Annotated in this window: 34 protein-coding genes and 2 pseudogenes (1 of these 36 cut by a window edge); 16 read left to right on the top strand and 20 right to left on the bottom strand. The window is 63.5% G+C overall.

The window, feature by feature from the left end:
- Nucleotides 1-753 (bottom strand): annotated as a pseudogene (locus tag IHE30_RS12885) (LysR family transcriptional regulator); the annotation flags it as partial.
- Nucleotides 754-858: 105 nt separating this feature from the next.
- On the opposite strand from IHE30_RS12885, the gene metE reads away from it, so the two are divergent.
- Nucleotides 859-3,138, top strand: coding sequence for a 5-methyltetrahydropteroyltriglutamate--homocysteine S-methyltransferase (metE, locus tag IHE30_RS12880; RefSeq protein WP_337691124.1), 2,280 nt, complete (start codon nt 859-861; stop codon nt 3,136-3,138).
- Nucleotides 3,139-3,145: 7 nt separating this feature from the next.
- On the opposite strand, the gene IHE30_RS12875 is transcribed toward metE, so the two are convergent.
- The 3 genes from IHE30_RS12875 to IHE30_RS12865 are packed head-to-tail and all read right to left on the bottom strand — an operon-like array spanning nt 3,146 to nt 5,854.
- Nucleotides 3,146-4,300: a class I SAM-dependent methyltransferase gene (locus IHE30_RS12875; protein WP_337691123.1), complete on the bottom strand. Its 1,155-nt coding sequence runs from the start codon at nt 4,298-4,300 to the stop codon at nt 3,146-3,148.
- Nucleotides 4,301-4,337: 37 nt separating this feature from the next.
- On the bottom strand, nt 4,338-4,802 hold the full coding sequence (locus IHE30_RS12870; protein WP_337691121.1) for a copper chaperone PCu(A)C: 465 nt from the start codon (nt 4,800-4,802) through the stop codon (nt 4,338-4,340).
- Nucleotides 4,803-4,849: 47 nt separating this feature from the next.
- Entirely contained in the window at nt 4,850-5,854 is a 1,005-nt protein-coding gene (locus tag IHE30_RS12865) for a sodium:calcium antiporter (protein ID WP_337691120.1), read from the bottom strand.
- Nucleotides 5,855-6,254: 400 nt separating this feature from the next.
- Here IHE30_RS12865 and IHE30_RS12860 point away from each other — a divergent pair, with 400 nt between their 5' ends.
- Together IHE30_RS12860 and gshA are read left to right on the top strand one after the other, a co-directional pair.
- Nucleotides 6,255-7,883 (top strand): ATP-binding domain-containing protein, encoded by a 1,629-nt coding sequence (locus IHE30_RS12860; protein WP_337691118.1) that lies wholly within the window; start codon nt 6,255-6,257, stop codon nt 7,881-7,883.
- A 135-nt stretch (nt 7,884-8,018) separates the two neighbouring features.
- A complete protein-coding gene (gene gshA, locus IHE30_RS12855; RefSeq protein ID WP_337691116.1) occupies nt 8,019-9,635 on the top strand; it encodes a glutamate--cysteine ligase in 1,617 nt (538 codons plus the stop codon).
- A 151-nt stretch (nt 9,636-9,786) separates the two neighbouring features.
- Here the strand turns inward: gshA and ada are convergent, their stop codons facing one another.
- Complete coding sequence (ada, locus tag IHE30_RS12850) at nt 9,787-11,016, bottom strand: bifunctional DNA-binding transcriptional regulator/O6-methylguanine-DNA methyltransferase Ada (RefSeq protein WP_337691115.1); 1,230 nt, start codon at nt 11,014-11,016, stop codon at nt 9,787-9,789.
- 355 nt (nt 11,017-11,371) lie between these two features.
- On the opposite strand from ada, the gene IHE30_RS12845 reads away from it, so the two are divergent.
- Nucleotides 11,372-12,760 (top strand): MATE family efflux transporter, encoded by a 1,389-nt coding sequence (locus IHE30_RS12845; RefSeq protein WP_337691113.1) that lies wholly within the window; start codon nt 11,372-11,374, stop codon nt 12,758-12,760.
- Between the two features lie 194 nt (nt 12,761-12,954).
- Nucleotides 12,955-13,158 (top strand): DUF3185 family protein, encoded by a 204-nt coding sequence (locus IHE30_RS12840; protein WP_337691111.1) that lies wholly within the window; start codon nt 12,955-12,957, stop codon nt 13,156-13,158.
- Between the two features lie 76 nt (nt 13,159-13,234).
- Here the strand turns inward: IHE30_RS12840 and IHE30_RS12835 are convergent, their stop codons facing one another.
- The gene (locus IHE30_RS12835; RefSeq protein WP_337691110.1) at nt 13,235-13,999 is read right to left on the bottom strand and encodes a phytanoyl-CoA dioxygenase family protein; all 765 of its coding nucleotides are present in this window, start codon (nt 13,997-13,999) and stop codon (nt 13,235-13,237) included.
- A 225-nt stretch (nt 14,000-14,224) separates the two neighbouring features.
- Between IHE30_RS12835 and IHE30_RS12830 the strand changes: the two genes are divergently transcribed.
- Nucleotides 14,225-14,566 (top strand): hypothetical protein, encoded by a 342-nt coding sequence (locus tag IHE30_RS12830; RefSeq protein WP_337691109.1) that lies wholly within the window; start codon nt 14,225-14,227, stop codon nt 14,564-14,566.
- A 73-nt stretch (nt 14,567-14,639) separates the two neighbouring features.
- Nucleotides 14,640-14,825, top strand: a complete 186-nt coding sequence (locus IHE30_RS12825; protein ID WP_041753952.1) for a hypothetical protein — start codon at nt 14,640-14,642, stop codon at nt 14,823-14,825.
- A gap of 162 nt (nt 14,826-14,987) precedes the next feature.
- On the opposite strand, the gene IHE30_RS12820 is transcribed toward IHE30_RS12825, so the two are convergent.
- The 9 genes from IHE30_RS12820 to gspG all read right to left on the bottom strand — a co-directional run bounded on the left by IHE30_RS12820 (nt 14,988) and on the right by gspG (nt 22,768).
- On the bottom strand, nt 14,988-16,532 hold the full coding sequence (locus IHE30_RS12820) for an efflux transporter outer membrane subunit (protein ID WP_337691107.1): 1,545 nt from the start codon (nt 16,530-16,532) through the stop codon (nt 14,988-14,990).
- A gap of 267 nt (nt 16,533-16,799) precedes the next feature.
- Nucleotides 16,800-17,579, bottom strand: a complete 780-nt coding sequence (locus IHE30_RS12815; protein WP_337691105.1) for a type II secretion system protein N — start codon at nt 17,577-17,579, stop codon at nt 16,800-16,802.
- Nucleotides 17,580-17,594: 15 nt separating this feature from the next.
- Nucleotides 17,595-18,125 (bottom strand): type II secretion system protein M, encoded by a 531-nt coding sequence (locus IHE30_RS12810; protein ID WP_337691104.1) that lies wholly within the window; start codon nt 18,123-18,125, stop codon nt 17,595-17,597.
- Nucleotides 18,101-19,528, bottom strand: a complete 1,428-nt coding sequence (gene gspL / locus IHE30_RS12805; protein ID WP_337691102.1) for a type II secretion system protein GspL — start codon at nt 19,526-19,528, stop codon at nt 18,101-18,103. The genes IHE30_RS12810 and gspL overlap by 25 nt, the downstream gene beginning before the upstream one ends.
- Before the next feature lie 67 nt (nt 19,529-19,595).
- Nucleotides 19,596-20,729: a type II secretion system minor pseudopilin GspK gene (gene gspK / locus IHE30_RS12800; protein WP_337691100.1), complete on the bottom strand. Its 1,134-nt coding sequence runs from the start codon at nt 20,727-20,729 to the stop codon at nt 19,596-19,598.
- Nucleotides 20,726-21,385 carry a PulJ/GspJ family protein gene (locus IHE30_RS12795; RefSeq protein WP_337691098.1) on the bottom strand — a complete coding sequence of 220 codons (660 nt, stop codon included), beginning with the start codon at nt 21,383-21,385 and terminating at the stop codon, nt 20,726-20,728. The genes gspK and IHE30_RS12795 overlap by 4 nt, the downstream gene beginning before the upstream one ends.
- Nucleotides 21,363-21,773 carry a type II secretion system minor pseudopilin GspI gene (gspI, locus tag IHE30_RS12790; RefSeq protein WP_337691097.1) on the bottom strand — a complete coding sequence of 137 codons (411 nt, stop codon included), beginning with the start codon at nt 21,771-21,773 and terminating at the stop codon, nt 21,363-21,365. The genes IHE30_RS12795 and gspI overlap by 23 nt, the downstream gene beginning before the upstream one ends.
- Nucleotides 21,745-22,356 carry a GspH/FimT family pseudopilin gene (locus tag IHE30_RS12785; protein WP_337691136.1) on the bottom strand — a complete coding sequence of 204 codons (612 nt, stop codon included), beginning with the start codon at nt 22,354-22,356 and terminating at the stop codon, nt 21,745-21,747. Before IHE30_RS12785 ends, gspI begins: the two co-directional genes overlap by 29 nt.
- Nucleotides 22,304-22,768, bottom strand: coding sequence for a type II secretion system major pseudopilin GspG (gene gspG / locus IHE30_RS12780; protein WP_337691096.1), 465 nt, complete (start codon nt 22,766-22,768; stop codon nt 22,304-22,306). Before gspG ends, IHE30_RS12785 begins: the two co-directional genes overlap by 53 nt.
- Nucleotides 22,769-23,007: 239 nt before the next feature.
- Here gspG and IHE30_RS12775 point away from each other — a divergent pair, with 239 nt between their 5' ends.
- Nucleotides 23,008-23,439, top strand: a complete 432-nt coding sequence (locus tag IHE30_RS12775) for a hypothetical protein (protein ID WP_337691094.1) — start codon at nt 23,008-23,010, stop codon at nt 23,437-23,439.
- 51 nt (nt 23,440-23,490) lie between these two features.
- On the opposite strand, the gene gspF is transcribed toward IHE30_RS12775, so the two are convergent.
- The 3 genes from gspF to gspD are packed head-to-tail and all read right to left on the bottom strand — an operon-like array spanning nt 23,491 to nt 28,874.
- Complete coding sequence (gspF, locus tag IHE30_RS12770; protein WP_337691092.1) at nt 23,491-24,708, bottom strand: type II secretion system inner membrane protein GspF; 1,218 nt, start codon at nt 24,706-24,708, stop codon at nt 23,491-23,493.
- Nucleotides 24,709-24,720: 12 nt separating this feature from the next.
- On the bottom strand, nt 24,721-26,211 hold the full coding sequence (gspE, locus tag IHE30_RS12765; protein WP_337691090.1) for a type II secretion system ATPase GspE: 1,491 nt from the start codon (nt 26,209-26,211) through the stop codon (nt 24,721-24,723).
- Between the two features lie 32 nt (nt 26,212-26,243).
- The gene (gene gspD / locus IHE30_RS12760; RefSeq protein WP_337691088.1) at nt 26,244-28,874 is read right to left on the bottom strand and encodes a type II secretion system secretin GspD; all 2,631 of its coding nucleotides are present in this window, start codon (nt 28,872-28,874) and stop codon (nt 26,244-26,246) included.
- A 497-nt stretch (nt 28,875-29,371) separates the two neighbouring features.
- Here gspD and IHE30_RS12755 point away from each other — a divergent pair, with 497 nt between their 5' ends.
- A complete protein-coding gene (locus tag IHE30_RS12755; protein ID WP_337691135.1) occupies nt 29,372-29,821 on the top strand; it encodes a lytic transglycosylase domain-containing protein in 450 nt (149 codons plus the stop codon).
- 41 nt (nt 29,822-29,862) lie between these two features.
- Nucleotides 29,863-31,161 (top strand): GTP-binding protein, encoded by a 1,299-nt coding sequence (locus IHE30_RS12750; protein WP_337691086.1) that lies wholly within the window; start codon nt 29,863-29,865, stop codon nt 31,159-31,161.
- 111 nt (nt 31,162-31,272) lie between these two features.
- On the opposite strand, the gene IHE30_RS12745 is transcribed toward IHE30_RS12750, so the two are convergent.
- On the bottom strand, nt 31,273-31,551 hold the full coding sequence (locus IHE30_RS12745; protein ID WP_337691084.1) for an HU family DNA-binding protein: 279 nt from the start codon (nt 31,549-31,551) through the stop codon (nt 31,273-31,275).
- Nucleotides 31,552-31,896: 345 nt separating this feature from the next.
- Between IHE30_RS12745 and mnmC the strand changes: the two genes are divergently transcribed.
- The 6 genes and pseudogenes from mnmC to IHE30_RS12715 all read left to right on the top strand — a co-directional run bounded on the left by mnmC (nt 31,897) and on the right by IHE30_RS12715 (nt 39,927).
- On the top strand, nt 31,897-33,885 hold the full coding sequence (mnmC, locus tag IHE30_RS12740) for a bifunctional tRNA (5-methylaminomethyl-2-thiouridine)(34)-methyltransferase MnmD/FAD-dependent 5-carboxymethylaminomethyl-2-thiouridine(34) oxidoreductase MnmC (protein ID WP_337691083.1): 1,989 nt from the start codon (nt 31,897-31,899) through the stop codon (nt 33,883-33,885).
- 1,262 nt (nt 33,886-35,147) lie between these two features.
- Entirely contained in the window at nt 35,148-36,350 is a 1,203-nt protein-coding gene (locus IHE30_RS12735; RefSeq protein ID WP_337691080.1) for a cation:proton antiporter, read from the top strand.
- Between the two features lie 76 nt (nt 36,351-36,426).
- Complete coding sequence (locus IHE30_RS12730; protein WP_337691078.1) at nt 36,427-37,542, top strand: YbdK family carboxylate-amine ligase; 1,116 nt, start codon at nt 36,427-36,429, stop codon at nt 37,540-37,542.
- Between the two features lie 684 nt (nt 37,543-38,226).
- Nucleotides 38,227-38,871, top strand: coding sequence for a MarR family winged helix-turn-helix transcriptional regulator (locus tag IHE30_RS12725; protein ID WP_337691134.1), 645 nt, complete (start codon nt 38,227-38,229; stop codon nt 38,869-38,871).
- Between the two features lie 151 nt (nt 38,872-39,022).
- Nucleotides 39,023-39,248: pseudogene (locus IHE30_RS12720) on the top strand (oxidoreductase); the annotation flags it as partial.
- A gap of 124 nt (nt 39,249-39,372) precedes the next feature.
- Nucleotides 39,373-39,927, top strand: coding sequence for an SET domain-containing protein (locus IHE30_RS12715; protein WP_337691077.1), 555 nt, complete (start codon nt 39,373-39,375; stop codon nt 39,925-39,927).
- A gap of 53 nt (nt 39,928-39,980) precedes the next feature.
- Here the strand turns inward: IHE30_RS12715 and IHE30_RS12710 are convergent, their stop codons facing one another.
- Nucleotides 39,981-41,250: the 3' portion of a sensor histidine kinase gene (locus tag IHE30_RS12710; RefSeq protein WP_337691131.1), read on the bottom strand. It continues 218 nt past the right edge of the window; the window shows 1,270 of its 1,488 coding nt (coding positions 219-1,488); its start codon lies off the right edge, out of view; its stop codon occupies nt 39,981-39,983.

Below are 41,250 nucleotides of genomic sequence, written 5' to 3'. Positions count from 1 at the left end.
GCATATTCCTGCCACCAGCCAGCGCCGGGCAGCGCGGCAACGCCGCGAACGCTAGCGACCATTTGCACCATGATGTCGGTGGTCTCGATTGTCTTGTGACGCTTGGGCCGCACGCCGGCCGGCACTAGAAAATTGCGCATACACGTCGAGCCGGTCGATATCAACCGGATAGGTAATCAGCACTTCGCCGGTCAACTGCGCCGGCTCGACGTGCGTGCCACGTGTCAGTGCATGTCCGCGCTGGACCACCAGCACCTGCTCGTAGTCGAACACCGGCTCGAAGCGCAGGCCCGCGCGGTGCAACGGATCAGGCGTGACTAGGATGTCGATGTCATAGACGAACAACGCACCAATGCCGCCGAACTGGAACTTCTGCTTCACATCCACATCGACGTCCGGCCATTGTGCCAGGTACGGCGACACGACCTTCAGCAACCATTGGTAGCAAGGGTGGCACTCCATCCCGATGCGCAGCGTGCCACGCTCGCCCTGCGCGTACTGTGCCAAACGCGCCTGCGCGTGCTCCAGCTGCGGTAGTACGCGATTGGCGACCGAGAGCAGGTATTCGCCCGCTTGCGTCAGCCGCAATTTGCGGCCTTCGCGCCGCCAAACCGCCGTACCCAGCAACTGCTCCATTTTCTTGACCGTGTGGCTCAGCGCCGACTGGGTCAGGCACAACACCTCAGCGGCAGCGGTCAATGAACCCCGCCGGTCAACCTCGCGCACGATCGCCAGGTGAATACGCTCGAGCATAGCGAAGTATGAGAATAATTAATGTGACAATGAAATAATGCCACTTTTTTTCATATATCCCAACCCCTATGATCGATGCACGCTTGACTCCACCTCTATCAAACCATGGCTATCACGCACAATCTGGGCTTTCCGCGCATCGGCGCAAAGCGGGAATTGAAATTCGCCCTTGAGTCTTACTGGAAGGGACAGTCTTCGCTGGACGAACTGAAGGCAGCGGGCGCTCAACTGCGCCAACAGCACTGGGCCAACCAGGCAAAATTGGACTGGTCACCGGTGGGTGATTTCGCGTTCTATGACCAGGTGCTTGACATGAGCTTCACGCTCGGCAACCTGCCCGAGCGGGTACGCGACCTGGACGGTGATTCGCTGGACAACTACTTCCGGATCGCGCGCGGGCGTTCGGCCACGGACGGCTCATGCAGCTGCGGCGTGCAGGCCGGCGAGATGACCAAATGGTTCGATACCAACTATCACTACATCGTGCCGGAATTAAGCGCGTCCACGGCTTTTTCCCTCGACGCGTCGCGCCTGCTCGGCGAGCTTGAACAGGCACGCCGCCTTGGCGTGAAAGCCAAGCCAGTGATCATCGGGCCGCTGACGTATCTATGGCTCGGCAAGGCTAAGGACGACTCGGACAAACTCGCGTTGCTGCCGCGACTGCTGCCGGTCTATGCGCAATTGCTGGCCGAGCTCGCCGCGTGCGGTGCCGAATGGGTGCAGATTGACGAACCGATTCTCGTCACCGAGCTCGATCCGCAGTGGCAGCAAGCATTCGTGCACGCCTACGACACACTGCGCACCGATCGCGTTAAGCTGCTGCTAGCCACCTACTTCGGGCAATTGCAGGAGAACCTGCCGCTTGCATGCGGATTGCCCGTGCAGGGCCTGCACGTGGATACACTCAATGCGCGCGATGAAGTCTCCGACGTCATCGCGCGGCTGCCGGCCGACCGCGTGCTATCGCTCGGCGTCGTCAACGGCCGCAATATCTGGAAGACTGATCTCGTCGCAACACTCAACTGGCTCGAGCCGATCCACCGCCAACTCGGCCAGCGGCTCTGGCTCGCGCCGTCGTGCTCCCTGCTGCACGTGCCGGTAGACCTGGCTAGTGAGCACGAGCTGGACGCGGAACTCCGTTCATGGCTTGCGTTCGCGCTGCAAAAACTGGACGAACTACATGTGCTGGCTACGGCACTGAACAACGGCAGGCAGGCCGTGGAGGCTGAGCTGCGGGACAACCAAGCCGCCATCGCGGCGCGCAAGGTTTCGGCGCGCGTGCATAACCCTGCCGTCAAGGCGGCGCTTGCGCGCATCGACGCCGGCATGGAACGCCGCACGAACCCCTATCCGGCGCGCGCGCCCAAGCAACACGCGCAGTTGCAACTGCCGCCATATCCGACCACGACCATCGGCTCGTTTCCGCAAACCGAAGAAATCCGCCAGGCGCGCAGCCGTTTCCGCCGCGGCGAACTGGACGAGGCGGGCTACCACGCGACCATGCGTGAGCAGATCGCACGCAGCGTGCGCGAGCAGGAGGCGCTGGGACTCGACGTGCTCGTGCATGGCGAGGCCGAGCGTAACGACATGGTCGAGTATTTCGGCGAGCAACTCGAAGGCTATGCGTTTAGCCAGTTCGGCTGGGTACAGTCGTATGGCTCGCGGTGCGTAAAACCGCCGATCATGTTCGGTGACATCCGCCGACCGAAGCCGATGACGGTCGAATGGATCCAATATGCGCAATCGCTGACGCACAAGCCGATGAAAGGCATGTTGACTGGGCCCGTGACGATCTTGAACTGGTCGTTCGTGCGCGATGACCAGCCGCGTGCCGTGTCCTGCCAGCAGCTTGCGCTAGCGATCCGCGAAGAGGTGCTCGATCTGGAGCGGGCGGGCGTGCGCGTGATTCAGATTGACGAAGCGGCCTTGCGCGAAGGCTTGCCGCTGCGCAAGTCGCAATGGCATGCGTACCTGCAGTGGGCGGTCGGCGCGTTCCGCATCGCGGCCAACGGCGTGCGCGACGACACGCAGATCCACACGCACATGTGCTATTCGGAGTTCAACGACATCATCGCGTCAATTGCGGATATGGATGCAGATGTCATCACCATCGAAACCTCGCGCTCAGACATGGAACTGCTCGATGCGTTCGATCACTTTAACTATCCGAATGAGATCGGACCGGGCGTGTATGACATCCACTCACCGAACATCCCGACGCAGGAGCACATCATCCAGTTGATGCGCAAGGCGGCCGAGCGTATCCCAGCTGAGCGCCTGTGGGTCAATCCGGACTGCGGGCTGAAGACGCGCGCATGGGCAGAAGTCATCCCGGCGCTGCGCAACATGGTGGCCGCCGCGCAGACGTTGCGCGGCACCGCATAGTACGCGCTCAGCAGCCTCGGACCGCGAGGCGCCACAGCGACGTCACCTCACGGGCCCGCGCCGCATGCAACGGATCCGCGGCGTCCGACGCTTTGGGGTGACGCGGCCGGATATCGGCGCGGTCGAGCACCTGCAAGCCGGCCGCGTCGATCATCGCAAGGAAAGCTTCGCGTGGACGCAAGCCAAGGTGCTCAGCCAGGTCCGACATGATCAGCCAACCCTCGCCGCCGGGGGCCAAATGCGCCGGCAAACCGGCGAGGAATCCTCGTAGCATGCGGCTGTCCGGATCGAACACGGCATGCTCGATCGATGCGCTCGGGCGCGCCGGCACCCACGGCGGGTTGCAGACCACCAGCGGCGCGCGGTGCGATAACGGAAAAAGATCCGCCAGCATGACCTCCACTTGCGCGGACAGCCCCAGCCGCGCAACATTCTCGCGTGCACACTCCAGCGCGCGCGAATCGACGTCCGTCGCGATCACGCGCCGCACACCGCGCCGGGCCAACAATGCGGCGATCACGCCGGTGCCGGTGCCGATGTCGAAAGCAAGCGCATCGGCCCCCTCGGGCAACGGCGCCTGCGCTATCAGGTCCAGGTATTCGCCGCGTACGGGCGAGAACACGCCATAGTGCGGATAGATCCGGTCGCCACCGAGCGCGTCGATGACCACGCCCTTGCGATGCCACTCGAACGCGCCGACCATCCCCAGCAACTCGCGCAGCGAAACGACGCTTGCCGCGTCGCCGCCGGGCGGCGGCCCGTATGCGTGCGCGCATGCACCACTCAGGTCCGGAGCACGGCGCAGCGGTATCCGGTAATGCGCGTCGAGTGGCACCAGCAGCATCGCCAGCGTGCGGGCCCGCTGCGCTTGCGCCAGCCGATGCAGATTGAACGTTTCCTGTGGCGTCACACCGCGCTTGGGCCGACGGCGCTCGATGCGCCGCGCGATGGCCCGCAACAGCTGCCGCGCGTTATTGAAGTCGCCCCGCCACAAGATCGCGGTTCCTTCGCATGCCAGGCGATAGGCGTGATCGGCGCTAACCGTGTCGTCGGCCGGCACAACACGCCGAGGCGGCGGCAGCCCGGCGTGCGAGCGCCAGCGCGCGTGGTGGGTCTGGCCACCCTCGGTCCAGTGCAGCATCGAGCACTCCAGCCCGTTCATCGTGTCACCCGGGCCCTGGGGAGTAACGCGGCCCACCTCAATGCGCCGGCGCCGAGGCGGGCCGAAGCTCGCACTGTACGTCCAGCTTGCCGGCGGCGCCAAAATCGAGCGTCAACGGGATCGTCGTGCCAACTTTCAGCGCGCGCTTGGGCTGTTCGAGCATCACGTGATAACCGCCCGGTGCAAACTGCAGCGTACCGTGGGCCGGCACGCCAACCGCATCGACATGGACCATCCGCGACATACTGCCGTTGCTCCGCGTCTGGTGCATCATGACCATGCCAAAGGCCGGCGTATCGACGTCCTGTAGCGAAACCGGCTTGTCTGCATCGTTTTTTATCGTGAAATAGGCGGATGACGGCAGGGTCGTCGGCATCGTGCGCACCCAACAGCCACTCACCTGCACCCCCGCCGGCCCAGTGGCCTGTGCGGCGGCGGGCGCGCCGGCACCCAGCATGGCAAACAGCGCCGCAGTGGCGCCTATCAGAGACTTGACCTGCATTCCTACCTCCGGAATCGAACGGCGAAAAATCGAACAGCACCGCAGCATTATGCCAATGTCACGGCCAGATAGACCGCATAGAGCACGCCGTTGAACAGCAGCGCCCAGACTGGCAGGCCACGACCGCGCGACAGCACGCGGCACCACGCTGCCGCGACCACAGTGATCGCGATGCCGGTCAGCACCTCGATGCGCGGCTCCCATGGCGTCAGCATGATACCCAGCGCCGGCAGCAGCGTACCCTGGAACACCATTGCACCGGTGAGGTTCCCAAATGCGAGCGTGTCTTTGCCGCGCCGCACCCACAAGATGCTGTTGATCTTCTCGGGCAACTCCGTGGCGATCGGGATGATCAGCAACGACAACAGCAGCGGCGACACGCCCAGTAGCTGGGAGACCCCATCCACGCCATGGATGAATCCCTTCGCGCCGCCGACCAGCAAGGCCAGCGCGATGGCCAGCTGCAGCACGATCGTCACGAGCCGGGTCGGGACACCAAAGCGCGACAGATGCATGACGCCCGGCGCCTCAGTGCCGTGCCCGCCGGCCACCAACGCTTGCGATGCACGCAATGTCGCGTACACGTAGCGCAGATACACGCACACGAGCGCGGCGCTCAATCCTGCCCGCACCAGCACGTTCGTATGTGGCACGTACATCGCGGCGGCCGATAGCGCAAACGCAAACAGGAAATAGTTGAGATCGCGGTTGATGCCGCCGACCTCCGGCCGTATCCGTCCGCAGAGCCCGCGCTGGCGCAGCACCGCAACGGCCATCAGGCACGTGGATAGCGTCGCGAGCATCAGCGGTGCACCTAGAATCGCGCCCACGCCGATTTCCTCGTTGAGCCGCTCGCCGCGTCCCGACACAATAGCGATCAGCGGAATCGACGTCTCGGGCAGCGCGGTGCCGACCGCCGCGAACAATGAGCCGGTCACGCCCTCGGATAGCTTCATCCGCTCGCCCAGGTGCTCCAGCGCGTTCGTCAACCATTCGGCGGCGACCAGGATCACCGCAAGCATCAGCATGAGTTCGAGCACGAGCCAAGTCATGCGCACTCTCCCGTCGCAACGGGCGGCATGGCCAAACGGGCAGGCGGGTAGGGGGAACGGGGATGTTGCATGCTATCTCCACGGTCGGACACATGAACCATGACGCGGCGCGACGGTCCGACCAGGACGAGGCGCGGCGTCGATGGTCTGGCCAAACCCGCGTGGGCCGAGCGCGCCACGGCATGAGCCGGAGACTGTTGGCGCGATCTTCCTGGCGTGCTGGCATCGGACTCGCGCGGCGCGGCCACTCGGGCCGACCGCCGCATCGCATCCGCGACCCGGCAATGCAGGAAAGGCTACTCCCCAAAGACCTGCGCATTCTAACCGACACGCGGCGGCTCGCATAGAATGCTAAGCAGCACCGCGTACCCGCTAGCCCTTATCCGAGACACTGCTAAACATGGCGCGCATCATTCCCGACGACTGGAAACACTTGGACGCAGCAGGCGCCGCAGCCCGCGAGCGCGAGACGTTGACCACGCTGGCCAAGCATCTGCCGGACGGCTACACGGTCTATCACGGCGTGCATTGGACCCGCGTGAACCAGGGCTTCTCGGTATTCGGCGAAGCGGACTTCGTCGTGGTGGGGCCGTCGGGACGCCTGATGGTGATCGAGCAGAAGTCGGGGTTCCTGCGCGAGACGTCTACAGGCCTGGTCAAAGTCTACCTGCAGAAGGAGCGCAATGTCGCGGTCCAGTTGGCCCGCACGATCGAAGGCCTGCATCGGCGCTTCACCGCGGCGTTTGGCGCCGGCACCTATTGCATCGAGGCGCTGCTGTATTGCCCAGACTACATCGTGCGAGACCCAGGCATTGCCGGCGTCGCCCCAGAGCGCATCGTCGACGCGACGCGCAAGGACCAACTCGCCGCGGTCATCCAGCACGCGTTGCCGCCCGACGAGGCCCCATTCGACTGTGCTGCCAAGCTGCATCATTTCCTGTCCGATCACCTTGCGCTCACGCCGGATGCCAGCGCACTGGTCGGGCAGGCGGATACGCTGGTCACGCGACTCTCCGGCGGCCTGGCCGAATGGGCACGGCGCCTGTCGTTCGAGCCGTTCAGGCTGCGCGTAACCGGCACGGCGGGCTCAGGCAAGACGCAATTGGCGATTCAGGTGATGAAGGATGCGCTCGCACAGGGCCGGCGTGCGCTGTACGTCTGCTTCAACCGGCCACTGGCGGACCACATCGCGCGCGTCGCGCCGTCGGGCGCGAAGGTCGCGACCTACCACCAGTTGTGTGACTGGGTCGTGCGCGACAGCGGGCAGGAGCCGGACTTTGCATCACCGGATGTCTTCGGCTGGCTCGACGCACGCTTTGCCGACGTGCCCCCCAGTGATGCGTGGCGCTTTGACGTGCTGATCGTCGACGAGGGACAGGACTTTCGCGCGCACTGGGTCGCCGCGCTGCAACGGCTGCTGGCACCGGGCGGCGCATGGTGGTGGCTAGAGGACCCGATGCAGAATCTGTATATGCGCGAACCGGTCCCACTGCCGGGTTGGGTCACGCTTAATGCCTGCGTCAACTATCGTAGCCCACGCGAGATCTTCGACTACCTACGCGAGGTGATCGGCCCGTCGTTCACCGTCGAAAGCGGCAGTCCATTCGGTGGCTCGGACGTTTCCGTGTCCACCTATGACGGCGACGATCCCCTTGAGCCGACCAAGCGCGCCATCACTCAGGCGTTGTCGCTGGGTTTTCGCAAGCAGGATATCGCGCTGCTGTCGTTCCGCGGCCGTGAAAAATCACGCTTTGCCGCACTGGAACAGCTCGGGCCGCACCGGCTGCGCAGCTTCACCGGCCGCTACGATCTGTTCGGCAACCCCGAGTACCGCGACGGCGACGTGCTGTACGAATCAATCCACCGCTTCAAGGGCCAGGCCGCGCCCTGTGTGATCCTAACCGAGGTGGATTTCGATGCATTCGACGAGCGGGCCGCCCGCAAGCTTTTTGTCGGAGCGACCCGTGCCACGATGAAGCTGATCGTCGTGATATCCGCCCGCGCCGCGGCGCGACTGCCGCATCACTGAACGAGGATGCCTCCGACTGCCCGCTTAGCCTTGTCTGGCATAGCGTCAGCAACGCTTTACAGCGCGTGTTAAAGTGCCCGCTACTCGTGAATCCATCCGCCGCGGCAGACCGGCTTCCAGCACACCCAACGAATAATGCTCAAGAACACGCCCGCCTTCCCGACGACGGAGGTGTACGCCCGACGCTTGGCGTGGTTGGCACAGCCCGCGCATCGCCCGTTGCTGGCGCAAGGTCTGCGCGGCGTCGAGAAGGAGAGTCTGCGGGTTCAGCGCGATGGCACGCTGGCGCTCACGCCGCATCCGACCACATTGGGCTCGGCGCTCACGCACGAGCAGTTGACGACCGATTATTCCGAAGCGTTGCTCGAGATGATCACGCCGGCCGGGCACGCCGTCGATACGATGCTGGAGCAGCTCGATGCGCTGCATCGCTATGTCTACGAATCGATCGGCGACGAGTTGCTGTGGAACGCGTCGATGCCTGGCGTGCTGCCGCCTGAGGAGCAGATCCCGATCGCGCAATACGGCACATCCAATATTGGCCGGCTCAAGCATGTTTATCGGCGCGGGCTGGCGCTGCGCTATGGCAGGGTGATGCAGTGCATCGCCGGCATTCACTACAACTTTTCGTTGCACGAGGACATTTGGCGCCTGCTGCAACAGCACGAGCAGGGCGGCGGCTCGCCGCTCCAGTACCAGTCGGATGCCTACCTTGCGCTGATCCGCAATTTCCGTCGTAGCAGTTGGCTGCTCATGTTGCTGTTCGGCGCCTCGCCCGCGCTGTCGCGCAGCTTCGTGGGCGCTCGCGCACATGCGCTGGATACATTCGATGCCGCCACGCTGTTCCTGCCGTACGCGACCAGTCTCCGAATGAGCGACCTGGGCTATCAAAATACGTCCGCGCAGGCTGCATTGCACGCGGACTACAACAGCCTGGACGGTTATCTGCACAGCTTGGCGAGCGCGGTTAGCCAGCCCTATGCGCCATATGAGCAGCTTGGCACTCAGCGCGACGGCGAGTGGGTACAGATCAACACCAACGTGCTGCAGATCGAAAACGAATTCTATTCGACGATCCGTCCGAAGCGCGTCACACAACCGGGCGAGCGACCGCTGCACGCGCTTGCATCACGCGGCGTGCAATACATTGAAGTGCGCCTGCTGGATATCGATCCATTCGAGGCCACCGGGATCTCGGCCACCACCGCGCGTTTTATCGAAGCGTATCTGCTGTTTTGCGCGCTGGACGCGAGTCCGTTGCTCCACGAGGCGGAGTGCACCGAAGCAGGCCACAACTTCGCCCGTGTGGTGACGCAGGGGCGGCGGCCGAGACTGACATTGTCTCGTGGCGGCCGCCCGGTGCCCTTGCGGGACTGGGCCCTCGAGTTACTCGAGCGGATCGGGCCGGCCGCGACGTTGCTCGACGCCCAAGAGGGTGGCAGCCGATATGGCGACGCACTGGCCGCGCAACGCGCGAAGGTCGAGGACTTCGCGCTAACCCCTTCGGCACGTGTATTGGAAGACATGCGCACGAGCGGACGCTCGTTCGTTCGCTTTGCGCTCGAACACAGCGCGCAGCACGCCGCGGTGATGCGTGCCCGGCCGCTGCCGCGCGAGCTGCATGCTCATTACGCGGCCCTGGCAGCGCGCTCGCTACAGCAACAAGCCGAGATCGAGCGCACCGAAGCCAGCCACTTCGATCAATTCGTCGCGGCCTACCACGCGTATACGCTGGGCCGGGTCAACATCTGATGCCCACCGCTAGCGCCTCACGCGGCGCACACTACGCATCGGGGTGTCGGCGTCGCGCCACGCCCACATCGCGATGTATTCGACGGGCCACGGCGACCAACGGCGACCACCACGGGTCGCGTGCGAGATGCGCATCGACGTGGTGAATACGTTACACATCGCTGGACTCCGAGCCGGGCGTTGCAGCGCGGACAGCGCCATCGCACCGTTCCGCGTCGAGCAATGCCGCCTTGCGTTGCAGTCCCCACCGGTAGCCGGCCAACGCACCACTTTTCTGGACCACACGATGACAAGGAATGACCAAGGCCACCGGATTTGCGGCACATGCAGCGGCGACCGCCCGCACCGCGTTCGGCACACCCAGTTCGGCCGCGACCTCGGTATAGCTGCGCGTTTGTCCGTACGGAATCCGGCGCAGCGCATCCCAGACGCGGCGCTGGAACGCTGTCGCCACTCCATCGAACGGCAAGTCCGTCGGATCGGCGCGTCCGTCCAGGTAGGCGTCGATCCGCTCGACGTAGTGCGCGAGGCGTTCAAGATCGCAGACCCGCTTCGCGTGGCGAAACTCTTCGTGCAATGCGTGTAGCAATGAGGCTTCGTCGTCGCCGAACGCCACCTTGCATAGGCCGCGCTCGGTGGCCGCAATCAGTACCGGGCCCAGCCGGGTCGAGGCAATTGCATAGGCGATCGTCATGCCGGCGCCCTGCTTGCGGTACGCCGACGGAGTCATGCCCAGATGCCCTCGTGCGGCACTGTGCAGTGGTGACGCGGATGCGAAGCCGGCGTCCAGCGCCGCATCGGTCACGCTGCTGGCCGAGCGCAACGTTTCGCGCAGCCGCTCAGCGCGCAAATTCGCGTGGTATTGGCGCGGCGAGATGCCCATCATGCGACTGAAGACGCGCTGTAGATGGTAGGGACTCGTGTGGACCGCATCGCCGAGTTGCGCCAGCGTGACGCGCTCGTCGAGCCGTTCAGCCAGCACTGAACAGGCCCGCGCGACCAATTCGACCTCGCGAGGCGCGCGCAGTGGCTGGCAGCGCTTGCACGCGCGAAAGCCCTCTGCCATGGCCGCGTCGGCGGACTCGAAGAAGCGCACGTTTTCGCGCCGCGGTGCACGTGACTTGCACGACGGCCGACAGAACACGCCGGTCGTGCGGACCGCAAAGAAAAAATACCCATCGGCGCATGGATCGTGCGCGCGCACCGCGGCCCAACGCGCATCATCGCTCGCGTAATCGCCCGGCGCGCCGCTGGATTGACTGGTTGTATCATGCGTCATGACGACCGAATGATACGTCTTCGACGCGGACGCGGGCGCGACCGCGCGTGGTGAACCGACCCGGTCTGCCGGGCGAACTGGCATGTTGGCTCGATCGTTCATGATGGACCCTTGCATGGATGGCATGGAGCTCACTTTACCAATGCCGCCGTACGCGGGCACCACGTATCTTGCGCTGTCATTTCGGCGGGGGCAAAGCGCTGGGTCAAAATTATTAGAGCCCTATCGTCGGTCAATTAATAGTATACGGACTCTAAAATTTTTAGCGCGGAGATGTTGCGTCGCAGCATACGAATCAGTATAGTAGAGACCGTCTCCTCCATGTCTCCTCCTGATATGGATTCAGCCCGCTCAATGAGCGGGCTTTTTTTATGGCGCTGCCACGCGCAGTATGCGAATCCGTCGCGCCAAGCCCTTCCCCGTCATCATAACGGCCTTGCCCAACATGGCGCTGTCCATGAACAAATCCGACGACCGCTTGCCGCCGCACCAGCCGCTATCCGCCTCGCCGTCCAATACGCCGGTCAGCGTTGCCGGCTGGCATCGCCGCGTGCTTGCGCTAGCGGTACCGATCACCCTGGCAAACCTGACTCAGCCGATCCTCGGCGCGGTGGACACGGCCGTCGCGGGCCACCTACCGGATCCGGCGTATCTGGGAGCGGTCGCCGCCGGTGGCTTGTTCTTCAATTTCGTTTTTTGGGGCTTCGGCTTCCTTCGCATGGGCACCACCGGGCTCACGGCGCAAGCATTCGGCGCACGCGACACCGTCGCGTTGCGCGCGACGCTGCTGCGTGCGTCGGCACTAGCGATCACGATCGGCCTAGTCTTGCTCGCGCTGAGCACGCCATTGATCGATACCGCATTGCGCCTCATCGGCGGCAGCGACGCACTACAGCAGTACGCCAGCGACTATTGCCACGCGCGGATCTGGGCCGCCCCACTGGCGCTGTGCAACTACGTGATACTGGGTTTCCTGTTGGGCTGCCAGCGCGTGCGCGTCGCATTGCGCATTCAACTGTTCATTAATGCCGTCAATGTCGCGGCGCTACTGCTGTACATCTATGTCTTCGACTGGCGCATCGCCGGTATCGGCGCGGCTACCGCAACGGCCGACGCGTGCGGCTTCGCACTGGGCGCGTGGCTGCTGTGGCGAAAGCGGCCGCGCGCGTTGCCACCATTGCGCTGGGCCACGCTTTGGGATACCGGCGCGCTGCGGCGATGGGTTGCGCTCAATCGCGACATCTTCGTGCGTACGCTGTGCCTGCTGACATGTTTCGGCTGGTTCGCGCACGCCGGCGCGGCACAAGGCGACCTGGTGCTGGCGGCCAACGCACTGTTGCTGAACTTCCAGACCTTCATGGCCTATGCGCTCGACGGCTTCGCCCATGCTGCCGAGGCACTGGTCGGGGCCGCCATCGGTGCGCGCCAACGCGACGCCCTCCGTCAGGCCGTGCGGACCACGATGGTGTGGGGCGGGCTCGGCGCACTGTTTTTTTCGTTGATCTATGCGAGCGGCGGCGAATGGATCATCGGCTGCCTAACCGATCAGCATGCGCTCCGCGATACGGCCGTGCGCTTTCTGCCATGGGCCGCGGCACTGCCGGTGATTTCCGTCTGGGGTTTCCTGTTCGATGGCATGTTTATTGGCGCCACGCGCACGCGGGACCTCATGTGGGCCATGGCAATATCGCTTGCCGTGTTCATGCTGGGCACGATGACGCTGCCCGGCCTGTTCGGCAACGATGGGCTATGGGCGTCACTGCTGCTGTTCATGGCGGCGCGCGGTATCACGCTGGCGCACATGTTGCCGCGTATCGGCGCACAGTTAACGGGACCACAAGGCTGATAGCAGGAGACCGCTGCGGCCGCACGGCCGGAACTGCATGCCGGACAAATAGCGTTGTACGGCGGCTTGGTCACTCATGCGAAAAGTCTTCGGGCTATGCGCAATTCAATGATCCAGTGCGCCGCGGCGCACGGCGCGTCGGCGATAATCCGGTCACGCTCGACGAGCATCACACAACGACGGAGGACACTCTCATGGGCAACGCTGTATCGATCGCGCTAATTGTTGGCGGTATCGTGCTGTTGTATTTCGGCGGCACATCACTGCACTCGTTCAGCAATGACGTGTCGCGCCTGTTCACCGGCACGCCGACCGACCGCACCATCGCGCTACTCGCCGCCGGGGCGGTGGCATTAGTTGCCGGCCTCGTCGGACTCGCGCTCAGCGCGCGGCGCTAAAGCGCGCGGGACCGGCACGTGAGCACACGGCGGCGCACCCGGTCCGGATTTACGCCTGCCCGCCGCCCGCCAGCGCTCACAGCGGCACTTCCGGCTTGGCCGCCGAGCGCGTGCCCGGCACCGGTGCGTTACTGACGCCATGATAGGTGAAGACCAGCGAGAACTTAACGTCTTTAGTCAGGTTCTTGCCCGCCGAATGCAACGTGTTGCAGTGAAAGAACACCACGTCGCCCGGGTTCAGCGCCGGGGAAACCGCCGAGCTGATCAACGCTGCATTTTCGGGCACGTCCGTGCGGAAAAACTTCGCTTCGTCAAAACGCTCCGGAGCAAAATCCACCGCGTGGGAGCCGGGCACGAACCACAGCGCGCCGTTCTCCACGGTCTCTGTATCGAGCGCGAGCCACACCGATACGAGGTCCTCACGCTTGAATGCCCAATACCGGATGTCGCGATGCCAGCCCGTCAGACTGCCGTATGCCGGGTGCTTGGTCATCATGCAATTGTGATGCGCACGCGAAAGCGCCACCTGTTCACCAAAATACAATTCCATCCAGCCGCGGATTTCCGTTGACGTGGCCCACTGCCGATACAGTGCATTGCGCGCGTATGCGTCGAGCAAGCGGCGTACCGTGTTGCCGCCGGGCGCGGCGTGTGACTGCGGTGCGCCGGGATAGCGCAGATCCGCCTCAAATTCGACTGGCCCCTGCGGCTGCGCAAGCTCGGCACGCGCCGCCTGCTTGATCGCCTCGCAACGCTCGGCCGGTAGCACGCCGGGCACGACGACAAAGCCATGCTGCCTCAGCAACTCGACCTGACCTCTCTTTGAGAAATGCTCCGCCATCGCATATCCGGTTCAATGACTTCGATTCCAATGATTTTACGTGCAGTACGCTCGGCATGCTTCCAACCCTTTTTTTAGCTGCTGAACCCACGCGCGGCAGCGTGGTCCGTGTCACTGTCGGGTAAGCTATTTTGGGTGTACGCTCAAATCCGTTACCGCTACACATAGCGCTTCGGCGCTTTCCCTCTCGAGTCAATGATCATGTCAGCCCGTTTATCTAAACGCATGTCCGTCACCGTCTGGCATGCCGCGCACATCACGCGTATCGCACAACGGCGCGCCGCACGCTCGCTGCGTCACCACATCGCGCGCACGCGCGCGCTGGCCGCGCGTTTGTCGCGCGATATCGCGCAGCGCTGGAGCGGCAGCGTACGCGCGTGGGTGCACTCGCTCGTCCATCTGCGTCTGCACAGTGTCTGGCGTGCCTCGCTGGACCGCTCGGTGCGCGTCGCGCCGGCGCGGGCGCTGCGCCATCCGCGCCAAACGCCCCACCTTCGTCTGGTGCGCGCGCCGCGCCGCCACGCCCCCCCTTCCGGCCCCTGGTCGCCGTCTTTTGGCGGCCGCTAGGCCGCTAGGCGCCGTGAACGCATGCGGTTGATCGCCTATACTGGTTGCACGACACGATTCCATGGAGCACTCCATGTCCGGCAATTTTACGGCAGGCGAGTTCATCATCCTGGCGCCGATGGCACTGGCCGGCGCGTTCGCGCTGGGCATGCTGCCGGTGGCCTCACGATTCACCGCGAACGTGTTACGCCTCCTAGGCGCGCTGCTTGGCGTCGTGTTCGCAATCGTGTTGGTCGAAGGACTGCCTCTGTTCGCCTGAAAGCTGCCCTTTCGCCTGAGATAATGGGCTGACCCTACGCAATAATGGGCTGGTCCTACACGCCCCGGCGGCCGATCAATACGCAACACGGCGGGGCGCGCTTGCCGCAAGCGTGGCACTGCGCGCATGCCACGGCGCGCCGCCCGTCAAGCCGTGCCGGCATCAGCTGCGTGAAACCTCGGAGGCGGCGGTCGGCGCCGCCACCGACCCAGCTTCGCTATCGAGTCGCGCAACGTCCCAGCCACCGCCGAGCGCCTTGATCAGTCCGACCGACGCGGTCATGCGCTGGCCAGCCAGCGACTGCAGCGTCTGCTGCGCAGACAGCAGGCTCGCCTGTGCGGTGAGCACCGACAAGTACGCGACAGTGCCGGCCTTGTATTGGTTGAGCACGATATCCAGCGCCTGCTGGGCCGAATCGACGCTGGCTTGCTGCAGCGCGATTTGCTGCGCTAAGATCCGCAGCGAGGTCAGGTTGTCCTCGACATCCTGGAGCGCCGCCAGCACGGTCTGCCGGTACACCGCGACCTGCTCGTCGTAGGCGGCACGTGCCGCATCAAGTTTCGCGCTGCGCAGGCCTCCATCAAAAAGCGTCGCGGCCAACTCCGGGCCGAGTGACCAGAACCGCGACGGCGCCCGCATCAATTGTGCCAGCACCGAACTGGAGAATCCTCCTTGCGCCGACAACGTCAGCGATGGGAAAAACGCGGCCATCGCCACGCCGATCTGCTCGTTGGCCGCGGCAGCCTTGCGCTCGGCGGACGCGACATCCGGGCGGCGCTCGAGCAGCGCGCTGGGCAACGATACGGGGATCGCCGGCGGGGTCACGTCAAGCGGTGTGGGCGGCAGCGAAAACGTCGAGGCAGGCTCGCCGACTAGCACGGCGATGGCGTGCTCATAGTGTGCCCGGGCAATACCGTTGCCGAGCGCGGCGGATTGCGCCGATTGCAATTGTGCTTGCGCCTGGATCACGTCCGAGCGCGGCACGATGCCCTGCTTGTATTGGTTTTGAGTCAACTCGAGCGTGCGCTGATACGCAGCCACGGTTTCGTCGAGCACCTTTTGTTGTGCGTCCGACGTGCGCAGCAGGTAATAATGCTGTGCCAACGTCGCCTGCGCGGACAGTCGCGCATTGGCGAGCGCGGCCGCAGCCGCTTGCTGCCCGGCCTTCTGCGCCGCCACCGCACGGGCAATGCCGCCCCACAGGTCCGCCTCCCATGAGGCGTCCAGCGACGTGCTAAAACGGTTCGATACGCGCGAGCCGCCGCTCGCCACCCCGCTTGTCGTCGTGCTGCGTGACGCGCTGCCTGATCCGGCACGGCTGCCGGCGGCTGACCCGCTGAGGATCGGGAACCCGCTTGCACGCGCCTCGGCAGTCAGCGCGCGCGCCTGCCGGTAAGCCGCGGCGAACTGCGCGACGGTCTGATTTGCGGCATTAAGCCGGTCCATCAAGGTGTCCAGTTGCGTATCGCGATAGATGACCCACCAATTGCCACGGTCTTGATGATCGGCGGGTTGCGCCACTTTCCAGCCGGGCGTGGCCTCCTTGAAGCTCGCCGGTACCGTGACGCCCGGACGCGTGTAGTCGGGACCCACCACGCAGCCGGTGAGCAGTAGGGCGAGCGCCAGCGCGCAGCGTAGAACAGGAGCACGGTATGGCACAGCGGCGCCACGGCGCACCGCCGGAAAATCGCAAAAGTCCAAATGCATTGACATTCCTGTAACCGGATGCGGTGCTCGGCTCGTGGAGCGGCCTGCCGCGCAATGCGCAGCATAAACCGCGCGATACGCCGGCGCCTTACCCGCGTGGCCACTCACGTTACAGGAGTTTACGGGAATCGGTGAAGCCTATCCGGCCAATACGCGCATACGCACGCCTATCGCGACGCGCTGCAAGCGCTCGGGCGGGCCGGCGACAGCACGACGGCGATGCTTAGCCAGATCGTCACGCCGCGACGAAAGGTTCAACGCGTGGCTTTAGCGCGCAAAGGTGATCGCGTATGTCACGTCATCGATGCGGCGACCCAGCAGGTTCAGCAGCCCGGCCAGACTACCGCGGGCCTCGCTCGTCGAACGGGCGGCGCCATTGAACGCGAAGCGCCCTCGCTGCCACTGCCCGGCGCCGCCCAGTTGCAGCGGGCCGCTCAGCGTCGCCAGTTGCAGCGTCGCCGCTGGGCCTTGCGCAAGTAGCGTGACACGATAGCTGCCAAGCGGCCGAACCGGCGACACACGCGAGGCCATGTCGGTCAGCAGCACGGTGAGCTGTCCATACGCCTGCTGGTTCAGCACGCGCATGTCGGTCCAGGACAAGCGCACGTCGCCTTGCAAATCCAGCGTATTGAACGGTGCGCCCAGACCTGCGAGCAACGTGGCGGGCAACGCCAGCGAACCGGCGCCGAGCACGGCCTGGCTGCGCGACGCGTCCAACGTGACCGGCTGGGGCATCGCTTCGGTATGCTGCAGCGTCATGTGCAAACGCCCGCCAAGCAGCGGCCAAAAGGCGGTGTGCCATTCAATCCGGCCGGGCAGCAGTGTCGAATTGGCACGATCGCTGCCGGGAGCCAGCAGCAGCGTGGCCGACCCATGCCACAGCGAACCGGACGGGTCCACCAGGTTGACATGCCCGCCGGTGGCCCGCCCGAACTGCGGCGTGATCCATGCGGCGGGCGCGATGCATAACAGCGTGATGAGCACCGCCAGGCCGCCCGCAACGATCCAAGGTAGGATGCGCGCGATCCGGTGCCAGAAAAAAAACATCGTGGGTCCGTTGGATTATTTCGTCTTAGCCGGCTGCAGCGTCGCGGTGACATCCACCTGGCCATCGTCCTTCAATGCCATGACATGCGCCTCCGAAGCCTTGACCTTAAATTGCCGGCGCACGTCGTCCAGCCACGCCACCCAACTGCCGAACTGCGCGTTCTTCAATTGAAGCTGGACGTTGGGGCCGGCCACGCTCAACTGTGTCGCCACCAGTGCGCGTTGCGCGAGCGACGCGGCCAACGCCTCCTTAAGCGCATTGCCGGTGGGCGCGCTGCCTCGCGCCTGCGCGGCGAGTATATGGGCCTCGCTCGCGTCGGCCGTCATCTGCGCCAGACGACGCTGCATCGCGGGCAACTCAGCGCGCAGTTTTGCGCGGCCACTCAGCGCGGGGTCCAACGCCACCGAATACAGCATAATCAGTGCCAGCACAGCGCCGCCAATGGTGATCAGCTTTTTCTCGCGTGGCGCACGCTCGTCCCAAAAATCGCCCAAAACCGTCGCTACGGCGCTTTTGCTTTTCATCGCGCACTCCTGATTGTCCATTTGCCAGTGCTGGTGTCCATCTCGCCCGCTACGCCATTGCGAGCCAGGCGCTGCGTCAGCCCGTTGTCGACAACGACCGACGGCTTGAATGTCACCTCCAGCGAGCGGTTGCGATAGTCCAGCTGCACGATCGTATTGGACGGCACGGGTCCCAGCGAGCGGGCAAGTGCATCGGCCAGCGACAGGAAATCGTCCGGCGCCGGCTCGCCGGCAGCCAGCCGCAACTGATCCAGTTGCCGCGTCATCTGATCGGCCGGATCGAGCACAACCGTGGTTTTTGGAAAGGCGCTGAGCAACAACTCGGTCATCTGCGCATTGATTGCATCACGCTGGCGCGCCAGCATCAGCCATTGCACGTTCACGCCGATTACCGCGACGACGATCGACGCGAGCGCGAGCGCGATCGGCAAACGCCAGCGCGCGAGCGTGGCGCCGGACAGGTTCCACAATTGCGGCGCGAATTCGAACTGGCATAGGTCAAAGTCCTGCGCCAGTGCGTTGCGTGCCAGCGTCTCGAACGTCAGCGGCAGGGCCTCGATATGGCTGGCCGGCGCCGTCGCGTCATTGCCACCACGGCCGGCATGCGGCTCGCTACCCGGCACCCCGGTGAGCCGGTAAAGGGTCACCGGCGCATCGGCGGCCAGGGCGGCAAGCGTCGGCTCCAGCGCATCAACCGGTACCGCAAATCCCTCGCCTAGCGCGCCGCGCGCCAGCGCCAACTCCCAATGCGGCCCGAGCGCGCCAGCCAGCTCGCCCGGTTCGCCGAGCAGCGCGGCCGGCTGCGTGCGCACGACATCGCCGAGGATCGCGGCGACAATTGGCAAATGCGCAGGAACGCCCGTTTCATCGCCCGCCTCAGCATTGGACGGGTCCGCGCCGCCACCATCGGCCGCGGCCCGGGGCAGTGCCGCGCCGGCGGCAGCTTGCGAGTCGAGCGCGTCCAGCGCGTGCTGCACAGCGCCCGGTTGCGGCAGGCATCGCGTGACCGGCACCGCACGCAGCGAGGTATGGCCGGCGCTGCGAAACGCATCACAGATGAAGCGGAACCAGCCGCGGTCGATCGCGGCGATCACCCGCTTGCCGTCGATCGGCCCGGCCGGATCGAGCGCGATGTGGCAGGTCTGCGGGTCCTGGATCAGGTGATCCTCGATGACATTGGGCAGTGCCTGGCGCAAGCGCGGCCCATTGAGTGGCGGAACTGTCGCGGCCAGCATCAGCAGGTCACGTGCAGCCAGCATCAGCACGGTACGGGTGGCGCGCGGCAGCAACGCCAGCGACGCGCGGCCAGCGCGCTGGGTCCGGCCGCGCTTGTCGAGCAATAGGAACGGCAGATCCGGCAGTTGCCATTCCTGCGAAGGCACCGCCGGGTCGCGCGGCGGCAGTTGGACAATCAGCGTGGTCAAGAAGCAGTCCTCGTTCGATGACGGGGTTGAATGGCAGGGCAAAAAATCGCGACGCAGGGCTGGCGCATCACTCGTCCCTCACACTGACAACGCGTGTGGTCTTGGTCAACGCGTCGCGGTATATCAAAGTCGTACGGTTCAATTCGGCGCGCTCATGCTGAACTTTGCCATGCACGATGAAGTAGTTCGTGTCGACGCCAATCGTGTTCAGGTTTTTCTCCACCGTGGGGATGCCGGCCGCCTGTAACGCGAGCTGCACTTCACCCGTATTGCGAAAGAACACCGTGCTGCGGCGCGCCACCAGCGCTTGCGCCGCACCGATCGACATACCCGGTATGCTAGCGGCGATCACTTCGGCGCTGGCGGTATTCATGTTGAGCACCGTGCGGGTTGGCAGCACGATCACAAACGGCTTAAGGCGCGTGACCATCTCCGGCGTGAACCCGGCCACATCCAGCAGCGCGGTTGCATCGACCATCTGGATCGGCCGGCGCGCGGACGCATCGTCGCCGCCCTCGAGTCCCGGCTTGTCGGTCAACTCGCCGCCGATCGCCGAGCCGGCCGCTGCCTGCTGAGCGGGCGTGCCACTCGCGCCAAACGGCGCCTGTGCATTCACCTGAAAGCGCGTCGCGGAGCCCGCCAGGCTATCACGCACCGCACTGGCGACACGGCCGGCCAATTGCCCATCCAATCCCAGCGACGACAGCAGTCGCTGGAGCGCCAGCAACTGGTTCGAATCGACCGCGATGACGCCGGGGCGTGGAATGGTGGCCAAGTTGCGCAAGTTAAAGCGTGCCTGCGCGTCCTCGATCGAACCGGACAGGTACGTTGCGGCCCCTTCCTCGGCACGTACCTCGCCGATCTGGCCAAGGAAGTCGGACAGGCGCGTGCGTGCAATGGGCACGCCCCAGATACCACCCAGGTACGTGAAGCCCGGCGCGGTGTCACCTTCGCTGCGCAGGATCAGCCGCGTCCAATCGGTCGCGCCGCGCGAAATCCAGCGCGCCTGTGCCAGCAGCCGCTGGTTCTCGATCCGTCGGATCTGCACCTGCTGCCGCCACAGCATCCCGGAAACCAAGATGGCCGCGAGCGCGACCACGAACAGCGCCGTGATGATCGCAGCACCGCGCTCGGCGCGCGTGCGCCGTGGCGGCCGGGCACAATGTAGACGGTCTGGGCGGCGATGGGCGCGCATCGTCATTCCCCGATCAATAGGACACGCGTGAGCGGTGCGCTGACCTGCGGCGCACGCAGCGTCACCTCCAGCCCCGTGGCCGCGCGCAGCAACGGTGCGGCGTTCAAGCCGGGTATTCTCAGGTTGTTCATGCCCTTCGCGATGGTCGCGTCAACGTCGGCCATGGAGCGGGTCCAGCCGACTTGCGGCACGAATAGACGCATGTGCATCGCGCCGACACCGCCGATCAGCGACACCTCGCTCCAGCCCTTGGCGCCGCCGCGCAGCGCACTGCGCAATTGTCCCTGCGTGGCGATCGGCGGCGACGCCAAACGAATGATTCGCCCATTGTCGAGCCGGTAACGCACCACTTGCAGCCGTGGCGCACTGTCCTGGGCGAGGAGCAGGCGCACGATGCGCAGCTCGCCATTGCCGATCGCCACCGCCGCGGTGCCCGCCTGGTCATCGGTGGCCGCCTGCCGAACGTCTGCGCGCATCTGGTCAAACAGCTGCGCCAGGACGCGCTCGTCCTCCATCGCGCGGCTGATCGCCTCGCGACTGCGCATGATCGAATCTAGCCCGCGCCACGACAGCACGGCGATCACCGCCAGGATCGCGATCGCGACCAGCAGTTCGATCAGCGTGAAGCCACGCTGCCGGTCAGAGCGAGCGGCCAGTTTCATTGGCGATGACCGTAACCATTTGCACCAGGTAGCCCGACTGCCCCGGCGTGGCGACAAACACCTCGACGCGCCGGAAGATCGGATTGGGGGTGGCCGATACCCGCTCCGTGCAAGTCAACGCAAGATTGCCCTGCGAGCAGTCAAACGTGCGCGAGCCGATATCGGGCCACGCCTTCATCAAATGCAGCCTGGCCAGTTCGTTGTCCGCACTCCAGCCCGCATACATGCGCTTATCCAACTCGCTGCTATTGACAGCCAGTACGCCGACTGCACGCAACGATGCGGCAAGCGCGATCGCGATGATCGCCAACGCGACCAGCACCTCGATCATCGTGAAACCCCGTGTGCCGCGCCTCATTTCAACGCACCTCGAAGCGGCCATTGCCATTGCCAACGATGCTGACCTGGCCGATCGCCGAATAAAGCGTGACCTCTACCGGCGTGTCGATGCTCTCCACCCCGAACACGATCCGGCTGGCCGTCTCGTCCGAGCCTAGATAATGTATCGCCACCCCGGTCACTTCCGTGTCCCAGCGACGCGGCGCAAGTAGGTCGTCACGCAGGGCACGCCAGCCATCCGCGGTGCGTGCCTCAAAGCGATAGCCGCCCGCCACCGGCACCCAAGCGATCGGCTGGGAACGCACCTGCGCCTCGTCACTGGCCGACTCGAACAGCAACGCCAGCCGCTGCGCCTGCTCGTTCAGATCCGTGCGCGGATTGCGCGTCGTCGTCAGCGTCGCCATCGATATCAGGATGCCTGCGATCACCAGCACCACCAGCATTTCCAGCAGCGTGAAGCCGGCCACCCCACGCGCGCCTCGGCACGGCGGCATGCGGCCGGCGCCGCACACCGCGGCACGACGGGCGATCATCGCCACGCCCATCATGCGAGCCATCGCTGATGCGCCGGCTCGCGCACTACTGCCACGAGCCGATGTCAGCGTCGTTGCCCTCGCCGCCTGGCTTACCATCGGCGCCATAGCTGAACACGTCGATTTCGCCATGCACGCCCGGGTTCAGGTACTGGTACGGGTTACCCCAGGGGTCATTTGGCAGCTTCTCGAGGTAGCCCCCTTCCTTCCAATTGTTTGGCACCGGATCCGTCGCCGGCTTCTGGATCAACGCTCGCAAACCTTGCTCCTGTGTCGGATACCGGCCGTTATCGAGCCGGTACAGCTTCAGTGCATCCATGATCGTATGGATATCCTGACCCGCCGCCACACGGCGTGCCTGGTCGGGACGACTCATGATCTTGGGCACCACCAGGGCGGCCAGGATCCCAAGAATCGCGATCACGACCATGATCTCAATGAGCGTGAAACCACGCTGGCGGCGCGCCGGCGTGCCGGCCTGGCGGCGAATCGTTGGTCTTGCGTATTGCATTCCTACCTCGTTACTCGAATTGACTGGAAAAAGCCGTTGCGACGCGCCGGTGCGTCGGCGCTCATCGACCGGTCTCGTGCCGCAACCATTTTAAGCCGCAGCCTGGGCGGCCGGTCCGCGCGGCCGCCGTTTCACCCTCCCCCGTGGCGCCATGACGCATGCACTCGCCATGCTCTCTGCTGCGATCCGGCGCGTCATGCATTCTCCTCAATGTCATATAAGCTCGTACAATATCTATTATGAACTTCCTGACTCAACGCCTTGCGGTGCGGCTTGCATCGCTTGCCTTGTTCGCCGTGCTGTGTGCGACCGTCACTTACTGGGTCGTCACGCTTCGCTCCCGCGACACCGCGCCACTTCAGGCCGCCGCGCCAGGCCGTCTACCGGTCACCATCAACGCGGCTCCGACCCTGTTCGGCTCGCATGCCGGCGACACGCGGGCGGCCAACATCCACCTGTTTGGCATCCTCGCGCTGGCCGACGGCGCGGCCGCGATCGTGTCGTACGGCACCGACCCGGCCCGCGCGATATCGCTGAACAGCCCGATTGCACGGGGTGTGAAGCTCGTCGCCGTGCGGCAGCGCTCGATCGTCGTCGAACGCAATGGCGGGCGCTCGGAAATCTTCCTGCCACCCAACGCCCAAGGCCAACCGACGATCTACGTGCGTTAAACCACAGGCAATGAACCCCATGGCGCGGCGACCACCGCCGCGCCGCGACGCTCAGCCCACCATGCTGTTCAACTCGATGATCGGCAGCATCACCGCCAGCACGATCACGAGCACCACCCCGCCCATCGCGAGGATCAAAAGCGGCTCCAATAAGCTGGTTAGGAACATCGTGCGCCGCTCCAGCTCTAGCGCCTCGCCTTCCGATGCGCGCTCGAGCATCGACGTCACGTCGCCCGTCGCCTCGCCGGAGCGAATCAGATGCACCAGCACCGGCGGAAAGGTGCGCGTGTTACCCAACGCGCGTGACAGCGAGGTTCCCTCGCGCACGCGCACGATCGCCTCATCCACCAGCGAGCGCATGGCACGGTTGTTCAAGGTTTCCCCGGCGGCCTGAAGCGCACGCAAAATTGGCACGCCAGCGGCAGTCAAGATCCCGAGCGTTGACGCGAAGCGCACCGTGTTATAGCTGCGCACCAGCTTGCCGGCGAGCGGCGCGCCGAGCAACCAGCGATCGAATGCCAGACGCGGCCCGCTTTGCTGCAGGATGCGACGCACGAGCCAGATCGTGACCACCACGGTCAACAGAATCGCCCACCAGCCGTGCCGCACGAACGAGGACAGCGACATCATCATCACCGTTAGCAGTGGCAATTGCTGTTTCGTGCTCGCGAACACGCTGACCACTTGCGGCACCACGTAGCTGAGCAGGAACGTTACTATGCCGAACGCCACCAGCGTGACAATGGCAGGGTAGGTGAAGGCGAGTTGGATTTTTGAGCGCAGCGCGTTGCGCTGCTCGATATAGTCGGCCAGCCGGGACAGCACGAGCCCAAGCTTGCCGGTATGCTCGCCAGCCGACACCAGTGCGCGATAGATATCTGGGAAATCGCGCGGATGCTGCGCCAGCGCGCCGGCCAGCGACTGACCGCCGAGCACTTCGGCACGGATGGCAGCAATCAACTCGCGGATGTACTCGCGCTCGGCCTGGTCCGTCAGCACACCGAGCGCTTCGTCCAACGGCAGCCCGGCGATCAATAGGCTGGCCAGCTGCCGCGTGAACAGTGCCTGTTCACGCGGCGACAGCTTGCGGCCGAATGCCAGCCGCTGGTTGCGCTCGCCGCGTACGCGGCTGCCGGCGGCCTCAACCAGCAGCGGCGTCAGCCCTTGCGTGCGCAGTTGCGCACGCGCGGCACGCGCGCTGTCGGCCTCGACTACGCCACGTTGCGACTTGCCTGTGGCGTCGATCGCCTCGAATCGGAAAGCGGGCATAGGCGGTCCGTGTTATTCCCCGCCGGTCACACGCAGCACTTCCTCGAGCGAGGTCACGCCGGTGTCGAGCCAGCGCTGGGCATCCTCGCGCAATGTACGCATGCCACTCGCGCGTGCGCGTTGGAGCAGTTCGGCATCCGATGCATTGCGGTGAATCAGCGCGCGAATCGCGTCATCAATTAGCAACAGTTCATAGACGCCACGGCGGCCGGTATAGCCGCAGTGGCCACACTTGTCGCACCCGACCGGATGCCACTGCACGCGGCCATCGTCGACGCCCTGTCGCTTGCATACCGGACACAATTGGCGCACCAGACGTTGCGCCAGCACGCCTAGCAAGCTCGAAGCGAGCAGATAGGGCTCCACGCCCATGTCGGTGAGCCGCGTCACCGCGGATGCCGCATCATTGGTGTGCAACGTGGCCAGCACTAGGTGCCCGGTCAGCGACGCCTGCACCGCGATCTGCGCCGTCTCTAGATCGCGGATTTCTCCAATCATGATGATGTCCGGATCCTGCCGCAGGATTGAGCGCAGCGCGCGGGCAAAATTCATCCCGATGCGATCGTTAACCTGCGTCTGCCCAATGCCGGACAAGTCGTACTCGATCGGATCCTCGACCGTCATGATGTTCGACGTCTCGGTCTCCAGCCGCGACAGCGCCGCGTACAACGTCGTGGTCTTGCCCGAGCCGGTCGGGCCAGTCACCAGCACGATGCCATGCGGGCGTCCAATCAGCTTGTCGAATTGCGCAAGCGTATCGGGGCCCATTCCCAGCCGCTCCAGGTTCAGTCGCTGCGCATCCTTCTCGAGCAACCGCAGCACCGCGCGTTCACCGTGACCGGTGGGCAGCGTCGATACTCGGACATCGACCGCACGCCCGCCAACGCGCAACGTGATGCGTCCGTCCTGCGGCAGGCGCTTTTCGGCGATGTCCAGTTGCGCCATGATCTTAATGCGCGAGATCAGCGCGCCATGCAGCGCCTTTTTGGGCCGCACCACGTCGCGCAACGTGCCGTCCACGCGAAAGCGCACGACCGACGTGTTCTCAAACGGCTCGATGTGGATATCTGACGCGCCTTCGCGCGCAGCCTGCGTGAGCAGCGCATTGATCATCCGGATAATCGGCGCGTCGTCCTCGGACTCGAGCAGATCCTCGACCTCCGGAATGTCCTGCATCAGCCTGGACAAATCGACTTCGCCCTCAACCTCGCCGACCACCTGCGCGGCGCTGCCGTCCTGCCGCGCGTACGCGCTGTTGATTGCCTGCGTCAATTCGTCTGACGGCAAGCGGGTCAGCGTCAGGGCACCGAAGTTGCGCGCCACCTCGGCCAGCGCCGCGGCACTGGTGCGCTCGCTGATCCAGACATCCAGTGCGCTGGCGTGCTGGTGCGCGATCAGAATCTGGCCGCTGCGCGCGAAGGCGTAAGGCAGCAGCCGTGCGGCCAACGGCGACGGTGGCTCGCGCTCGGCAACGGTTTCGTTCGAAGCAGTCACGGTACGCATTGACGGACCTGTCTGGACAGAAAGGGCGGGCGTCACGGATGCTGTCCGGGCGCCACCGTGGAATCGACCGACGACGCTGGCGCAGGCGACGCGCCCTCAGATGCAGGGACATGACCAGCTGACGCGTCGGGGACGCCCACCAGTGCATTGGCATGGCTAGCCGGCGCGTCAGGGGTGCCCATAGGGGCATTGGCATGGCTAACCGGCACGCCAGAGACGCCCACAGGTGCATCGGCATGGCTAACCGGCACGCCAGAGACGCCCACAGGTGCATCGGCATGGCTAACCGGCGCGTCAGGGACGCCCACAGGTGCATCGGCGTTGCCGACTGACGCGTCGGGTACGGCAACAGGTGGCGACGCGCTCGCCGCCGCGGCGCCGTTGTCGCGCGTCTCGGCTCCATTGCCATGGTACGGCCCACCGCGGCCATATGCCGAGCGCAGATCGAACACGTTGCTCGCCGCAGGCCCGCCTCCCTCGCTCGGCCCTAGCGGCGCGGGCGGCAGCAACGGCGTTTCGCGGTCCTTGACGATCCGGTTATCCGATTGGTATGCGGCCTGCTGGGCGCGCAAATACTCGTAGCGGTCCAGCGCCAGCTGGCTACTGGTGGCCTGGTCACGCACGATCACCGGGCGCAGGAACACCATCAAGTTTGATTTCGTGCGCGTCTTCGATTCGCTGCGGAACAGGCTGCCGAGCACCGGGATATTGCCCAGCCACGGCACCTTCGAATTGCCATTCGCGTAGTTGTCCTGGATCAGGCCACCGAGCACAATGATCTCGCCGTCGTCCGCAAGCACGGTGGACTGGATCGAGCGCTTGGTGATCGACACACCGCCAGGGTTGGACTGCGTGCCTTGTTGCACGGCGGAATCCTCCTGGTAGATCTGCAATTTGAGCACGCCGCCCTCGCTGATCTGCGGCTTGATATGCAGCGTGATACCCACGTCCTGACGATCAAACGTGTTGAACGCGGAGACCGAGGTCGTCGTATTAGCGGTCGGCGTCGCGTATGAACCGGTTACCACCGGCACGTTTTGGCCGACCACGATCCGCGCTTCTTCATTGTCCAGCGTGATCAGGTTAGGCGTGGACAGGATGTTGGTATCGCTGCTCGTGGCCAGCGCCTGCAACAGGCCGCCCAGGCCGAAGACCTTACCGAAGCGGTGCAACAGGCCGATGTTCAGGCCGTTGTTGAGCAAGTTGTTCGGGCCAATCTGTGCGGCCGCGGTGGCCGGGTCCTGCGCGACGATGGCGCCGGTGGCACTCAAGCCGACGATGCTTTGGCTGCCGTTTGCATTGAAGTTTGAGCCCCCATACAACCCATTGTTGCCGTTGTTCGATAGCAGCGCGCCCTGCCATTGGATACCGAGGTTGGCGCCGGAGGTCGCGTTCATGTCCACGATCACCGCTTCGATGTAGACCTGCGCGCGGCGCTGGTCGAGCTGGTCGATCACGTTGCGGATGTTCCGGTACAACGGCTCTGGCGCAGTGATGATGAGTGAATTGGTAGCCGGGTCGGCCTGCACAATGCCACCCTGCGCATTGTCGTCGTTGCTACTTCCCTTGTCGCTGAAACCCTGGTCCCTCGACTGTCCGGAGCCAAATCCGCCAGCGCCGCCACTGCCCGACAGCGGGCTGCGGCTCATGGCACTGGACGAGCCCGAGGGTAGCGGTGGCAGCCCAGAGGCGCCGGTGGAGCTGCCAAGACTGCCGCCGAACGAATCGGATTTGCCGCCGCTGCTTTGCGATTCCGAGTCCATTGCGCCGCGGCCGCCCTGTCCGAGTATGCCGCGCAGCGTCTTAGCCATGCGTACCGCTTCCGCGTTGCGCAGCGGTACCACGTGGATATTGCCCGGTTGCGTCGTCGGCGCGTCCAGCGTTGCAATCAGCGATTTTGCCGCCGCCAGCCTTGACGGGCTCACCGCGCGCAGCAGCACCGAATTGGTCCGTGGGTCGGCGTTCACGCTCACGCGCAGCGTCGCATCGGTGCCCCCAATAGCACCCGGGTCGAGCAGCTTGCCCAGTTGTTGCGCGACATCGACTGCGCTGGCGTTCTTCAGCGGCACGATCTGCACCTGCGCCCCGGCCGACGTGTCGATGCCCCGGATAATCTGGCCGATACGGCGCACATTGTCCGCGTAGTCGGTCACCACCAGCGTATTGTTCGCCGGATAGGCGGCAACTTGGTTATTTGGCGAAATCAATGGCCGCAACACCGGCAGCAGGTTGTTCGCTGACTCATTGCGCAGCTGGAACACCTGAGTGACCACTTGGTCGCCGCGGGCCGGCGTGGTGTTGCCAATATAGGTCGGCACGCCTTGCAGCTTCGCATCCGCCTCCGGCACGACCTTCAGCACCCCGTGGTCCTGCACCAGAGCGAAACCCTGCATCCGCAACGCAGACTGCAACGTCTTAAGTGCCTGATCCCGTGGCACCGGTTGCTCAGAAACGAGATTCAATTGCCCTTTGACGCGGGGATCAACAATGATCGTCTTGTTGGTCGCCGCGCCGATTGCCTTGGCGACCTGGTCAATATCGGCATCGACGAAATTCAAGGTGACCTGCGCGCGAGCAGGGGACGCCCCAAGCACGACGGCGATCAGACCCGCGACCAGCAACGAACGCGCCATGCGTCGCGCAGGAAAACGATTCTGTGTCATTGGATAGTGGTGTTTGGCGCCGGCCGAGCCGTGCTCAGCCCGATCAATTATGCAAGCAGCTTGGTGTGGCACCGCCAAAGATGCCATACGGAGTGCCAAAGTTGCAACATTAACAGCTTTTTAAGTCTGAACTATCACAAGAACGATCATTCGTTGAATTCGGACAAAAAGCTATCCCTAACCGATCCTTACTTGCGCACGCATGCGTCACCATGGCAAAAATGCCGGCGGCGCACGATTGCGTCTGCCGCTTCTGTGGGCAAACGCCTAGTTCCGCCGCCTAGCGTGCCAGATGATGGGCCACACGCGGCGCAACTCGGCTTCATGCCACGCAGTAACGCGTGCCGGCGCGAAGCCACGCCCCAGACCGGGCATCCCGATGCGTTAACATGAGCGACGAAGTGGCACGAAAGCGCGCGTGCCGGCACGGGCCGGCGCGCTGTGGGGTCGCATTGTACACGCCGGGTGCCGCCTTGAAACTGCTCCTGTCCGAAACGATGAACCTGAGATCCGTCACCTCGATCGCCTTTGCCGCCAGCGTACTCGCGCTGACGTCGCCGCGCGCGCATGCGGACTGCTTCGACAACGCGGCTGCCTATCATCACGTGAATCCACTGATCCTGCGCGCGATCGCGTGGCAGGAGTCGCACAACCGGCCTGACGCGTTGCACAAGAACGCGAACGGCTCGACCGACTATGGCCTGATGCAAATCAACTCGATCCACCTGCCTAAGCTCGCGTCATACGGCATCTCGCACCAGACGCTAATGGAACCATGCAAGGCTGTCTACATCGCCGCTTGGCACTTGCGACGCCAAATGGACAAATACGGCAATACCTGGCAGGCGGTCGGTTCTTACCATTCCGAAACACCGGCGTTGCGCGACAAGTACGCCAAGCAGATCATGGCGATCCTGAACAAGTGGAACCTGCTCGCACAGCGCTGAGTGGAGCTGAGCGGCGCAAGCGGCAGGCGTAGAATGTGGCGATGGCTTCCGCTCCCCTCCCTGTCACCGTGCTCTGCGGCTTTCTTGGCGCCGGCAAGACCACGCTGCTCAATCATATCCTCGCGAACCGCGCCGGCTGGCGCGTGGCCGTCATCGTCAACGATGTCGCGTCGGTCAATATCGATGCGCAGCTGGTACACGGCGCGAGCGTGTTGTCGCACGTCGATGAGCGGCTCGTCGAGCTTTCGAATGGCTGCATCTGCTGTACGTTGCGCGACGATCTGCTGCGTGAGGTGAAGCGGCTTGCCGCAGAAAACCGCTTTGATGCGATCCTGATTGAATCGACTGGCATCGCAGAGCCGTTGCCGATTGCTGAAACCTTCACGTTCGTCGACGATGACGGCGTGGCGCTCGCCGACCTTGCCAGGCTGGACACCCTCGTCACGGTGGTCGATGCGTGCCATTTCCTGCGTGACTATGAATCGGCCGACGCGCTGGCCGACCGCGGCATGGCCGCCGAGGCCACTGATGATCGCACGCTGGTCGAGCTGCTGATCGAGCAAGTGGAATTTTGCGACGTGCTGGTGCTGAACAAGGCCGATCTGGTCAGCGCCGACGAGTTGTCCCGGCTACGGCACATCCTTGCGCGGATCAATCCGCGCGCGCGCCAAGTGGTCTCGCGCTTTGCCGACGTGCCGCTAGCCGAGGTGTTCAACACTGGCCGCTTCGATTTCGATCTGGCGGCGAGCGCGCCAGGCTGGCTTGCGTCACTGCATCACGATCATCCCGGCGAAGCCGACACATTCGGTATCAGCAATGTAGTGTATCGGTCGCGCCGGCCGTTTCATCCGCAACGTCTTTGGGACCTGCTGCACGACGAGACTGCCTGGTGCGGTGTGCTGCGCAGCAAGGGTTTTTTCTGGCTCGCGACCCGCAACGACCTTGCTGGCACGCTGTCTCAGGCCGGCACGGTATGCCGGCACGGGCCGGCCGGGACGTGGTGGGCTGCCCAGCCGCGCGACACGTGGCCGCAAGACGATGCGTTCCTGTCGGCGTTGGAAACGGACTGGCATGGAGATTGGAGCGATCCGACGATCGGTGACCGTCGCCAAGAGCTGGTACTGATCGGCGCGCATCTGAATCACGATGCGTGGCAAGCCAGGCTTGACGCGTGCGTGCTAACCGATGCGCAATGGCAAGCAGGGCAAGAAGGCGCCAATCCGTGGGCATGGCAGGGATTCGCCGACCCGTTTCCGCGATGGAGCGAAGTGTTCGATCACGTCAGCATTGTCGATGACCCACCCGGGAACACATCCGGATTGCCGGCGTTCGCCAGCTGATCAATGTAAACCACGGTGCCGCGCGCCACGTCTGGCGTGTTCGCCGGACGTGGCGCGGGGAAAGTGCACCCGCTCGTGGTCAGCGGGCGGCACGGCCGCTTGCGTCAGCGTTTAACGCTTGTTGACGACGTCCTTGAACGCCTTGCCGGCCGTGAACTTGACCGTCTTTGCAGCGGGAATCTTGATCGTCTCGCCGGTCTTCGGGTTACGGCCGGTGCGCGCCGCGCGCTTGCCCGAGCCGAAGCTGCCGAAGCCGATCAACTGGACGCTGTCGCCCTTGGACACGGCCTTCTTAATGATTTCGAGCAGCGTGTCGAGCGTCTCGCCGGTTTGCGCCTTGCTGGCGCCGGTCTGCGCGGCGACCGCGTCGATCAGTTCCTGTTTGTTCATACGTATCCTTTTAAAGTTGGTTGATTATGAACGCCACAACCGCGCCGATTATACGTGCGCGCGCCATGGCGTCGAGCCCCGCGATTTTGCTGCAAGCGCTCCCCGCACTACTCACGGCGAGGCCACATCAGCGTTGCCGCTTCCCGGCCCGAACTGGCGTACCCCCACGTGCGTGGACGGCGCTTGCTATGATAACCACGGCAAACCCTTTATTGACAAGGGTTGCGCAGAATTTACCTGCTCTTTCACACGCTGTGCGCAGTTTGTGCCGAAAAGGAACGTGATGTTCGCTCTCATCCCAATAAAAACCCGGCCAGCGTTGGTTTTTGCCAACGTTCGAGCCCGATGACTGACCCACTCATTGCCGCGCAGCTTGTGTTGCGCGAGGACGGCACCCCTTATTCACCGCTGTTTGACGACGTCTACCATAGCGCGATGGGGGGCATCGGCCAGGCACTGCACGTGTTCGTCGCGGGAAACCGGCTGCCGGCCAATTGGCAACACAAGGCGGTGTTTTCGATCGTGGAGACCGGCTTCGGGCTCGGCTTAAACTTCCTCGTCACATGGGCGCAGTGGCGCGGCGACGCCTCGCGATGCGATCGGCTGCATTTCGTTTCCGTCGAAAAATATCCGTTCAGCCGCGACGATCTTGACACGCTGCTCACGCGTCTGCTCGATTCGCATGCTGAACTCACAGATCTTGCGCGCAAGCTGGTCCGCGCCTGGCCCATGCTCACGCCCGGCATGCATCGGCTGGCGTTCGATGACGGACGCGTCACATTGACACTGGCACTGGGCGATGCAGCGCAAATGCTGCCCAAGCTTGCCGTGCGCGCCGATGCATTCTATCTCGACGGCTTCTCGCCGGCCAAAAACGACGCACTATGGTCGCCCGCGATCTTCAAGGCGCTGGCCAGGATGGCCGAAGTCGGCGCCACGTTCGCCACTTATACCTCGGCCGGCAAGGTCAAGGCTGCGCTCACCGGCGCCGGTTTCGTGCACCGTAAGGCGCAGGGCTATGGCACCAAGCGCGACATGCTAGTCGGCGAGTTTGCACCGGCCTACCGGGTCCGGCGCCATGAACCGCCGCCGCGCGCTACCTGGACGCACCGCCATGCGATCGTGGTCGGCGCGGGGCTGGCCGGCTGCGCGGTAGCCGAGCGGCTGGCTGCGCGCGGCTGGGCGATCACGCTGCTGGAACAGCGCGATGCACCGGCGAGCGCAGCTTCAGGTAACCCGGCGGGCGTGTTCCATCCGATGATCGCACGCGCAGTGACACCCGCCATGCGGCTCTCGAGTGCGGGCTTCCTGTATGCGCTGCGGGCCTGGCAGGCATTGGCCGACGCCGGCCATGCGCTGCACTGGCACGCCGGTGGGCTGCTGCAGCTCGCGCAAGACGACGTCGACGCCGCAGCGTTGCGCAACGCCATCGCCGCAGCCGGACTGCCAGCCGAATTTGCCGTCGCGGTGGACCGCGATGCGGCCAGCGCCCACGCTGGCGTCAGGCTCGAGCGCGGTGGCGTCTGGTTCCCACGTGGCGGGTGGATCGCACCACCATCGCTGTGCCGCGCCCAATTGGCCGCGGCTCGTACCACGCTTGCCGCAAACGGTCAAAGCTCGGCGTGGCGCACACTGTTCGGCGTGCGCGTTGAACAACTCGTTTATGACGCGGGAGAGTGGCACGCGCTCGATGCAGCGGGCGGGCGGATCGCCACGGCGCCCGTCGTAGTCATCGCCAACGCGCACGACGCAATCCGTCTGGGCCATTTGGCCCACACGCCGGTACGCTCGGCCCGCGGGCAATTGACGATACTGCCCCATGCCGCGCCGGCTTCGCTTCGCGTGCCCATAATCGGCGATGGCTACGCACTGGCACTGGATAACGGCCGCCTGATGACGGGTGCAAGCTACGACATGGATGACGCTGGCTTGGACGAACGGCGCACGTCACATGACGAGAATCTCAGCCGCCTGCGCGCGCTCATACCGGGAATCGCGCCGTCAGTCGACTGGGCCAGGGTACAAGGGCGGGTAGGCCTACGTTGCGTGGTCAGTGACCGGCTACCCATGGTCGGTCTGCTGGCGGACGAAGCGAATCCGATGGCGGCCGGCGCCTCCCAGTGCGGCGCACGGCTGCCGGACCTGCAACGGCGCCCAGGCCTGTACGGCGCATTCGCCTATGGTTCACGGGGCCTCGTGTGGGCGGCGATAAGCGGCGAATTGCTTGCCAGCCAGATCAACGGCGAGCCTTGGCCACTGGAGCGGGACCTGGCTGACGCATTGGATCCGGCGCGCTACCTGCTGCGCACGCTGCGCGCCACGGCTCAGCGATAGCGCCGCGTAGCGATCCGGCACGGTAATCTGACGCCCGTTCGATGGTTATCCACCTCGTACTGTGGATAACCACGTGGGTTACCCACGCACGGCATGTGGACCCATTCTGGGTAACTACTGGACGTGACCTTGCGTCAAAAAAGTTGTCCGGCAGAAGCAATGCGCGCCGCACATTTTTTCCGGAGACTTCTCAGTATGACAAGTGGATGTTTACAAGGTGTTAACTTAGGTTATCCACAGACGGAGCACTGTTTTGTTAACTTCTACTACGTTTACATATACGGTAAACCTTAAAACCAACGCCCGGTCTTGCCGAACCGGTCAAATGTGCTCTATGTCAGCGCTGCCAATTTCAACGACTACGATCCATTTATGTCCGCGCAGATAACTTGACGTGCATTGGAGCCGTTAAGGTGCCAACCTCTGCCCACGTGATACTTTGGTAATAGCCGGGTTGCCCGTACGCCGACGTCATACAACTCACGATTCGCTGTTCTTCGGGAACTGTCGTCAGCAATTTGCTATTCCACCCGTGCAGTACGGTTTGCTGATCCGTTGTCGCATGTCTTCCTGGGCATGTACCAGGTCTCGCTATGCATGGCGTTGAGCATTGGCCGCACGACGATGATTGATGTACTCCAGTAACTGGAGAAGCAGGGTTTGATTAGAGGGGAGCGAAGTGAACAAGACTCGCGTCACCGTATCGCGCAGCTGCCCGAGAATAGGCGCGCTTTCGTCAAACGCTTCGGATAGCGTCGTGCGTGCCATACATCGGTCAAAATTACCTATTGCTCATGTCACACTGCTGAATGCCGTGTTGTTTTTACCAGTTCAGGCATGTCGATTTCATTTGGGATCCGCAACGTTGCATCGGGATAGCCGGGCTATGGCAAAATCAGGCACTTTCTACTCTGCTCGTGTTTGCCCGGGCAGCCAATCCGGCTTGTCCGGCATCGTGCGGGGCGCGTCGCTATAACGAGCTGCGATGCAACGGTGAGCGCGCCTGTCAGTCGAAACAGTCATCACCTTGGCAGAATGTGCTCGACCGGTCCTATCAAGCTGCGCACTTTCTTCACGCCGCAGTGTTTTGATGCGGTGTCCGCACGGGGTGATATCGCCGCGCGTGCCGCCTGGCGGCCACGCGCAAGCCAGCGACGATCGGTGATAATGAGCCAGCCTTAAGCGCCGGTGGTGCGCAACGACTGTCCCCTAGGCAAATACTTTGCAGAAACGCTGGATACTTGACAGGAGAAGGCATCACGATGAAGTCGGCGTTTTCTTTTTTTCCGAGCTGGCCGTTAGTTCCCGACGCAGTTTTCTACGCCGGACTCGTCTTGCTGGTTGCCGGGTTGTGCGGCGAAGCCTGTTGGCGGGCGTTTCGCTTACCGCGCATTACCGGCTATGCGATCATCGGCTTGGTGGCTTCGGGCGCCGGCGCGCATGCGATTGATGCGACATTGGGTTTTTCGACTCGCTTGTTGATGGACGTGGCACTCGGACTGTTGCTGTTCGAGCTTGGCAGCCGTGTCGACTTGCGCTGGTTGCGCAAGAATCCATGGCTGATCGTATCGAGCCTGGCCGAAGGCGCGTTGACGTTCATGGCGGTGCTCGGCGCATTGCTGTTCTTAAAGATGCCGGTCGTCGAGGCCACCGTGCTAGCGGCTATCGCGATCGCGACTTCGCCTGCGATGGTAATCCAGCTCAAGACCGAACTGCGCGCGCAGGGGCAGGTCACGCAGCGGTTGCTGACCCTCGCGGCACTGAACAGTATGTACGCTGTCGTCTTGGTGAAGCTGGTGTCTGGCTGGCTGCACCAGGAGTACTACGGCAACGCGTTCGCCACGATTGTGCAGCCGATCTACTTGATCGCCGGCTCGTCGGTGCTGGCCTATGGGCTCGCGCGCAGTTGTAATTTTCTGTACCGGCGCATTGGCTTACAAGACGAGCATTCGTTTGTTGCGGTTTTTGGCCTCGTGCTGCTGGCGATCGCCATCGCACATCTGTTCAAGCTGTCGACGGTCCTGGCCTTGCTTGCGGCGGGGATCATCTTTAAGAACCTGGATGAGCGCCCGCAACTGTGGCCTGAGCATTTCGGCAGCGCCGGCTGGCTGCTCACCGTGATCTTGTTTGTGTTGACGCTGCTCAGCTTCCAATGGTCGCAGATCGCGATGGGTGGATTGGCTGCGCTTGTGTTGATCGTCGCGCGCTTTGTCGCCAAGCTGGTGGGGGTACTGGCATTTGCCAAGCCTAGCGGTATCGACCTGCGTCAAGGCATTGCGTTGGGCGTGTCGCTTGCACCGATGTCCGCGCTCGCATACTTGCTGATGGACGACACCTATGCGTTGTACCCTGACTTCGACCCCGCGTTCCGAGCCGTGCTGATGTGCTCGATTGTCACGCTGCAACTGGCTGCGCCACTGCTCGTGTATTGGGGGCTGGCGCGCGCGGGCGAACGGCGTCAATGACAATCGGCGCAGCCGCGACTCACGGCTGCGGCCAGGTGGACAATAAGCACAATCGAAGCATCCAGAGGCGTTGATCATGGCACTCGAACCCTTCATCAATTCGGAACCGTTCACGTTCGGCGTCGAGTTGGAGATCCAGGTCGTCAATACGCACGACTATGACCTGACCAAGGCCGCATCTGACCTGATGCGGCTGATCAAGGTCCAAAAGGCCCCAGGCGCGGTCACACCCGAGATCACCGAAAGCATGATCGAGCTGTCGACCGGCATTTGTCGCTCCCATGCACAAGCGCTGGACGAGCTTCGCGTGATCCGTGACATGCTGGTTTCTGCAGCCGACCAACTCAATGTCGGGCTATGCGGCGGCGGCACGCATGCATTCCAGCAATGGAATGAGCGGCAGATCTTTGACATGCCGCGGTTCCAATACCTATCGGAACTGTATGGTTATCTGGCCAAGCAATTTACCGTGTTCGGCCAGCATGTGCACGTTGGCTGTCCGGACGCGGACAGTGCATTGTTTCTATTGCATTCGATGTCGCGGTACATTCCGCATTTCATCGCGTTGTCGGCTTCATCGCCGTACGTGCAGGGCGTGGACACGGGATTTCATTCGGCGCGACTAAATTCAGTATTTGCCTTTCCACTCTCGGGCCGCGCGCCGTATGAGCTGACCTGGGAAGGTTTCGAGACGTATTTCTCGAAAATGGTCAGCACCGGCGTGGTGAACAGCATGAAGGACTTCTATTGGGACATCCGACCGAAGCCCGGCTACGGTACCATTGAGGTGCGCGTGATGGATACGCCGCTGTCGATCGATCGGGCGGCAGCGATTGCGTCATATATCCAGGCGCTCGCGCGTTACTTGCTGCTCGATCGGCCGCTGACGCTGTCCGAGGACGACTATCTCGTCTATACGTTCAACCGTTTTGAGGCATGCCGTTTCGGACTTTCCGGTGTGCTTGTCAATCCACAGACCCGTGAGCGGCGCACGATCGGTGAAGATATTTTGGCGACGCTCGCCGCACTAGAGCCGCATGCGCGCGCGCTGGGCTCGATCGACGCGCTGACTGACATCGAGCGGATCGCGCGAGGCGGCGAGAACGATGCAACCTGGCTGCGTAACGTCTTCGAGCAGGAGCAGTCGTTGCCCGAAGTGGTGCGGCAGCAGACGCTGCGCTGGCGGGGCTGACACATTACCGCGTTGCCGTTATCGCTGTGTCGGCAATTGTTTCGCAATCCCGGCTTGTATGGCGCGTGGTGGTCGCGCCCGGATCGACTTGCTGAATAACGAATAGCCCCACGGAAACTCGGCAATTTATTGTTGTCCGCCATGATATGTAGGCGTCCGGAAAGCTCGGTAAACGTTGGAAATGTTCACGCTTAACACTGTAGTCAACTCGATTCGACCTCCTCACCAGGAGGATTAGTATTTTTGTTTACAATGGTAATAGTCGTTAACAAAGGCGTACCCTCAGCGTGTAAAATCAAAAAAACGCTTTTATATCAATGAGTTATGAAAGCAATAACAATAGGAATGACGGTGTTGCCACGGTGGATCGCGATGAACAGAGGTTAGCTTGCTCCTACCGTCGGGCACGTGTTCAGAATCGATGCATCGTGATCAACGCCGTTTTTTCACTGGATTATCCACAATTTATATCCGATCGCGACATGACCTATCGTCCAGGCTCGCATAGAATGGACACGCCGACCGGTAACGTGGCCATCAGAACATCGTGGTACGAACTTTTATTGTCGGCGTCCTGGCGCACGGCAGCGCTGTGCCGGCAGTGAACCGGACGGCGGGAGCCGCAGTGCATCGCTGCGGGTTCCCGTCTTTATATTGATCTTGGATGGATTGCAAAACACGACTATGAGCGAAGGGGTCTACGGCGATAGGGTAACCGGTCGAATTACCCATGGGCTGCTGCGGCTGAGTACGGCAATGCGCAGTCAGGCTTGGGGCTGGGCAGAAGGCGCGGGCCTGACGCCAACCCAGGGAGAAATCCTGGTGTTGCTGATGCAGCGCAAGGGACCGATGCGTCTGGGCGAGATCGCGCGTGAGACGGCATTGACACCGGCCACCACCAGCGATGCGGTCAGTACCCTGGAGAGTAAGGGCTTGGTCGAGAAGCGCCGCGCGTTAGACGATGGGCGGGCACTCGCGGTGCGTCTGAGTGCGCGCGGCAAGACGGCTGCCAAGAAGGCATTGCAATGGCCCGACTTCATCGGGCATGCGCTCGGTGTGCTGCGCACGGAGGAGCAATCGCACTTCTATCGCTCATTGTTGAAAATGATTTGGCAGATGCAGGAGAAAGACCATATTCCGCGTCACCGGATGTGTGTCTCATGTACTCATTTTGTGCCGAGCAAAACCCCGAAGAAAACACCGCACCGGTGCGAATTGCTCGATCTGTCAATGGGCGACACAGACCTGCGGCTCGATTGTTCGGTCTTCGAAGAAGCTGACGTACCCACACAGAAGAGAACCTGGAAGATCTTCTCGCAAGCCGCCTGAGGGCGGGCGCCGCAATGTCGTGGCGGCAGCGCCTGGCACCAGGCATGGCGAGGGCGGGGCGCGCGGCACGTTGCAGCCGGCGCGCGCCTGCAGCGGCGTGCCCCTATACTATGCTCGTGCACAGTATGCCACTACCTGGAATCGTGCTGCGATGAGCGTCCTCTTTTCTCCGTTCCGACTGCGCGACGTGACGCTTGCGAACCGGATCGTCATCTCGTCGATGTGCCAGTATTCAGCGTCGCCGGGCTGGGCCACGGACTGGCACACGATCCATGGGCCAACTGGCGCTGTCCAGGGCCGGCATGCTAGGCATCGACGAGGTGAGCGCGGTGGAATCGGCCGGCCACATCATGCCGGCGGACCTTGGACTATGGGACATGCGCGGCACGGCTCGTCGGTACGATCCGCGATGCATTCGACGCGTACCCGCGTTGAACAGCACAATGGTGTGCGTGTACGATGCGGAGTTTCACAGTTGATTCTTCGGGAAGGAACGATTCGATGAGTTCACGCAGGATCGCCGTGCGCCGCTCTGGAGTGCATGGCAAAGGCGTGTTCGCGACCAGCAAGATTGCGCCGGGCGAGCAGCTGATCGAATACAAAGGAGAGCGCATTTCTTGGAAGGAAGCGCTGCGTCGTCATCCGCACGATCCCGAGCAGCCAAACCATACATTTTATTTCGCGCTGGATGACGGCACAGTGATCGATGGCAAGGTCGACGGCAACAGTGCGCGCTGGATCAACCATTCGTGTGCGCCGAACTGCGAAGCGCAGGAGATCGACGGGCGCGTATTCATCCATGCGATCCGCGCGATCGAGCCGGATGAGGAGTTGTTCTACGACTATGGGCTGGTTATCGACGCGCGGCTGACAAAGAAGCTGAAGAAGGAATATGAATGCCGGTGCGGCGCAAAGCAGTGCCGCGGCACGATGCTCGCCTCCTCGTCGCCGGTGCCCGACAGCGGTAAGAAGTCGCGTGCCGCCAGCGGCGACGCGAAGCCGCGTAACGGCAGCCGCCAGCGCGGCGATTCGGCTTTGGCGAAGAAAAAGCGCTGAACGCAGCCCGCCCGCAACGGCGGACCAGGTTGCATGCGTAGGCCGCGCCGGGCTCAGTGGGCCGGCTCCGACAGCGCGTCATCGTGTCCAGGCTTGCGCGACGAGGGCAGCGGCAGGCGTACAATGAATCGCGCTCCGCCGTCTGGCGCATCTTCATAGTGCACCGAGCCGCCGTGCAGCGCGATGATGTCCCGTACGATGGCTAGCCCAAGGCCCGCGCCCGTCGGCCCTTCGCTGCCGGTCTGCGCGTCGCCGCGGAAAAAGCGCTTGAACAGGTCGGCATGCAGCGCTTTCGGCACACCGGGGCCGTTATCCTCGATAACCACTTCCGCCCAGCGGCGCAGTTCAACAGGCGGCTGGGTGTCGGGGGTGCGGGCGGGTTCGACGGCTGCAGTCGCGCGATCGTCGGTCGATCCGTCATCGTGAAGCGGGGCATCGACACGGCCGACCGTGACCGTGACCGTGCCGCCGCCGCTGGGCCGCGCCGGTGGGACATATTTAAGCGCGTTATCAATTAAGTTGCCGATGACTTCGCGTAGCAGCACCGGATTGCCCCGCACGATCAGCGGTTTGCCATCCGGTGGCGGATCGTAGTGAAAACCTAGATCCAGCTGCGCGGCCAGCGCACGGGGCACCCATTCCGCGCCAGTGTCGAACGCAAGCTCGGTCAGGTCGATCTCGACGAATCGCGCGTTTTGCTCCTCCGGTTCCGCACGGGCCAACGACAACAATTGGTTAGATAGGCGCACTGCGCGGTCCGCCGAGGTGCGCAGCTCGTGTAACGCAAGCCGCAACGTCGTGTTGTCCTTGGCCACGCTGGCCTGTTCAGCATGCAGCTTGACTGCGGTCAACGGCGTGCGCAATTGGTGCGCGGCATCGGCAATGAACTTGCGCTGTGCGTCCAGTGCCGCCTTCAACCGATCGAGTAACGCGTTCAGTGCACTGGTCAACGGGCGGATTTCCAGTGGCACATGCGTTTCGTCCACGGGCTCCAGCGATCGGTGCGTCTGGCGGTTCAGCGAGTCAGCCAGGTCGGTGAGCGGATTCAACTGCTGGTTGACTACGCGCCATACAATTACCCAGCCGGCGAACAGCAAAATCACTAGTGGCATCATGATCGCGACAAGGAATTCAGCGGCGATCTGGTAGCCGTGGGTGACGTGTTGACCTACCTCGATGATGATTGCATCGCCGTTCACCTGTTCGACCCGTACCTGAGCCACCCGTACCAGGCTGTCGCCATAGCGGGCATCGAACACGTACGCGTAGCGCAGGTGCCGCACCCGCGTGCCATGCAGCGGCAATGCCGGGTCGCCGGCGATC

This window comes from Mycetohabitans sp. B46, from assembly GCF_037389205.1.
Taxonomy (GTDB): Bacteria; Pseudomonadota; Gammaproteobacteria; order Burkholderiales; family Burkholderiaceae; genus Mycetohabitans.
Note: the sequence above shows the minus strand (reverse complement) of the source record. Positions and strands in the feature narration are given on the sequence as shown.

Bases quoted from the DNA above. Each gene is read 5' to 3' on its own strand.
- IHE30_RS12810 (WP_337691104.1), bottom strand. From the start codon at position 18,125: ATGGACAATCAGGAGTGCGCGATGAAAAGCAAAAGCGCCGTAGCGACG.
- IHE30_RS12820 (WP_337691107.1), bottom strand. From the start codon at position 16,532: ATGCATTTGGACTTTTGCGATTTTCCGGCGGTGCGCCGTGGCGCCGCT.
- IHE30_RS12875 (WP_337691123.1), bottom strand. From the start codon at position 4,300: ATGAACGGGCTGGAGTGCTCGATGCTGCACTGGACCGAGGGTGGCCAG.
- gspE (WP_337691090.1), bottom strand. From the start codon at position 26,211: ATGCGTACCGTGACTGCTTCGAACGAAACCGTTGCCGAGCGCGAGCCA.
- IHE30_RS12795 (WP_337691098.1), bottom strand. From the start codon at position 21,385: ATGAAACTGGCCGCTCGCTCTGACCGGCAGCGTGGCTTCACGCTGATC.
- gspF (WP_337691092.1), bottom strand. From the start codon at position 24,708: ATGCCCGCTTTCCGATTCGAGGCGATCGACGCCACAGGCAAGTCGCAA.
- gspK (WP_337691100.1), bottom strand. From the start codon at position 20,729: ATGACGATGCGCGCCCATCGCCGCCCAGACCGTCTACATTGTGCCCGG.
- mnmC (WP_337691083.1), top strand. From the start codon at position 31,897: ATGACTGACCCACTCATTGCCGCGCAGCTTGTGTTGCGCGAGGACGGC.
- IHE30_RS12865 (WP_337691120.1), bottom strand. From the start codon at position 5,854: ATGACTTGGCTCGTGCTCGAACTCATGCTGATGCTTGCGGTGATCCTG.
- IHE30_RS12825 (WP_041753952.1), top strand. From the start codon at position 14,640: ATGTCCGGCAATTTTACGGCAGGCGAGTTCATCATCCTGGCGCCGATG.
- IHE30_RS12755 (WP_337691135.1), top strand. From the start codon at position 29,372: ATGAACCTGAGATCCGTCACCTCGATCGCCTTTGCCGCCAGCGTACTC.
- IHE30_RS12860 (WP_337691118.1), top strand. From the start codon at position 6,255: ATGGCGCGCATCATTCCCGACGACTGGAAACACTTGGACGCAGCAGGC.
- metE (WP_337691124.1), top strand. From the start codon at position 859: ATGGCTATCACGCACAATCTGGGCTTTCCGCGCATCGGCGCAAAGCGG.
- IHE30_RS12830 (WP_337691109.1), top strand. From the start codon at position 14,225: ATGTCCGTCACCGTCTGGCATGCCGCGCACATCACGCGTATCGCACAA.
- IHE30_RS12870 (WP_337691121.1), bottom strand. From the start codon at position 4,802: ATGCAGGTCAAGTCTCTGATAGGCGCCACTGCGGCGCTGTTTGCCATG.
- IHE30_RS12835 (WP_337691110.1), bottom strand. From the start codon at position 13,999: ATGGCGGAGCATTTCTCAAAGAGAGGTCAGGTCGAGTTGCTGAGGCAG.
- IHE30_RS12845 (WP_337691113.1), top strand. From the start codon at position 11,372: ATGAACAAATCCGACGACCGCTTGCCGCCGCACCAGCCGCTATCCGCC.
- IHE30_RS12730 (WP_337691078.1), top strand. From the start codon at position 36,427: ATGGCACTCGAACCCTTCATCAATTCGGAACCGTTCACGTTCGGCGTC.
- gspD (WP_337691088.1), bottom strand. From the start codon at position 28,874: ATGACACAGAATCGTTTTCCTGCGCGACGCATGGCGCGTTCGTTGCTG.
- IHE30_RS12775 (WP_337691094.1), top strand. From the start codon at position 23,008: ATGAACTTCCTGACTCAACGCCTTGCGGTGCGGCTTGCATCGCTTGCC.
- IHE30_RS12725 (WP_337691134.1), top strand. From the start codon at position 38,227: ATGAGCGAAGGGGTCTACGGCGATAGGGTAACCGGTCGAATTACCCAT.
- IHE30_RS12750 (WP_337691086.1), top strand. From the start codon at position 29,863: ATGGCTTCCGCTCCCCTCCCTGTCACCGTGCTCTGCGGCTTTCTTGGC.
- IHE30_RS12785 (WP_337691136.1), bottom strand. From the start codon at position 22,356: ATGGTAAGCCAGGCGGCGAGGGCAACGACGCTGACATCGGCTCGTGGC.
- IHE30_RS12735 (WP_337691080.1), top strand. From the start codon at position 35,148: ATGAAGTCGGCGTTTTCTTTTTTTCCGAGCTGGCCGTTAGTTCCCGAC.
- gspG (WP_337691096.1), bottom strand. From the start codon at position 22,768: ATGCAATACGCAAGACCAACGATTCGCCGCCAGGCCGGCACGCCGGCG.
- ada (WP_337691115.1), bottom strand. From the start codon at position 11,016: ATGAACGATCGAGCCAACATGCCAGTTCGCCCGGCAGACCGGGTCGGT.
- gshA (WP_337691116.1), top strand. From the start codon at position 8,019: ATGCTCAAGAACACGCCCGCCTTCCCGACGACGGAGGTGTACGCCCGA.
- IHE30_RS12815 (WP_337691105.1), bottom strand. From the start codon at position 17,579: ATGTTTTTTTTCTGGCACCGGATCGCGCGCATCCTACCTTGGATCGTT.
- IHE30_RS12715 (WP_337691077.1), top strand. From the start codon at position 39,373: ATGAGTTCACGCAGGATCGCCGTGCGCCGCTCTGGAGTGCATGGCAAA.
- IHE30_RS12745 (WP_337691084.1), bottom strand. From the start codon at position 31,551: ATGAACAAACAGGAACTGATCGACGCGGTCGCCGCGCAGACCGGCGCC.
- gspI (WP_337691097.1), bottom strand. From the start codon at position 21,773: ATGGCAATGGCCGCTTCGAGGTGCGTTGAAATGAGGCGCGGCACACGG.
- IHE30_RS12840 (WP_337691111.1), top strand. From the start codon at position 12,955: ATGGGCAACGCTGTATCGATCGCGCTAATTGTTGGCGGTATCGTGCTG.